Raw genomic sequence first — 57,039 nt, forward strand, 5'->3', positions numbered from 1 at the left:
AGAATGGAATCAAGGAAGCGTAAAACAGAAGTCAGTCTGTACTGCGGTATAGGCTGATTTTTGTGTTTTTCAGCCTTTACAAAAGGTTTACAGGTTAGCAAAACAAACTGCAATATATCTTACAGTAGATACTGTATAATAGAAAATGTGAGAAAGAGGTGTAAAGATGATGCAACGAAAAATGCAGATATGTTTCATGGCAGAACACAATCAGCAAATGCAAAAGATTGTGCAGAAAGCGTGGGACAACCGCTTTTCATTGAGGGAATACTTTCTGCAAGCACACATAGACACGCTGGCTGATAAGGTGCTGAAAAAGGGTGGATATAGCGGTGAAATATACTGGCTAACTGCCGATGAAATCAACGCTCTTATCTTGCTGTTGATGAAAGAACTGGAATCCAAAACTGATAAGGAGCTTATATGACTATTCCGGAAATTGTGGAGAAGTACACTATCAGAGCAAACCCGAACAAAAACCTTTGCGTAAGGAGAGAAATCCTGAAACACGAAGATGACAAGGCATACATCAAAGAACATAGAGATGAAATCATTGCCTACATTGAAGAACAGAAGGCAATCGAAGAACAAAAGCATCTGGAGCGTCTTAAAAAAATGAATGCAATCGAAGGATTGCAGGAGCTGGAAGATGCCTCGATTGCATGGAAGGAATACTATATTGCTTACCGCCGTTTCATCGAAGATGATGCAGAGGGAAAAGCACCGAAGAAGCCGGAAGCAAGTCTGGAAGAACTGGTGCGGAAGTACCCAAGAGCAAATGCTTACATGAAAGCTGAGAGCTACGCTTATTCTTCCAGCAATAATGCGAGAGCTGCTGCCGGAAAGAAGGCGTTGGAGCGAATCCTGAACGGAGAAGACTACAAACAAGCTATCGCTGACATGAAGAAGGAATGGCGTGATTACTGCGAAGAACACGTCTTCGACAACTAATTTGTCCTTGATACAGAGGTGTAACACGATGAGCGAACATAAGAATTTTCCACCTTCGGCGTACATTTCATTTTCAGAACTCAAAGACGGAGAGATGTTTACATTCAGATATGGTGATAGAGAGCATCGTTTCACAGACCATATTTATATGTGCGTGGACGAAAACTATGTTGGTGAAAGAATTGTGATTGACTTAACTGTCTTTGATTCTTTTTACATTGGCAATTCCGAATCAATAGATGTGCGGAGAGTTAAATATAAAATTGTTGCCAAAGATGATGAAAAAGAAATAGTTGAAGAATAGTATGGTGCAATGTCTAAGGGAAATAGCAAAGAAACTGCGAGGTGAAATAATGAGTGAAAATAAATTAAAACCTTGTCCGTTCTGTGGTAGCACAAAACTAAAGATTGAAAGTAAGCGTACTTTTAATTACGGTAAAAAACATTGTTCTGTTACAGTAAGATGTATGAAATGTCATGCGAGAAGTCCAGTTGTTGGAATCAATTTGGACAATAATCAGTACAACGAGCGTGAACTTTGTGAATTACAAGTAACAGAGGCTTGGAACACGAGGGTGCTATAAAATACAAGTAAAAGAACTTATTGAACAGTTACAGAGATTTGATAAAGATACCGAAGTACGAATCATTGACATAGTATGTCGTCCACTGGTGCGACTTAAAAGAAAAACCAGCCCACAATGTTTATTCGTTGACCAAAAGGAGTAACTATGAGAGAAATTTTGTTCAAAGCAAAGCAAACAAACAATGCACAGTGGGTAGAAGGGTATTTCTTCAAAGACGGTGAGAGCAACTGTTATATCCAGCAAGGTGATACAGGCTTGTATTACCTCGTCAATCCGGTGACGGTATGCGAATTTACCGGATTTTATGACACAAGCGTCAGGAGAATCTTTGAAAGCGATATTCTTCGTGTGTGGCACTCGGAAAAGCCAGAAGATTTCACCGACTTCCTTGTGTATTTCTGCGAGCCTACTGGAAGTCGGGTTGCTGTCAGCTTAAATTCAAAGCTGGAAGTGTACGACTTGTTTAAGCTGACACTGGCAGTTCGTTATGAGGTTGTTGACAACGCATATGATAATATGGAAAAAATCTCTGAGGTGATGCTCAATGCTTGAAGCAGCCTGCAAAGGCATAAATTTTGATGATGAGCCTTGTGAATATGACGATTGGTTGTTCTGCCGGAATCCAGAGTGCATCTCTCCGGTGATGACAGAAACTACAATTGGAAGTTGTCCAAAAGGCTGCCCCATAGTGGACAGTTGGAATAATCTGACGATAAGTTATCACGAAGCAAAACAAGCAGAAAGAAGAGGTACAGTATGATTTGTAGAGTAACAAGCAAGGTAAAGCTGGAGAGTGGCAAGTGGTATCAGAGAAAATCTCTGAACGGCAAGGGCATTGAGTGCGAACTGCTGCTTTATCTGGACTGTGAGGGCATCAGTACAGGATTTTACCGGAAAGACGGCAATGACCTGAAACTGGTCATGGCATTTGAGAATGCCAGCGATGATTCCTGCTCTTATCAGAAGAATCAGGAACAGTCTGCTCCAGCTCAGAACCCGAAGGACGATTTCATCTATAAGCTGATGCGTCAATGCACAGAAACTATCAGTTACAATAACTGGAACGCTCTGGTAAGTCAGCTATGCTTCGAGGCATACAATAGAATGGTGAGCATTTATAAACACGCCACAAAGAATATTGATGACAGAGAGTTTTATTTGAAATGGTGTGAACCATTCAGAGGACATGACGGAAATAAAATTTCTTGGGCAAAAAAGATTCTGGGAGATACAGAAGCTTCTTGCGATTTGTTTGAACTGTCCAGAACGCTTTACAAAATGAGCCGTGAAAAAGGTTTTGCAGATACTCCGGCTTCACTGCTGCGAGAGTTGTTCTTGCAGTTCACTTGTACATATTGCCAATACGGATTTGAAAGGCGTTGTACCAAACGGAAAACCAAGTAAATTTCGATATTTACAAAAGGTTTACGATTCAGACAGACAAAGCACAATATATCTTACAGCAGATATGATAAAATAGTATATGTAAGGTAAAGGCAATAAGAAACCAAAGGAGCTGACCTGTCATGAGAGAGATTTTATTTAAGGCAAAGCGAGAAAGCAACAGAAAATGGGTAGAAGGCTACTATTACAAGGAGAACTTTTTAACCGGAAAGTCTGTACAGCACTTCATTCGTGGCAAGGACGACACCGATTATGTGGTTTGCGGAGAAACCGTGAGCCAGTATACCGGATTTCAAGACCGGAGCGACAATCCAATCTTTGAGAACGACATTCTTTCTGTGGCAACAACTTCTGATAACGGAGTGGAAAAGCGAGAATACATTGTGTATTTCGGTAAATCCGGACAGTGGTATACTGTCAGCAACGATGCAGACAGAGATAATGTTCTGCTGAGTACACTGCTTCACAAGCGAGCAATTTTCCTTAAAGTAACAGGCAACACGTTTGATGAAGCGGAAAAAATGGCTCATGAATGGCTCATGAATTTTTCGGACAAGCATAAGCTGCATTCCGCAAAATAAAACGTGGCATTTCCTGCGGACGAGCGAATAATCAACGGCAAAATGATAACTTACAAGGGGTTTTTGCTGTTCGCAAAGAGTTATCATATTGTTCAATTGATTTGCTATATATCTTATATCATGAAAATTCCAAAGGACGTTACATTGTCTGACTGCTCCAATCATTCGCAAATCCTACAAGCACACAAATAAGAGGTTAAGCATGAAAAAGAAATCATCAAACTGGTTTGAAGGAAAGTATGTTGCCATGAAGGGCGGCGGTTATCTGGATATTACAGAAGCCATGCACGACAGCTGTGACGGCAAGTTTTGCTTTCAGGTAACAGCAGAAATTTTCCGGAATTGTTCCAGAAATGAAGACGGCACGATTTATCTGATAGACGATGCAGATGACAAAACCGTCAAGAAAATCGCATCTGCTCGAAGCAGTCTGAATCCGAAGAAAGTTCGGGCAGAATTGCATCGGCTGAAAAGCGAAGGCATTTTCATGTTTGAACCGTACAGCCCGAAATCGTATTGGAAATATGGCATATATCGCCTTGTAAAATCGTTTCCTTGGAGAGAAACACTTTCTTTTGAGGAACAGATTCAGGAAGGCATGATTTTCGACAGCGTGGCGATTCAGTACATTTTCTTTATCAATGTACAGTTGATAAACGGAGAACTCATTCCGTTCCCTATCAGCAAGTTAGGGAAATATACGGACACGCTCTCACGAAAGGAAGAGGCTGAAAAGCTGGCAAGAGAGGCTGTGCAGGAAGTGAAGAACGTCCTGCTGCCGAGGCTGGAAAAAGGCATAGAAATTCAATCAATCTATTTGGAAAGGAAGTGTGGAGTATGATTGACATGGTTTGGCTTATGAAGGCAATCGAAGCTGTAAAAGCTGGCGAAGCTGAATGCTTGGAGAAGGACGGCGTAATTGTCTACAAACCAAAGGCAGATGTGAATGTTCGCATTGACATCAAAAACAAGCAGTAAAAAAGTCAGCATATTTACTGACAAATCAGCTGAGGTAAAACGCTGGAAATGATGCACCATTCTCCAGCTTTTATAAAAAACAAATCAGATAGATATTTGAAAGGACAAGGAAGCATGAAGAAATTAAAACGAACGGCAGCAGGTTTACTGTTGGCTGGTGTCATGTGTGTACAGGCACTGCCGATGACTGCGTGGGCGGTAGACCTTCCTGCAAGTGATGTTGTTGTAACAGACAGCGACACTATTGTATCTGATACAGCACCTGTGCTTGTAGAAGCCACTACAAATGTTCCTGTAGAGGTACAGTGTGATACCAGTCAGACAGATTACTTTACGTTTGAAGATAATGGTGACGGTAATTATACTGTGACTGGCACTACAGAAGCATTCCGTGAACTGGAAAACGTCAGTCTGACGCTGGCAGAAGATGTGAAATTTATTGGCGAAGCCGCATTTGCAAACTGCACCAATTTGAAGTCTGTAGACTTTGAAAATGAAGAAATGGTACTCTACAAGGACGCATTTCATGGCTGTTCTCGCTTGAAAGCAGTGGCTTTTGAGAAAATCGTAGATATGTTAGACTACGCATTTATGGGCTGTGAAAAGCTGACGACTGTAAATCTGACAAATACGAAACTGGGGCGTGTTGGCAACGAAGCGTTCAGTGGCTGTTCTTCTCTGGAAGAAGTCACAATCAGTATTACTGATAAAAACTGTGAAGCAGCACAGCTTAACGGCATAGGTCAGCATATTTTTGGTGAGAGCAAAGCTTTTGGAACGGCGTTCACTTTGACCTTCCAGCTCAATATGGATAAGAGCAACATGATGACAATTTCTAGCGGATTTTATGACAGCAACAGAATCCGTGAAGTACGCTTTGAAGGTGACGGAGAAGTTGGCATCGGAAACATGGCGTTTCGGAACAACACTATGCTGAGAAATTTTGATTTCTCTCATGTCGTTGTTGTTGCTGATGATGCGTTTGAAGGCTGTACACAGCTGTCAGAGATTCAGTTGAAGAACAAAAATCTGCGGTACATTGGCGATGCTGCTTTTCTTGGTTGTACAAGTGCAAACGATATTCAAATTGCCCTGAACGATAAGCTGGAAATAGGAGAATATGCGTTTGGGCGAAGACAAAAAAGTGAAGGAAACGTCAAGCCGTATTCGATGACAATTTACACCAACAATAAGGACGCTTATGTTCTCCCTGACAACTTTGAACGTGAAGATAGATTGCTGAACACTTTTGAAGTAGTCGGAAATGGTGAGCTGTATTATAGTGACGGAAACTTCTCTTATTGTGAAAACCTGACGAAGGTCAATGTTGGCAACGCTCTTGGCTTCGGCAGAGAAGCTTTCGTGAATTGCTATAAATTGAAAAGCTTGGACTTAACTTCTGCACACCTTTTTGACAACGAAGCTTTCAAGAATTGTGCCGAACTGGAATCCTTGAAGCTGGGTGTATATGACGATAGCCAATGGTATGAAGGTGCTTTTGATGATATTATGACAGCAACTTCTGATGAAGATGGAAATAAAATTTCTTCAACATTGGAGCTGTACATGAACAACACAGAGCGACCGTTCGAGCTTGGGAAAAAGGGCGTAAACTGTTCTGCAAATATAGAATTTACAAGTATGTACAATCTCACAACTGTAAAGACCTATGGAGACGGAGAACTCAGATTGAACGGCGGTCAGTTTTCCAGCTGCCGACAGCTGGAATCTTTTGATTTTTCTAATGTTACATTCATTGGAAAATACGCATTTGTGAATACCGGATTGCGAGAAGCTAAGATTACCAGAACAGATATTATGATTGAGAACAAAGCATTTGGTAGTTGCGATAACCTGACACTGTATGGTTATACAGGTTCTACTGTAGAAGCATATGCTACTGCGAACAACATTCCGTTCGTTGCTCTGGACGGTGGCACAACGACCACCAGCACCACAGGACAGGGTTCTTCCACAACCACCACTACAGTGACCACACAGGGTAGCAGTGGTACAATTCTGCTGGGCGATATTACACTGGACGGCAGAGTGGACATCTCCGATGCTGTTCTGCTGAACAAGGCAACCGCAGGTTCTGTTATGCTGAACGAGCAGGCAAAGGACAATGCAGAGTGCTATGCGGACGGTAACATTGATGCCAATGATTCCACTGCTCTGTTGCAGTTCTTGGTTCACACAATTGCTTCTCTTCCGGTAAGAGAATAATTGCCTGCATATCTATTTCAAAACAGTCAGTCTGTGCTTCGGCATGGGCTGATTTTTGTTTGCAGTGAATTGTGCAATGTATATAAAATGTCATCTGTTTCATAACGGATATTTTACAGAGTAAAACGAACAAAACACTTGACATTTGTACACTACTGTGCTATAATAGATATTGTAAGAAACACGAACAATCGTAAATCTATGCAGAATCCTGCAAAGTTTCCACAAGAGGTGTATGGACAAGTGAATAATGTAATGCTACCAGAAGAGATTTATCTTATTTCTGGAGAGGACAACAGAGGACAGACAGTTCGATTCGGTTTCTGCTACTCCAAAGAAGAAGCGAGAGAAGCAATCGTAAGATATGCAAAGAAGGGCTTTTTCTGGTGCAAGTACGAAGTTATAAACGTGTTAGGAGATGAAACAAATGACTGTGAATGAGTTGATTCAACAGTTGCAGGAGATTCCGGACGGCTTGAAAAATTGCGAGGTTGTAATGCGACAATACAATGGTTGTTGTAAGTATGCTGTTAGCGTTGACAACGCTTATGTGGAAGTGTCTGGTACAGATAACGTGTTATACGAAGACATTGCTTTTGAAGAAGCAGAAAAAATGGACGGATATAAATGTATTGTTTTGTCGTAGGAGATGAGAACTATGGGAAAAATTTGTGTGGGTTTGTATGGTGGTAAATCAATATTCAAAGGGAAAGAAGTTCCGTTACAAGGCGACACAATTTACTGTGAGTGTCCGGACAAATGTTCTCTTTACAAAGAAGGAAAGTGCCTGTGTGTGAGAAGACTGGGCATTAAATGCCCTAACGGAACAGTGACAACGGAAAAAGGCTACACTAGCCGAGCAAAGAAGTATGGAGCGTTCCGCCAGAAATACATAAGCGATGAAACATATGCTAGGTTAAAAAGCCCTTTATATAACCGATTTGCAGTTGTTGGAGATAATTATTGGTTTAGCACTGGCTGCGTAAGAGCAAGAAAAGCAAAAGAAGATGATTCTCCCAGAGAAGTGGTGTCCGGATATGTGTTATGGAGTAACATCGTGACATCGGAATTTTGTATTCCAATTGTCGATATGAATATACAGCTGCTAAACGCCATTCTTTCATATTCACCACGAAATATATTTGGAGAAAGCTTAGAAAAATATTATCTTGAATATGTGGCTGATATTTTGAAGGAAATGCAGGAAATTGCACCGGAGTTGTATCAAGAGCTAACAGAGAAATATCCGGAGTACAAAAGCGAGAAGTATATTCCGAACTACGTTGGCAGATACGCCTATACCCGAACACTGCGTGACGGCTGTACAATTCATGATGGTCGTGGAAATGTCGGCGTTCTGAAAGACGGAAAGATTTACTGTGATAACTTCAAAGGCATTGTGCCGTTTGGCGGTGAATCAGCTTCTGTTGTGATAGAACTGGGAGAAACCAGCACCATCGAAATAACCGACAATTCGCAGGTGTGCAAAGGAACAATTTTCAAGTAAGGAGAATGCGGTATGACAATGCAGGAAGCACATGAAAGAATCGAACAGGCAAACAATGAGATTGCCAAGTTGCAAGAAGAAATAAAGCGTTTGCAGGAGATTGAAGATGAACCGGATATTCAACGTGTTGGTGCTGGAGAGCCGTTCTGGTATATCCAGCTTGGAGACTATGGTGTAAATGTCATTCAATGCAATGAGCCGACAGGAAGAAGTTGCTATGACATCACAGAAACAATCGGGACAAGACTGTTCCGGAACAGCAACTATTTCTTGTCCAAAGAAAGAGCAGAACAGGTTGCAGAAAAAATAGACGCTGTGCTAAAGGTAGAAAGAATGCACGATGCTTTTTGTCCGGAACTTGTCGATGGCACAGAAGAAAACGCATACTATGTAGGGCTTAGCCTAAAATACCATGAGTTTGTATATGTGCCATATATGCCCCAAGAAACATCTGATGTGCTTATCGTTGCAAAGTTTGGTTCAAGCGAAGTCGCAACAAAGGTCTGCCAGATTCTTGATAGCAAAAAAGACAATGAGAAAAAGAGGTGATAATATGACCTCAACAAAATATGAGCCGCCATGTAAAGCTGGCGACACGGTTTATGTCATCATCAAAGACAAGAATGCCAGAGAAGTATATCCGTGCAAAGTTGTCAAAGTACGGATTGCAAACAAGCCGGATTACAGCGTTTTATATTTGGTTCACAGCGATATGTTTGATTTCTCTCTCGTTGTGCCATTCTCCGATATTGGAACGACTGTGTTTTTCTCGGAAGCAGAAGCATTGACGGCAAGAAGAAAATGGCTTGAAAGGAAGTGATAAACGTAACATGATTTTTCTATAAGCGAAAGTTCTCCTTTGATAGACGGAACGTGAGGGTAGCTGCCTCGAAGTGGTTCAAGTCCACATCGTTCCAATCAAATGAACGGCTGAAACAAGCCGAAATATCTTTTTTGCAAAGGAGATTTTTCCAATGAGAACAAATCACAACAAATTGAAGACCTGCGTAGCGGTGCTGACTGCCGTTACTTGTATGGCAACCTCGCTTGCTGGAATGACAGCAAGTGCAGTGAACTATACAACCACAGGTACGGACAAGTCAATGGCGGCAGAAGCCACGCTTTCCAAGGGTGTGTATGTAGTCAAGGACACGGACATGAACATTGTCCTGCCGTACATGGCATTTGAAAACAGCCTGACAAAGTATTCTTACGAGGACACCAATGTCAAGGACAACAAGTTCAGCATCGGTTTTTCTATTATTGCCACAGAGAACTTCTCAAAGTACACAGCAAAGGTCACAAACCGTGTTATCTGCGACACCATTCTGGGTGAGATGTACGAGGCAGGCTACACTACTGTGTTTGCTGAGGTTCATGGTGGCTCTAAGATTGGCGGTATGCTGATTCCGATTCGCATTGCTAAGAGTGGCAGCAGTTACACTCCGATTGCAGACCTGTTCACAAATGCCGTTCCGCTGGATTTGTCTATGGTAACAAGCAAGACCAAGACCAATGAGTTTTATCGTGTGTTCGATGAAGACGGCAATTCTTTGACAGGCTACTTTACCAGCAATGCAGACTGCATGATGACAATGTACAACGGACAGCCAGTCACTTATGTGCCGAACGATACCGGACTGCTGATGGCTGTTGATGACATTCGTGATGCAAGTGGTGCAAATGGTGCGTATATGGAGATTTATCGTCTGAACAACGCTGGGGACAGCATCTCCAGCATTGGCAAAAAGAATTTTTCTGTTGCATATGCAGCACCGAAGTTTGAAGGGTTGTACTTTAAGAACGCAGACACTGGAAATATTGACTATACCGTCAAGGGCGGCTATGCGTTTGCAATCAATCTGAACGATGAGACCGATTACACCATGTATTACAAGTTCAAGCCGGAAATCGTGGCTGCATATAAGGGCGGTGCTCCAGTAGGGGCTGAGTTCAATGCTGGCTACGCAAACGACAGTCTGGAAAGCAGTGGCTTCTACATTGCAGGATTCACTTCTAATGGACAGCCGTATGGCTACACCATGATGCCGAACACAGAGTACGACAGAGACTATATCGGAAAGTTCATCAAGAGCTATGGCTATTCCAAGTATTACACTGAATTGGGACTGACTTCTCCGGTAACAGATGACCAGACTGAGTACGATACGATTTTCGACACAAATGACATCAGCGGCATTACAAATGCAGAAACCGGAAAGGTTGATTCTGAAAAGGATTTCAGCCTGATTACTGACCAGCTGAAAAACAAAGATTCTGCGAACAGCTTCGACCAGTCTACAGAGCAGGACGGCGTGTACAGCACTGGCTTGCAGGAACTGTATGCTGCAAAGGGCGATTACAAGTTCACAGTGAACAGTTCTTTCGATAAGGACGGCAATTTGCTGGTCGATTCCGATTCCAAGTATGGAGCAGAAGATGTGCAGAAGATGTTTGACGATGCAGGCAGCGATTACTTCGCCATGTTCCTGAATGGAAAGCTGGCATTTGCGACACACGATTCTGACTACAAGCTGACAGCTCCGGAAGGGACACAGGATATTCGGGAAGTTTCCACTGCATATCTGAATGGCAACGGCTCTTACAATATCCAGTCCGAGGAACTGCGTGACTGCAAGGAAGATGCTCCGGCAGTAAAGGTCTCCACCGATGCAGACAATTCCAAGAAGCTGTTCCTGCCTGACTGCACCTATGAGCTGACGAATGGCACAGACCTTGTGCGGATTCGCCTGAATACGTTCAAAGGAATGTACCCTTCTTATGTGGAAGATAACAACGCAACAGACGGCAAAATTTACATCTACGACAGCAAGTACAGCTCTCCGGCAGAAGCTTATGCAGCTGGTGCAGCCTGCTATGCTGTTAAGGAAGGCAAGTATGATGTTCTGCTGCCTACTGGCAACTACAGACTGACTTTCCTTGCAGAGGAAGACGACAGTTACGGTAATGTTGTGGAACACCCTATAAATGTCGGTGAAATCACGGACGGCTACAGAGATGTTGATATGAACGACCTGAAAAAGGGTACTGTAACAGATATTGTTCTGGACGTGACCGCAGAAAACAGCACAATCGACCTGACATACGGAGAAAAGATGAATCCTATCAACATTGCTGGGTATGTGAAGAACTCCGGCAAGGTCGGCGGTGTGAAGTCTGTTGCTCTGGCTGAGGGCAGTGAAGCTGTTAAGGGCATCGAACTGGACGACACAAAGCTGAACGGTACTCCGATGGAATCCGGAGAAAAGAAGGTAACTTACACCGTAACCGCAGAAAACGGCACTACAGCTGACCTGCTCCTGACATTCCGAATCGCAAAGGGAACTGTCAAGAATGTGGAAGTCAGCGTTCCGGACAAGGATTACGAAGCTGGAGATGACCTGCCAGACCCGATTCTGGGTAAGGACACACCGAGTGGTTCTGTTTCGTGGGTAGTCGATGAGGTAAAGAAGCTGACCGAAGGCGACAACACTCTGACATGGGAATATACTCCCGATGATGAAAACTACGACAAGGTGACTGGCACACTGGTAATCAACGCTTCTGTGAAGCAGACAACTACCACTGCTGTGACAACCACCACAGACGGCTCAGAATCCTCTGTAAGCGGTTCTGAAACAGAGACAACTGTTTCTACGACCGATGTCACTTCGTCCACTGTGGACAGCAACAGCACCTCTACAGGAGCAGGCACAGACCAGACTTCTGAAAACGGCAGTGCAACTACCACCGCAAGCGAAAGCGTGACTACTGTAAGTGACACTACTGACGGAACAGGCTCTGGTACAACCACCACAGCAACAGGCACTGGTGTTCCGAAGGAAACGCTGTATGGCGATTTGAACTTGGACGGCAAGGTAGACCTTGCAGATGCAGTTATGCTCAACAAGACCGTAATTGGCACTGTCACTTTGAAGGGACAGGCAGCAATCAATGCCTCGCAGGAAACGCTTGCAAGCAAAAGCGACAGCGAAGTGAGTTCAGATGCTGAGGTCGAGGAAAACTCACCAGCTGACGAAACCATCTATCCAGTTGTACCTACGGTTGATGTCAACACAGATGCAGACATGAGCAGTGTGACTATCAATGGAGTAACTATCAATTTGAATGAAGCTCCCAGTCTGGAAAAGGTGTTAAGCGATACAGGGCTGTCTTGTGACAGCTTTGGTGCAACATCGGTTGAGAGTGGTTTTTCCTTTCACAGTGCGATGTACAGTTTGAACCAACAGGGTTCAGATGACTGCACAGAAGTATCTCTGGAAGTGGAAAATTATGATGGAAAAATCGTAGACAGTGACCGCTTGAAAACGGAAGATTTCGGCATCTACAAGCTGAAAGGTGTCCATGCAAGTCAGTTCTTTACAAGAAGTGACTTCAACGTCTATTTCTGCGGAGTTATCACAACTGGAACAGAAAAGAGTGCTGTAGAATCTCAGCTTGGTGCTGGGACAGAATTGGACGACATGATTGCGTACAATAACGGCACAAATACGTTGTTAATTGAATATGATACTGCTCCGGAAGGAAGCGAAGAACCTGTCGCAGACGACATTTACCTACTGAGAAACGAGGACTGATTATCGTGATTGGAAAAATGCTCAATGAGCAGGAAGCTGCAAATATCAAAGACTATGTGGTGTTTGACCTTGAAACAACTGGCTTATCTCCAGATTATAATGAAATCATCAACATTGGCGGTCTGCTGGTGCAGAACGGCGTGGTAACGCAGGAATTTAACACGCTTGTAAAGCCGAGAAAAGCAATTCCGCAGGAAATCATTCAGTTGACAGGCATCACGAATGAAGCAGTGCAGAACGCACCTTCTATCAATGTTGCTTTGAAAAGCTTTCTGGAAGCAATCGGAGATGACACAGTGGTGCTTGGACACAATCTGGGGTTCGATTGCAGATTTGTTTCTGCAAAGAAGAAGCAAGTCTATCGCTCTTCGAGGGCAGAATTTACAAATCCTTATATCGACACGCTACCACTTGCAAAGAGCTTGTTCCGGCTGAAAAGTTATAAACTTACAGCTTTATCGGAACACTTCGGCATCACGCATAATGATGCACATACGGCGTTGGCAGACTGCTATGCAGCATATGAATTATTTTGCATTATTCAGAATGAACTGAGCCTGAGAAAAAGCCTGCTGGCATGATGACAAAGTAACTCTTGTTGCAGGAAATCCTGCCTTGTGGACGAACAAGAGAATGCTTGCCATAAATCATATATCTATTCGCAATTGAGGAAGTCCTCACACCAGAAAGGACAGTGTGATGTAAGAAAGAACACTGCACGAATGAATGCCGTAGGCGAAGTGAGATGTATTTCCCACTTCGTCTATTGTAATATAAAGTAAAGGAGAATCAAGCAATGAAGAAACGAGCAAAATGGAAAACGGTTGCATCTATGGTTTGTGCTGCCTGCCTGTGTGCTTCTATGACAGGGTGCGGTGACACTACCGGAGATAAAGCCAAAGAAGCAGAAAATCAGAACAAATTGGAAATTGTGGCAGAGCAGGGCGACTATGATACCAGCTCCACAAGTACAACAGAGGCATCGACAACCAGTGGCACAGCAACGACCTCTTCTACCAGAAAGACAACTACCAAAACAGGCACAGGGAAAGGTATTAAGAGTGATGGAACAAACGTAACCGCTGTTCACAGCCGTTCCACACGTTCTGCAACAGGTTCGGCTGGCAGCAGTTCCGGCGGTTCATCTAACAGCAATGTGCCGTATGTGGCAATTCCGGTTTCTGACAACAAGCCGAAATCGAATGCAGAGAATGTGACTTATACAAACAGTGACAATGGTGGAAATAACTATTCGCCAGCTCAGACACAGCCTGCAAGCAATAATCAGCCTGTAGACAACGCACCTGCTCAGACAACAAAGGCTACGCAGAAGACCACGAAGGCTACCACAAAGACCACTACAAAAGCAACAACGAAAAAGCCTTCGCAGACAGCGAAGAAACCGACTACCACTACTACAAAGAAGCCGACCACGGCTGCAACGACAGAACAGCCGAGTACAACAGAAGCTCCTGTAAAGACTACAGAGCAGACTACAACAACGGTGTCTGGAAATACTTCAACATCTACCACAGAAAGCACTGCACCGACCACGGAAACTACTACAACTACAGAAACTGTGCTTGTGCCTGATGTGCCGAAGAATGTTTCCGAGAATGTTGACTTGTCAAAGGCAGTTATCAACGGTGTGGAGATTCATCTGAATGATGATATTTCTCTGGCTGACTTTGTAAAGACAATGAAACTGAACGTGGCTCTGGGCGGTTCTGTATGTGATTACAGTTTCTTATACTTCAACGGTAATATGTATGAAGATGAAAGCGAAGCAGAAGACAAGACGCTCATTTCCATTGAAGTAGTCGATAAGGACGGTAAGCTGATTCCTGCCAATGACCAGAGGAAAGCTGATGCAGACAAGTATCTTGTCAAAGGATTCAAAACGAGTGACTTCTTTACAAAAGAAGATGACTATGTTGTGGAGTTCTGCGAAGGCATTCATGTTGGTATGAGCAAGGAAGAAATCATTGCACTGCTTGGTGACGGAAAAGAAATTGAGGATATTGGAAACAACTTCACTGCATACAGCAATGGCACAAATACGCTTGTCATTCGCTATGCAAAAAATGATACAGGCTATGCTGCTGACGACATCATGCTCCTGAAAAATTGAAAATAGCATATTCTTCAACATTGAAGTCACTTTCGCAAGAGAGTGGCTTCTTTGTATGCTTGCACAAATGTGTTTGAAAAACATAACGGATAATTCACAGAGTAAACAACGGTTATTGCTTGACATTTGTACACTATTGTGCTATAATAATTCATGTAGGATAGCTCAAAAAAGAGCTGAATTATGCAATGTAATAATATACAAATCAGTGGTATCAATGCCGCCGACACCTGAGAAAGGACTTGCTTTATGAAAAACGAGAACGGAAACTATATGTTGTACTGTGGCGACAAGAGTTATGAGGTCACACCAGAAGTTCAGGAAACCTTGAAAGGAGCAATGTACTGGGAACACTGCTTGAAGTTGGACAATATCGAGCTGAAAAACGCAGAACTGGCAGTAAGAGCAATTGAGGACGGAACAAACACAAGCGGATTTACCCGATATACCAAAGAAGATGTAAATGAGTTGAGAAACGCAGTAAAGCAAGACGATTTGTCTATTAAAGATATGATGAATGAAATGGAGAAGCAGGGCGTTCCAAACTGGGCAGGCAATGCAGCACTGGAGTTTGGGAGAAAGAACGACTTGCGAGTTGTATACTTTTCGGATTTCTTTGAAAAATCGCCGTATGCTGATGCCACAAAGTTCAATGCGTATGAAGAATACAAGAAGGAATGGATTGCAGACCATATAGATGACGTGACCATGACTGCTACAGAAGCAACTTATGAGAACTGTGAAGAGGCAAAAGAAATGACCTTCGACCAGTATGTACAGGAATACGGATTCGAGGACGGCTCTGTATACGCAAGCTACAGCGAGTTTCTTCATAACGAATATGAAGAAGCTCAGAAGACCAGCGAGGATATGGAACATGATTAAGCGAATCCTTTCTATTGATTTTGATTATTTCCTGCAAGCGACCAAAGAAGCACTAAAAAGCTTTCCTGACGGCATTGACCGTTCCACAGAACTTTCTACCTTGATATGGGCTTCACACTATCTTGATGGAAAGCAAGGCACTCTGACACGCTCTGTTGGAGTGCTTTCTGATGAGCTGGACTGCATCAAACGAATCCTGCAAAAACAATCTTCGGATTGTCCTGTGATGATTGCTCAAAGTCATGTTCATGCGTATGATTTTGTGCATGATATAGTTTCGGAAGACGATGAGCTGCGACTTGTCAATGTGGATATGCACCACGACATTGTAAATGATAATGAAAAACTTGACTGTGGCAACTGGATTTCCCATCTTCTGAAAGAATATGATATGGGGCTTACTTGGGTTGCAAATCCGGTGTCACTGGAGATGTTCGGCTTAGACAAAGACAGAAAAGAAAACAGGGCATTTCGTGGCATCGTTCAGAAAAATCTCTCAAAGATAGAAGAAAAGAGCTATGCGTTTGACGGTGTATTCCTGTGCCGTTCTGACATCTGGACACCGCCACATCTTGATAGCGTTTTTCATTCCCTGTGTGATACCATTGCAGACCATTTCAATAGCGTTGTCATGGAACAGGACATACGAAAATGCAGGGATTATGAAAGCGTTATCGGAAAGCTTCAACCAGCATACAGCAAGTATCAATCAGAAATGGAGTAAAGCAATGAATAAAAAGAAGAAGACCAGTTATCCGTTGACAATTTTGTTGAGTACGCTCAGTACCGCCGCCCCGATTGTGGCAGTTGTCTGGTTTTTATATCAGATGATTCGCTTGAAGAACACTGCAATCATTCCGCTTGGCGGTACGTTTCAGGTAGATGATATACAAGTTCCGCTGATTTCCTGCATTGTATTTTTCATCACTTTGGTTCAGTGGGGTGTATTCAAAAAGCCTTTGGCGAAAATGTACCAGAAAGCAATTCAGGACAATGAATACGATGAGTTCGGCAACAGTAAGAAAAGCAATTATGCAACACTTACTCGGAAAGAACGTGAACAGATGGATAAGGAAAAACTACAGCAAATGGAAATGCTGTTCCCTACCAGTGTCATGAATAAGATTGTCAAAGAAGGAAGCAGAAATCCGGAAAAAGATTTGCAGGATATGATTGGACTACCTCTGGTGAAGCAGAAAGTCACTGAAATGGCTGCGAGAATGCAGTTTGAACGTGAAGCAATGACCAAAGAGAAAAAGGAAAAGAAGCAGACCAGAAGTGAGTATGGCATGAACGGCAGACATTTTGTGTTCTATGGTTCTGCTGGTACTGGTAAAACCACGGTTGCCAGAATTATAACCGGATTCCTCTATAAGTACGGTTACATAAAAGAAAATAAATGTGTCGAAATTGATGGCAACTTCTTGAAAGCCGGAGAAATGAGTGACACAAAGACAAAGCTGCTGATTCAGAAAGCCTATGGCGGTGTCCTCTTCATTGACGAGGCGTATGCTATTATGGACGGTACAGCGGAATATGGCAAAGCAGTCATTGCAACGCTCATTAAGGAAATGGAAGATAATCGTGACAAGTTCACTGTCATTCTGGCTGGTTACAAAAACGACATCAAACGGTTGCTGGACACCAACGAAGGCTTTAAGAGCCGTATCAAAGAATATCTGGAGTTCCCAGACTACAGCACAACAGAGATGAAAGACATCTTTCAGGCTATGGCTCACGGAAAAGGCTATATCGTATCGCAGGAAGCTCTTGACAACTTTGAGGTGCGATGTGACAGAGAACGAAGACTTTCTTCATTCGGCAACGGTCGAACTGCCAGAAACATTCTGGACGAATGCCTTGACCGTCACGCTCTGAACTATGGACAAAACCTGCTCTCCAGAAAAATCACTGTCAACGGAGAGGAACAAATCATCACAGACAAGGCACAAAACAAATTTGTCCTGTGCGGTTGTGATGTCAGCACCAGTCCTAATAAGAATGTTCTGTAAAGGAGATTCCAATGAAAGAATGTATTATCTGCAAGCAGGACGCTGGAATGTTTGCAAAGAAAGCATATAACGGCTGCGTTTGCAAAGCCTGCCGTCAGTATCTTCCAATGCACATTGACTTAAAGTCCTGTGATGCAGATTATCTGATTCGCCTTGTGGAGCAAGCAAAAGAGAAAGCGAAAATATTCAGCAATACATCTTCTTATGGAACGATGTATCTGGACAGCGTTCACAGTATGTTTTGCTTTAGCAAAAACGAAAAAAATGGCGAACCGACAGACCTTGGAGATATTTTCAGCATCGCAGAGCTGAAAGAAACAGGCATCTACTGTGCGGATATTCGCAACATCGGTACGAATACCAATAAGGTTGTCTGCAATGTTAAAGTGAAGGTTGTGACAGATAATGTTGCAACGGAATATATTGCAGCTGAGAACGAGCCTTGTGAGTTCACAAAAAAGGATAAAATGCTGGACGTGACTGAACCCAAACGCCTGACGATGTTTCGCAGCTTATTCTACCAGATGATAGATGATACCAGATTTCAGATTTTGAAGAAACTGCAAGACATTCAAAAGCTAAAGGAAATGGAAGCAGAATCTGTGAAAAAGAAGACTGCATCAAAGCAGGACATGGAATGGGCAAGAGGCGTTTTATTCTTGGAAAACACGGAATGCTCTCCAGAAGAAATCAAAAAACAGCAAAAGAAACTGATGCGAATGTTTCACCCAGATATTCACCCTGAGCTTGGAGATGATTATGCAAAGAAAATCAATAACGCAGCAGAAATTTTGCTGAGAGAGAAGTAATATAATTGCCTGTTCTGTAACGGAGCAGGCTTTTGTATACTTGCACAAAAACAGTGACAAATATCACATGGATTTTTATATGCAGAATTATCTAAGCGACTTGACATTTGTACACTACTGTGCTATAATTATAAGTACAAAGAAACAAATCGCAAGGCTATATAAAGGAGCGATAATTATGAAATATGCAATTTATTCGGACGGTTCTTATAAAGATGGTGTCTGGGGTTCTGGTGCAGTTATTCTGCAAGAAACTCCCTTTGGATTTAATCCGGTTCAGGAGCTTTCTTTTTACGGCGAAGATACAGATGGAATCCGCAATATTGCCGGAGAAATCTATGGGGTGTTGGAAGCTCTGCGTCTGCTGTTTAAGATGAATCAGAAGCTTCATGACGTGGAATCTGTTACAGTGTACCACGATTACGAAGGGTTGCAGAAATGGGCTGACAGCGAATGGAAAGCAAAGAAACCTGCAACACAGGACTATCAGCAAAGAATTGCAATGGCAAGACAGTATTTCCCGATTGGGTTTGTCAAGGTGAAAGCACATTCTGATAATGTGCTGAACGAGGCAGCAGATGCACTGGCAAAGCAAGGCATGGAAGCCGGACTGAAAGCAAAGGGAAATGCACCGACCGAACAGCCAGCTATGCGTGATGATGCTCCTGTGATGTTTTCTCTCAACATCAAAATGACAAAAGCTGATTTTGACTACTACGGTGGTGCAGAGGGGCTTGCACAGATGATTCGTGCGAACGTACCTGTTCTGGAAGCAGAACCTGTTGTATAAAGAGGGGAATGAAAACATTTTATGTTACATCATGTTATATTTCCTTGTCACAACAAGTTTGTAGAAAAATACATGGTATTGCTTCATGGGTTTGGTGGGAATCACAGGGTATGGAAAAAGCAAATCCCTGTGTTGCAAGAAAAATACAATGTTCTTGCGATAAATCTTCCGAGCCACTTTGATGGGAATATCAAACTGACAGAATTGTCCAGCCCATCTTTATCAACAATATCCAAAGAAATAATTTGCGTATTAGATAAATACAGAATCAAAAGTGCTTCGTTTATGGGCGTTTCACTTGGGACAGTATTTATCAAGTACATGGAAATGTATTTTCCTCAGTATGTGAAAAATGCAGTGCTTGTTGGTGCAATTGGTAATGTTGGAAATTTCTTGAAGAGAACAGTCGATGTTTTTTCGATAATCGGGAATAAGCTGCCGTTCACGCTTGTGTATAGAGTGTTTAGCAAGGTGTTGATGCCTATGCGATGCAGTAAGAAAAGCCGGAAGCTTTTTTGTGAATGTGCAAAAGCACTCAACAAATATGAGTTCAAAGCGTATATGAATGTTTTTAAGGAACATTTCTCGCTGGTGTCGAAATTTTCAAGTCAACGTCATCAGGAAAACCAATATATTCTTGGTGAATGGGACAAATGCTTCCTGAAAGGAGCTGTGCATGAAGCAAGAGCAACGTGTGCAAAAATCGTAATTCTAAAGCATAGCGGTCATGTTTGCAACATTGACAGTGCTGACGAATTTAATCGAATCATTATGGAGTGATACAACATGATAGCAGGTGCTGCAATCTATCTTACAGGTATTTACACCGAGGACACCCACAAAATGCACTTCGTAGGATTGCTAGTGTCTGGACAGGGTACACCAAAAGCAATTCACAAAATAATTTCCGGAAACGAAACGGAATGCAGAGTGAACGCAATGGGAATCCTGCTCAATTTTGTAAAAGACCGCACACTGCCAATTTTTGTGTACACAGACTTCAATGACATTGTTCGTTGGGGGAATGGAACACAAAAGGCTATTTCCAAACGAGCAAAAGATTTTTTAACATACTTAAAAAAACGCCGGAACGAGCAGGAAATTTCGTTTCAACTTCAAATACCTGATGCAATGAAGCAAATCATGATGACGATTTTGCAAGGACAAACGGAAGAACAGGTCACGCTCCGGAATCCGTTCAAGAAGAAAACAGTTGAAATGGAAACCACAGAAGTGAAAAAGCCTGCTCCAGAGTTTTGTGTTATTGTGAATAATGCAAATGGAGATTCTATCTGCAATCTGAATCAGAACGACTTCTGCGGTGTTTTGAAAGATGCAGTGTTCCTTGCAAACTGGTATGAATCAGAATCCGGAAATAAAAACAGTATGTTTTACCGATGTGTTGTAGAACGAAAAGGAATGCTGGACACTGTAAACAAATACATGAAAGGAATCAAATGATATGGTGAATACAATGGCTATTACAAGGGAAACTTATGAAAAATCGCATGACTTCTTTGCTTGCTTTCGGTTGGTGTATGATGTAAATAAGCAGTTTGGCATCAAAGAGAGCCGAGAGAAATTTATGAGTAGAGTTTTGGAAATCTGGAATAATCCAGAAGCATATCAGGAAGCAGAAGCGTTTCTGGAAAAATAGCGAACATTCAGTCGTGTATATGGTCGCTTGCTTTTATGTACACGATTGGCTATAATTACTTAACATAACAATAAGCTATCATAGCAGAAAGATGGGTAAAACGAATGGCAGTAGGAAACAGAATGGAAAGGGCTTATGCTCTTTTTGGAGAAAATATCCGCTACTTGGAAGGAGCAAAGACAAAACGTATGCACGTCTATGTTGATGCTGTTTCCAATGAAAAAATTCGCACATCATGTGAAAAATACGGCATTACAATCAGCGAATATGTGCTGTATACGGCACTTTCGTTTGACCTGAACAACGTGTCCGGCTTACTGAATGATGCCTTGAACAAAACCAATGCACTGGCAAAGTGCCGAGGCGTAGACGTAAGCAATATCAAAGGCAAAGGAGAAAAAACAATGAGTAAAGCAAGCTACTCAGAACCAGAAATAGAAAAAGCAGGAAGCACTCAGCTGAATATCAGAATTACGCCAGAGGCATTTGAAGAAATCAAGAAGAGAGCAGCAGCTCTTTCGATGCGTGTCAGTGATTATATCGTATTCACAACCACACATTTTGACATTATGGATATTGCGAATAAGGTTGATGAAATCAATCAAAAACTGGATAAAATCGCAGAAGCTGAGAAATCCTTGTAACTTAAAGGAGTGTTATTTTTGAACAGCAAAGCAAAAATTCTGATTAAGAATACTGCAATTTACGGTGCAATCATCGGCGTGTCAGCATTCTTATTCTTTGGCGTGTTGAAAATTGCAACCGTCAGTGGCAATTCGATGAACGATACTTATTTTGATGGTGAGAAACTGCTGTGTTTACGCCATGCAGAGCCGGAGAAAGGCGATGTCATTATTACAGACTGTGATGCCGGAATCGTATTGATTAAACGTGTGATTGCCACAGAAGGCGATACCGTGGATATTGATTTTGATTCTGGAGCAGTAAAAGTGAACGGTGAAACGCTTGTAGAGCCTTACATCAAAGAAATGACGCATCTTGATGAGGGTGCTTTTGAATATCCGATAACTGTTCCAGACAACTGCTATTTTGTTATGGGCGATAATCGCAATTACAGTTCGGACAGTCGAGATAAAGCAGTTGGATATATTAAGAAAGACCAGATTCAAGCGAAAGTCATTTGTGAGATTCCGTTTTTTTGAAACAGAAAGGATAACGTATGAGAAAGATTTTATATCACGGAAGTGATGTTATCTTAAAGAAACCACTGTACGGAGTTGGAAAAGAGGATAACGACTACGGAAGCGGATTTTACACAACAGAGGATATTGAAAAAGCAAGAGAATGGGCTTGGGTAAACGGCTCTGATAAATCTGCGGTGTGTAATCAATATTCGATAGACCTTGATGGACTGAACGTCCTGAATCTTGATGAACACGGAACACTCGCATGGATTGCAGAGGTAACGAATCATCGAGGTGCATCAGACGAATTTACACAGGCAGTTGCAGACAAACTTGTGGAAATGTATAAGATTGACACTTCAAAAGCCGATGTAATAATTGGGTATCGTGCAGACGACAGCTACATGAATGTAGTGAAGTCTTTTTTGCGAAATCAGTTGTCTGTTGACGAAGTTGATAGAATGTTCCGTAATGGCAATCTTGGGCAACAGGTGTTTATAAAAAGTGAAAAAGCATTTGACCGGATTTGTTTTGAAGACTATGAAAATGTCTCAATGAACAAAGATTCTCATTATGGTGAAGCTGACGCAAAGGCGAGAAGAGAAGTCGGAAAATTCTTGCACAACAGAGAGTACGCCATTCAGATTGATGGGTTCAAACCAGCTGGTTTGACTGTGAAAGATGTAATCAGCACTCAATATGAATACAACAAGGAATATGGGTGCTATTTGCAGGAAGAACGTGCTAACGAAAGGAATGAGTTTGAAATTGATGACAGATAATAAAGCGTATGATTCCTCGTATCTGGAAGATGTTGAAGACGTTCACACACTGCTATTTTTGAAGCTTAATGAAATCGAACAGTACAGTTTGTGTTCGATGATTGATGAGTATATGCAACATTCAGAAATACGAAAGAAAATGGATAAAGGCAATTGGAGTGCGTTAAACAAGGGCTATAAACAATTGCTGCACTCTATTGACTTTACAAGATGCAAGCCGAAGGCTGATAATACAGAATATGACAATATCCTGCTGGAGTGGGTTGCACACGTTTATGTTATGTTGCAATGGAAGTATAATATTCCTTCTAAAACCATAAGCCAAAAAGTTCCGGCAGAGCTGATGATGAAGTTATATAATCCGTTGCATGAAACATCTTATCCAAACGCTTGTGAAAAAATATATAAGAAATACTTGCAGCGGAAATGAGGTGAATCCTTATGGAACAAGCAATTAAACAGTTTCGTGGAGATTTTTTCTTTTTGAGCAATTTCTACGAATGTCCGGTAACATATAAGCAACTGACTTACACCAACAACGAAGCAGCTTTTCAGGCACAAAAATGCACGAGCGATGCTGAAAAAATTCAGTTTACAAAACTGAATCCTTCCGAAGCAAAGAAGCTTGGCAGGCGAGTAAATTTGCGGAAGGATTGGGAAGCTGTCAAAGTCAGAATCATGGAAGAAATCGTCAGAGCAAAGTTCACGCAGAACACAGAACTTGCAGACAAATTGCTTGCCACAGGTGATGCGTATTTGGAAGAAGGCAACACATGGGGCGATAGGATTTGGGGAACAGTGAACGGTTCTGGGGCGAATCGACTGGGCTTCATTTTGATGCAGATACGAGCAGAAATCAAAAGTGGCGAATGAAAGGCAGAGATAGTATGAAATACTTATACAAAATCACAGTTGTGATTGATGATGATAAGGTACTACGGTTTCAACAGCATGACCTAAACGCAATATACAAAACTGTAAGAGATGCTTTCAAAGATTGCAACTTCAAGGAAGTATCAGATACAGACAAAGAGCTTGTTTTTGTCATTGAAGAAGGAAAAGATTCTTTCAGTGAGGTCGGCATTGTTGCAAATTCCCTGTATGATAGCTGGCTTGCCAAGTACCTGAAAAAAATGGAATGGTATGATGCAAGCGATAACAGTACAGAAGATATTCTCAAAGAAATCAAAGATTTCGATACCCAATATGGTAAATAATCATGGTAGGTAAAATGAGAAAGGCTATTAACTTCGACCTCGATACAAAAAAGCTGAAAGAAGTTTATTGCACCACAAACAATCCGTTGGAATATTTGAAAGCTTACAAAGAAATAAAAACTTTCATGAAAGAAAACGGATTTTCACACAGGCAATTGTCTGGTTATTCTTCTGATAAGCCAATGAGTAAAACGCAGGTAGAACGCTTTGTTGAAAAGTTGACAGACGAATTTCCGTGGTTTGCTCAATGTGTAAGCAGATTTGATGTCACAAATATTGGGAAACAATATGATATGATGAAGAAAATTCAGGGTAGTGAGCCAGTCAAGCAGAAAATAAAAGCTGGAGAAAAAAACGCTCCACGAAAAAAAGCTCCCTTCCAAAGTTGGCGTGTGAAAAATGAAGAAAAGCTATTTGAACATTTTCATTCAGATGACAAACTAATGTCATCTGGAATGCGTAATTTGTCAAGAGAGCCATTGACAAATGAAGAAATTGATTTTGTAAAATCAGAAATAAGAAGAATTGGAGCTGATGAATCTGTATTCATCTTTAATGATGAAGCACATATGGATAGAAGCACCTGTTACAATTGTGTTCAGGATAAAATATATGTGACAAGAAATATTTTCCCAGATAATGACCACGGTTCAACACACCCAAGAGATGTAATGAGTGTAGCTGCTGTTCTTGCTCATGAATATTATGGTCATCGAGTGTTTAGAAATGAATATTTAGCAGATTTGGGAAAGGAAGATGCAGACAGAACTACGCCCCAGTGGGCAGATGAGTGCAGGGCAAGTATTACCGCAGCAAAAAACGCTCCAAACCTTTCCCAACAAGAACGTGCAGACCTTATCAATGATGCAAAAGAGAGAGCAAGAGAAAGCGGAAATATTTTGGAAACAGATAAAGAAACAGATAGTTTTATGAAAGGAGTTCTTTATGGATACTCAGATGAAGAAACAGAATTTAACAGAACCCATTATGCTTGCAAATCAAGCTGTAGCGGAGATGAAGAAAAACGGATATGTAACGACAACGTGTCCGAAGTGCAATATGACCCCGAAAGTGATTTTGGAAGATAACAGAACCGTTGTAAAATGTAAATGTGGTTATATTATTGATTCTGAGATTTATCTTTAATACAACACTTGTAAGAAAGATGAAAAAGAAAGTCGTCATTTTGTGCAAAAGGTAGAATGTACACTACTGTGCTTGACTTGTGTTCGCAAAAGTGGTATAATACAAACATGGAAGTATACAAGTTAATCACCTCTTGTGTGCTATTCATCGTTATATTTGTAAGAAGTAGAACCGTTGTCTCGCTGGCAGCGGTTTTATTTTTTGCAGTCACATAAGCCTTCGGAACTGTTCGTTTCGGGGGATTTTTTCTGTTATAAAGACTTATGTAAATTACTTCTTGACAGTGCTTCGGGAAATTGATATATTGTAAATGAAAATAACGGATATAATACAGAGTAAATAGAAAGGAGACTTGCTATGGCAATTCAAATTCCGCTATGGGAAAAAACAAATCTGACACTGGAAGAGGCGAGTGCATATTGCGGTATCGGCATCAACAAACTGAGGGAAATGTCAAATGATGATAACTGCTCTTTTGTACTTTGGAACGGAAGCAAACGTCTGATAAAGCGAAAGAAACTGGACGAATACCTTGCGAAAGCGTATTCGATTTAACAAAGAGTTGCATAGACATATGGAGCAAAATATGGTATGATTTACTTGTTATCAGAGAACAGAGACATCTCGGATAACAGCTCATATTTTGTTCTCTCATTGTCAATAAGGAGAAAGAAAAAATGGCAGTAGAGAGAAGAAAAGACAGCAAAAGACGTGTTCTCAAAGAAGGAGAATACGAGCGTCCAAACGGCACATATGAATTTCGCTGGCGTGATAAAACAGGCAGGCGAAGAACAGTGTATGGAAAGACGCTTGAAGATTTGCGAGAGAAAGAAACCGATGTTCTGAGGGATATGCTGGACGGCATAAATCCGGATAGCAAGAATATGACTATCAACGATTTATATTGCAGATGGAAACAGGTGAAGCGTGGATTGAAAGTCAACACCTTCACGAACTATTGCTATATGTACGAACAGTTTGTTGAACCAGACTTCGGAAACACAAAAATTGACGACCTGCGAAAGTCAGATGTCAGAGCTTTTTACAACTACCTTGCAGAAACAAGAGGCTTGAAAGTCAGTACGGTGGACAGTGTACACACAGTCCTGCATCAGGTTCTGGAACTTGGTGTAGAAGACGAATACATGAGGTTCAATCCGTCAGACGGAGCATTGAAAGAATTGAAAAAAGCAAGGGAACGTGATATTATGAAAAGAAGAGCTTTAACCGTGAAAGAGCAGGAAGTTTTTGAAAATTATCTGGCACTTACTCCAGAGTATCAGCATTGGCAGCCGATTTTTATGGTAATGCTTTACACCGGAATGCGTGTCGGAGAAGTAACAGGTTTACGCTGGTGCGACCTCGACATGGAGAACGAAGCAATCAGCGTCAATCACACGCTGGTGTACTTCGACAGAAGACGTGCCGGAGAAGAAACCTGTGGTTTCGCAGTAAACCTTCCGAAAACAAAGGCAGGGGAAAGAACCATTCCGATGTTGCCGATTGTCAAGGAAATGTTCCGAATGGAACGACAGTATCAAAAAGAAAATAATTTGGTATGCAAGTCAAAGATTGACGGCTATACAGATTTTATTTTTATCAATCGTTTTGGGAATGTTCAGCATCAGGGAACACTCAACAAAGCACTGAAAAGAATTATCCGAGATTGCAACTTCAAACAGCTTGACAAGATGGGGCTTACGCTTCCACCATTCAGCTGTCACTATCTCAGACATACGTTCACAACACGAATGTGCGAAGCTGGTGTCAACATCAAAGCGATGCAGGAAATCTTGGGTCACGCAGATGCAGAGACAACCATGAACATCTATGCAGACGCAACCAAAGAACTGAAACAAATGGAAATGAAATCACTCGGCGAATACTTCGATGGACTGAAAGAAAAACAGTCCGGAGAACGTAAGTATGTTTGCAATCCATTAGGTGCAAGAAAACGATAGCCGACAATGCGAGACTTAACAATCGTTTAACAACAGCTTACCAAAAGTTAAGCACAGTTAAGTAGAGATATGTGATTTCCCCATAATGCGAAATTTTGCTCAAACTTGTGAAAATACAGGCTTGTAGGGATATGAAGACATTTGAAAAAGATTCATTTTATATGTTTTATTATTCCCGACTATGAAGAGTGAGGGTGGTTCAGATTCTGATTCAGTATCTGAGACAGCCGGTGACAACAACGGATTCTTCACACCAAACGAGAAGATCGATTTCTCCAAGGTAGATATAGAGCCACTTTTTACTGATGAGGTTGATTTCGAGACATTTTCAAGATCAGACTTCAGAGCGGTAAAGGTTAAGGAATGTTCAGCAGTGCCAAAGAGCAAGAAGCTCCTTCAGTTCACACTGGATGACGGCACAGGCACAGACAGAACCATCCTCTCAGGAATCCATGCATTCTATGAGCCAGAGGAGTTAGTCGGCAAGACACTTATTGCAATAACAAACCTTCCACCTAGAAAGATGATGGGAATCGATTCATGCGGTATGCTTCTTTCAGCTATCCATGAGGAAGAGGGCGAGGAGAAGCTTCACCTTCTGATGGTTGATAACCATATTCCTGCAGGTGCGAAGCTGTACTAAAATAGGATATATCTAGTATATATGAAAAGGGACCCCAGATTAGAAGTACACACTTCAGATTTGGGGTTCTCTTTTTGTGTGAGAGACGGATCAAAATCCATGATCGCAGGCATGAACAAGTCCGGTAAGTATGGCGCTGAGCTCAAGTTTTCTGTTAAGTCCATGGACGTAATGAAGGTCATGGTGAAGAGTGATTCCAAGAGCTCCAACGATGCACTCAAGGGCACAATGGCGCAGATAAAAGGTGAGGACTACACCGATCTGCAGGCGGATGCCTCGGATGTCAAAGAGACAAATACGATCATGCTGGACGAGTATATGAAGAGTGAGAACCAGAGCGTGTCCTTCAAGCGATTAGTGGAGGCGAACACTATACCGTTCCTTGTGGCATTGAAAATACTTTTTGCGCTAATAATTGCAGTGATCGTCATATTTGCAAGGCAGCGCGCGAAGATCGCCAAGGTCGATGCACTCACAGGACTTTATAACAGATATGGCATAAGAGACTATATGAAACGGCTGTATGAGAAGAGTAATCAAATATCAAATGTAATTGATATTCTGCGAACTGGAGGGTATAATATGCGGTATCTTTGGGTTAGATGCTTGCGGTATGTTGATGCAAGCATGTGTGTATTAAAAGCAAAATGACAGGGGTGAAGGGTAGATGAGAAGATTAAAGTATGTTTTACAGAGTGCGATCGCCTGCTTTGTCGTGGCCGGGGCCTTGCTGGTGCTGTTCTGGGGAGCAGGAATATACAATATATATCATGAGTCACATGGAAATATATCGGATCTGTCAGAGCTGTGGTCGTATATTTCGGAACAGGGATTGATGTTTCTGATCGGATTGCTGGCTTTTGTGTCGTTCCTGGTATCCGGATTTCAGGCGAAGAAGGCCAGCGAGGCGGATAGAGCAGCTAACGGTGGGAACGAGTATGATGGTGTAGGACATGGTGATGCTGATTATTCTGGCACGATAAATGCTGGTGGCGGATATACATATGATTCAACGGACACATCTATAAAGTTAGATGAAGGTTCAGGTATGGAAAATGATAGGAATGTATATGGAAAAAAAGGTATGCCATATGCGGACATCTATGGGATGACTGGAGATGCACAATTAACCAATACATATTCATTGCAGTCAGGTGCCAGAAAGATAAGCTTTGACCTGCCTCAGAGGTATAGACTGATAGATGGCGATGACAGTGATCCGGCATTTGCGGGGTTTAATGAGGAGCTTAAGCCGGAACTTGTCTATTGTTCACTTCAGGAGGCTATCGATGATGAGACGGCTGAGGATTACGTGCTGGATGAGCTGGTGGAGGATGAAGCCTGCCCGGAGGAACTGCGGACAAGGGCATATCTGAAACATGAAGTGATAGAGGGAAGACTTTATTACTATTATATATTCAAGTATAAGAAGTCCAGAAAGCAGAGACAGAAGTTTGCGGCGGCATGTGACATAGGCGGCGGGCTGTTCTATACGATAGAGACAGAGTGGATATGGCGCAAGGAGGAATTGACGCTGGAAGCACTCATAGACTTTTTGAAGATACGGGTAGAGTGATTTATGACATCTACAGAACATGAGGTGATAATATGTGGACAATAAAGAGAATAGATGAGGCCGACTTCGGCTGTGAGGAGAGGCTTCCGGGGGAGCCGCTTATGGTGCTGGTAAGTCTGGAGTGTGACGATGGAAGGATGCTTCAGCTTGAGGTGGCTGACAACTGGCTGACCATGCAGGAGCTTGACGAGGGCGATGAGTGGCCGGATGATCCGGACGAACCGGATGAAGAAGATGCGAAAAGCGCAAAGCAGGTGCAGTGGATGGAGAGTTATCTGGATGCTCTGGAGGAGCTGGAATAAGAGTGAAAATAATAAGAATATCGACAAAACCGCCATATCATAAGCGATATTGGCGGTTTTTGTGCGTCTGGAATTACTTTTTGCCATATACTTTAGGATAATATGTTGTTATAACGAAAAGAATGGTTGTGTAAATTTTGTCGATGTTTGGTTTGCAGGCAACTGCGTGTGGGAGAGAATTAATGTTTGGATTGTTTGAAATGAAATATATGAATATATGCCTTGTGGCAGGAGTTATACTGGAACTTATAGCTCTTGTCGCAATACTTAATCTTTATATTAATATAAGGAGAAGGGAAAGAAGGTAGAAGAATAGAGAAGATGGAGCAGGACTTTATGATCGTGCGGTATGTGCCGGAACGGATGAGGCGCATATGCTGGTGCGGCGGGAGGACATAAGTGCGGTAAGCCAGCTTATGGATCAGAAGGTATACAGACAGTTGAGAAAGAAATATGAGGGCTGGGACAGACAGGAGAATCTGGAGTTTGATGCACGTGTTGCAGGCAGAGACGGCAGATGGCTCCGCATAATAGTAGTCCCAGATGGCACGGACGGCTGTGATCTCTTTATATTCAGAGATATAACGGAGGACAGAGGCAGGCTTGAAAGTCCATATTCTTTATGATGGAATTATATGGATGCAAGGCCGGGCAGAGCTCAGAACCCTGTATATATTTGCCGATAAGCTATACAATGCGAGAAAATCTGTGGGATTTGTCAAGAGACTAAGGATCAGGTATGGCGTGTAAGCCGTGCCGGGAAAACAAATATTTATACATTTGTCAGCGACAGATATGTCCGTGGATGGACATGTCTGCCGCTGTTTTTTGTTTTGCTTAAAGATATCTTAAAGATTCGCCTCATTGAACCTTAAAGGGATGGCGGCTATAATCAGCAGGTGTAGTGAGAAGCTGCAGTGCGGATTACGCTGATGGATTGAGGAAGTGTAACCATATTGTAATAACTCTTACATATAATTAAGTCTGTTGAATGTATATTAAGTTGAACTGGCAGAAAGGCTTGGCATATAATATATTCGATTTTGGAAGAAAGAAAAAGGTGGTTAAACGAGGTGGTAAATATTGAAAAATATATTGGAATTTATAGAGAATTCGGCTTTAAAATATCCAGATAAGCTGGCAGTTGCGGATGAGGAAGGCGGACTCACATATGGTCAGATGGAGAAGCTTTCCAGACAGATCGGCGCATGGATATATGAGAAGACAGATGGCGTGAGGAATAAGCCTGTTGCCGTGTTGCTGGACAAAAAGCCTGGGAGTGTGGCTGCCTATATGGGAGTTGTCTACAGTGGCAATTTCTATGTGGTACTGGATGCGGAGATGCCGGCGTCCAGAGCCGAGTCGATACTCGGAACGCTGAATCCGGTTGCAGTCGTGACTGACATCGGGCATATGGAGAAGGCACTGGAGCTTTCCAGAAATGGCGTGGATGAAGATGGATGCCAGGGACAGGAAGGCGAGAACAAAGAGGTATTCAGGATATTAAATCTTGACGAGCTGGACACAAGTGCAGATCAGTCGGTGTTGGATGCGGTCAGAAGCAGGGCGATAGACACGGATCCCGTGTATGCGCTTTTCACATCGGGCTCGACCGGAGTTCCAAAGGGCGCTGTGGTATCACACAGGAATGTAATATCCTACACCTACTGGTACACGGAGGCATTTGGTATAGACGAGAGTACGATATTCGGAAGCCAGACACCGTTCTACTTCAGCATGTCGGTGTCAGATCTCTACAGCACTCTTAAAAATGGTGCCACGCTGTACATCATACCGAAGGCGTATTTCACCTTCCCTATGAAGCTGATGGAGTTCATGAATACATACAGGATCAACACGATATACTGGGTGCCATCGGCACTGCAGATCGTTGCAAATTACAAGCTGTTCCAGTACGCCCAGCTTCCCGAGCTGAAGAAGGTGCTGTTTGCCGGAGAGGTGATGCCGACAAAGCCGCTGAATTACTGGATACAGAATCTTCCGGATGCCATGTATGCAAATCTGTTCGGCCCAACAGAGACGACCGACATATGTACGTATTACGTGGTGGACAGAGTATTTGCCGATGACGAGCCGCTGCCGATGGGACATGCGTGCAACAACTGTGATGTGTTTGTTCTTGATGAGAACGGCAGGGAGGTGTCACCGGAGATCAATCCTGAGACGGGCTTCAGCCGTGAGGGTGAGCTCTATGCCAGAGGTTCATTTGTGGCGCTGGGCTACTTCGGAAATGCGGAGAAGACGCGGGAGGCATTTGTCCAGAATCCGATCAATCCGAACTATCCAGAGCTGGTATACAAGACCGGTGATCTGGTGAAGTACAACAGATACGGCGAGCTGGTCTATGTGTGCCGTAAGGATTACCAGATCAAGCACATGGGTTACCGCATAGAGCTCGGCGAGATCGAGGCGGCAGCGGGAGCCATAGACGGTATCAGAAGCTATGCCTGTATATATGATGATGCGGCTGACAAGATCGTGTTCATCTACGAGGGCAGGAAGAAGGACGAGACGGAGCTGCTTAAGGCGTTTCAGGAGAGGGTTCCACACTACATGGAGCCGAACTGTTTTGTCAGGGTGACAAGCATGCCCCACAATGCAAATGGCAAGATAGACAGGAAGAGGCTGAAGGCGGAATACGCGCAGCATGTGTGACAATTTTATTGATAAGGAGATAAGAGATTATGGAAGAATTATTAAAGATTTTGAATGAGGTAAAACCTGGAGTTGATTATGAGAACGAGACAGATCTTATAGGACATGGCGTGCTGGATTCCATCACGATGGTTACGCTGGTGCTTCAGCTCAGCGATGAGTTTGACGTAGACATTTCTCCTGTTGATATCACACCGGAAAACTTCAAGACAGTCCAGACCATATACGATATGATCCAGAGACTTGAAGACGAGTAAGAGCAGATATAGATATTGGAAGATGGCGGGGACTGACTGCCGTCAAAAAATACTGGAGGAGTGAGAAATATGTCATATACGTCGATATCGTATCTGGTATTTATATTGCTCGGAGCGTTTATAGTGTACAATATAGTGCCGCTGAAGCACAGATGGAAGGTGCTGCTGGCATTCAGCTATCTGTTTTATTTTATCAATTCAGGCAGATATATCATATTTATCCTGTTCGGGTCGCTGACCATATATGTGGGCGGCCTGCTGATAAACAAGATAGATGATGGCTGCAGCATGGCAAGGAAAGCTCTGCCAAAGGAAAACAAAAAAGAGTACAAGGCACTTATCGGATGGCAGAAAAAGTGCGTGTGCGTATGCGTGGTGCTTGTGAATGTAGGAATCCTGGTATTCCTGAAATATTCGGTATTCCTTGGACAGGTATTTACAGATGTGCTTGGACTCATACACATAAATGTAGAGAATCCGATGTATCAGAGGATGATGCCGCTTGGAATCTCGTTCTACACACTGTCTGCGGTGAGTTACATAGTGGACGTGTACAGAGGCAAATACAGGGCATCGGACAAGTTTGGCAAGGTTGCACTTTTCCTTGCATTTTTCCCGCACATTGTTGAGGGACCTATAGCCAGGTTCGATCTTGTTGGAGAGCAGATGTATGAGGGGCATAGGTTCAGTTATGAGAACATGACCATGGGACTCCAGCTTATACTGTGGGGCTTCTTCAAGAAGATAGTTATTGCAGATCGCGCAAATATGTATGTGAACCAGATATTTGACAATTACGCAAGCTACACAGGACTTCCGGTAGTAGTGGGAATGCTGCTCTACACATTACAGCTCTATGCGGAATTCTCAGGCTGTATGGATATAGTAAGGGGAAGTGCCCAGATGTTCGGAATAGGACTCTCAGAGAACTTCAATCAGCCGTTTATGTCAAAGACGGTCAGTGAGTTCTGGAGAAGGTGGCATATGACTCTCGGTGCATGGTTCAAGGACTATGTGTTCTATTCAGTTTCACTGTCCAAGCCATTTGTGAAGCTGAGTAAGAAGACCAGGGAACATATGAATACTTTCTTCGCGACATTTGTTCCTATGTCTATAGCGATGTTCATAGTGTGGTTTGGAACGGGTATTTGGCACGGCGCAAGCTGGAAGTACGTTATGTATGGTCTTTATTACTGGGCGATCATGATCATCGGACTGCTTACTGAGCCATTTTTCAAAAAGCTGTACGAGAAAATGCATGTGGACCGCCAGGGAAAGATATACAGGCTGCTTCAGGTTGTCAGAACCTTCATTTTTGTGAATGTGGGAATGCTCATGTTCAGGGCTGATGATCTGACAACATTTGGACACATGTTTGTGTCCATGTTCAGGGGATTTACATTTGCGGATCTGACAAATGGAACTTTGCTTGGAATGAAGCTTGACATGGCAGATTTTGTAGTGCTGACAGTGGGCGCGCTCATTCTGTTCCTGGTTGGACTTTACAAGGAGAAGGGACATCAGATAAGAGCAGAGCTTGCCACGAAGAATATAGTCCTCAGATGGGCAGTTTACTATGTGCTGCTGTTTGGAGTGATCATACTCGGAGCATATGGCAAGGGCTATGAGGTGGCTGGATTTATATATGCACAGTTTTAGAGGTGATTTATCTATGAAGAAAAGTGGACGTAATATAATAAAATCCATAGCATTTGCCCTGGTGGCCGTGATGATCATGGGAGTGCTGGGAGTTGCGTTTACTCCGAAGCGGAGCGATCCGGGAAGCGGAATAACCAACTCGAATGCAAGGGGCTTCTATGGAGAACCGAAGAATTCGATAGATGTACTGGTGCTTGGAGACAGCAATGCCTACAGTGCATGTTCTCCGATGTATATTTGGAACAAATACGGAATACCTACATATGTGGCTGCTGAGGGATTTCAGAATGTGACGGGTGCATCCAATCTTCTGGATGAAGTGCTCACATGTCAAAAGCCCAAGCTGGTGGTGTTCGATGTGAATATGCTCTGGACAGGCAAGACGACATTGAAAAAGGTTGAGAACAACCTGAAGAATCTGGCATATAAGTATCTGCCTCTTGCACAGTACCACAATAGGTGGAAGAGCATGAGTGTTTCGGACATGTTCGGTGCCAGGGACTACACATACAGATCAGCCTCAAGAGGACAGTATCTCAGCATGGAGGTCAAGCCGTTTTCAGGCCAGAGCAAGATGGTGGAAACCAAGGCTGTTGAGGACATACCGGAGGTATCAAAGATACTGCTCGATAAGCTTATAGACAAGTGTGAGAAGAATGGAATCAAGATCATGTTCATGGAGACTCCGACGGCGAAGTCATGGAATTATGCAAGACACAATGCCATGGTTAAGTATGCTAAGGCCAAGAATATTGATTTTGTCGATATGAATACGCTCAAGGGTGATTATGCAATCGACTGGAGCACTGATACGAGGGATGGCGGAAGACATCTCAACTGCAAGGGCGCAGAGAAGGTAAGCGCCTATCTTGGAAAATATATTTCAGAGAATTATTCTTTTAAGGATAAGAGACATTCAGAAAAGTATGCGGACTGGAATAATGACTATCTGGACTATGTGAAGTATATGTCCGGAGAGACTGTGTCGCTGGAGGCGCAGCAATCCGAGGAAACGGTATCCAACAACTAGATATAAAACACATAAGTGGACGGAGGATTGAATCCCCCGTCCACTTTATTTTTTATTTTACTGTAACTTTGCATCTGGCAGATATATTACCGGAAGTATATGTCTTTTTCTCAGTGCTGTTTGAAGGTGAGAAAGTTTATTTCTGCACGGCAAGGGACAAGGATTTTTACGCGCAGCTCATGCGTGATGGAAATGTTGCGGTGACGGGCATGAACAGAGAATATCAGATGATAAGGCTGAGAGGAAAGGCGCGCAGGCTGGATGATCAGAAGCTGTGGATCGACAGGATATTTGCGGAGAATCCATCTATGAACAGTGTGTACCCGGATGACAGCAGATATGTGCTTGAGCCGTTCTATTGATACAGGATGAATACCTGACACAGGTAAATGATGAGAAAGGCATAGTAAACGCTGCAAACAGCGGTATGACCGGATGTTATGTGCCATGCCACAATTGTATCGATAACTGTATCCACGCTGTCCTGTCTGCGGAGACTCGATGGACATGAACCTCCGCAAGGACGGTTATTTTGTTCAGGACAGTGCCTGGTATGAGGCAGAGCGACGCTTCGGTGATTTTGTCTCCAGATCCCTGGACAGGAAGCTTGTGCTCCTTGAGCTGGGGGTTGGATTTAACACGCCAACCATAATCCGATTTCCTTTTGAGAAGCTGACACGAGAACACGATAACATAACCCTTGTCAGGTTAAATCTCGATCAGGCTGTGATTTCAGAAAGTCTTGGGAACAGAGCTATAGGGATAAATGCGGATATGGCGGAGAGTATAAGTGATATACTCAACGTTTCAGTATCGCATCCATATCCTGCTCAGGAGCAGTGATCGGGTTTAGCTTATAATTTTCCACCAGATATTTCACCACGGTCTCGGACATGAATGCCGGAAGTGTCGGGCCGATATACATGTTGCGCACACCCAGTGACAGCAGGGTGAGAAGTATGCAGACAGCCTTCTGCTCATACCATGACAGGACAAGGGTGAGTGGGAGATCGTTTATGCTGCAATTAAATGCATCAGCCAGAGCCAGGGCGACTTTGATTGCGCTGTAGGAGTCATTGCACTGTCCCATGTCAAGTATTCTTGGTATACCATCGATGTCACCGAGATCGAGATCATTGAAACGATACTTGCCGCAGGCGAGGGTGAGGACAAGGGTGTCCATCGGAGTCTGCTTTACGAATTCGGTGTAATAGTTGCGTCCCGGATGTGCGCCGTCGCAGCCGCCAACGAGGAAAATGTGTTTGATATGACCAGCCTTGATTGCATCTATGATCTTGCCAGCCTGTGACAGAACAGCGCTGTGTCCAAATCCGGTCGTCAGCATGTGACCGCCGTTTATGCCGCTCATGCTCCTGTCGTGTTCATAGCCGCCAAGCTTCTGTGCGTGCTTGATCAGAGGGGTAAAATCTTTCTTCCCTGCTCTTGTACCTGAGATGTGAACCATGCCGTCATAACCCACGACTGATGTGGTGTATATCCTGTCCTTGTAGCTCGGCCTTGGCGGCATGAGACAGTTGGTAGTAAAGAGCACTGGTGCGGGAATATTCTCAAATTCCGTCTGCTGGCTCTGCCAGGCAGTTCCGAAGTTGCCCGCCAGATTATGGTATTTGTTAAGCTCCGGATAGCCGTGCGCAGGCAGCATCTCGCAGTGGGTATATACATTTACTCCTGTCTTTTCAGTCTGCTCAAGGAGCTGTGACAGGTCGTTCAGGTCGTGACCGGAGACCACGATAAATGGCCCTTTTTTGATGTCAACATTTACTCTCGTAGGCATAGGATTGCCAAATGATTCAGTGTTGGCTTTGTCCAGCAGCTCCATGCATTTGAAATTGACCTGGCCAAATTCCATGATGAGTTCTATCCATTCGGTGACGCTGTGCTCCCTGTTAACCTCGCATAGTCCCTTGTAGAACCACTTCAGAACCTCATTATCTGTGTAGCCGAGATTCATGGCGTGATGGGCGTATGCTGCCATACCCTTGAGTCCAAACAGCAGGGTGGAACGCAAGGACACTATATCCGTGTCACCATCCCATAGGTCGATCACCTGTATCTTTTCAGCCTCAGATCTGCTGATCTTGTTCTGCTCGTTTTTAACCCTTCCCATAAATTCTTTTATTGCATTGTCGTCAAAGTTTACATTTGTCAGGGTTGTGAAAAGACCGTCTATGATAAGTCTGTCGGCGACCGCGCTGTGTTTATTCTCATTTTTTGAGAGTTCTGCAAGTTTTATAAGCTCACACACAAGCTCGTCCTGTAGATTAGATGTGGATGGCTGCTTGCCGCACACTCCAGTATTGATACATGCGGATCCCCCCGCTGTCTGCTGACACTGAAAACAAAACATATTTGACATGTACTGTATACCTCCTGAAATTATGAATCTATCTGAAAAACTGGTGACTGCCTGGCAGTCTGTGGATTTTCTTCTAAATAGAGTATGGACAGTGAACAGGAGTTTTATACTCAAATTTGCTAAAGTTTATCTGTGAAATATAAAAAAGAATACAAAAAAATCGGTGCGACGGGATTCGAACCCACGACCTCTTCGTCCCGAACGAAGCGCTCTACCAAGCTGAGCCACGCACCGATAGTGTTTATCAACACTGCCATAATAGTATAAGAAGATTCTGAAAAAAATGCAAGGAGTTTTCTAAATAATTTGGCATTAAATTCACCAAGAGATTTTCATGGCAATTTATCTTCAGGGTATACGAGGATTACACTCATTACTTCTCGCTAAATGCAGCGTGGGGACGCAAAGTTGTGCAGAAACTTACCAGGATGTTATCATCGATGGTGGAAGCCATGATAGCACCGAGCAGGAAGATAGAGGATGTGCTTGAAAAGTATAATGTGTTATGCCCTGTTGAGGTGATTCCATCTGGGATCGACACGGATAAATTCTCCACAGCGATATTTGCAGACAGAGTTGAGAAGCTTTATATGAATGTGTGCGAGCTGCAAGCACTGGTGCTGAGAGCATGCTAGAAATTTAATTTGTATGAATTCTCTAGTGGCTGTTGGGATAACCAGGTAAAAGATACAAAATTATCTCCAAATAGATGAAAAATCTCTAAAAAAGAAAAAATTTTAAAAAATTATCCGTAGGACACAGAATAATGTGTTTTATGGATAATTTTTTATCTTTTAAGTGAAAACATTGTATATGAGATAAAATGTAGGTAATAAGCAAAGATGGCGAGATGACCGGATGCATGAGTTACTATCTAGATGACAAAAAACTAAAAAAATATGCTTTATTTAAAAATACAGTTGACAACACCATGATACTAGTGTACTATTTAGCTAGTACAGCGATACAGAAGAGCTAGACAACATACAAGGAGGAGGTGTGTGATGGAATTTAAGACGAATATCCCCATATATCTTCAGGTCATAGAGGATATAAAGCAGAAGATCATAGCGGGCACACTGCCTTTGGGATCTAAGCTTCCGTCATCAAGAGAACTTGCCATAGAATACCAGATAAATCCGAATACTGCAGCGAGGATTTACAGCGAGATGGAGTCTATGGGGTTGTCCTATACCAGACGTGGAATAGGAACATTTGTGACGGAGGATGACAGGGTCATAGACGACCTGAAAAAGGAGAGGATAGAAGAAATTATACAGAGCTTTGACGAACAGCTCACTGGTATGGGATTTTCACAGAATGAGATCCTAGAGTTGCTAAAAGAACACTTTGGGAAGTAAATAAAAAGGAAAAAAGGAAAGAAACAAGAAGGAATAAAAAAGAAGGGAAATGATACAATGTTAAAATGCGAACATCTTGTTAAGAAGTATATCACGACCACAGCCATATCTGACCTGTCACTGGAGATTGAGCCGGGACACATATATGCGCTGCTCGGTCCGAATGGAAGTGGAAAGTCAACACTTATGAAGATCATAGCCGGTCTGGTCAAGCCGGATTCAGGAACTATCACAATAGATGGAGTGCCTATGACATACAGATCCAAGAAAGACATAGCTTATATGCCAACGGAGGCATTCTTCTTCGGATATATGAACTGTAAAGACATAGGAAAGTATTACAAAGATTTCTTTGATGACTTTGACTATGACAAATACAAGGGACTGCTTGCTGAGATGGAGCTGAATCCCGATCAGAAGGCGAAGAGCATGTCTTCAGGAATGCTTGCAAAGCTCAAGATAGCGGTTACTCTGTCCAGAGACAGCAGGATCGTTATGCTTGATGAGCCACTGAACGGAATAGACATCATAGCGAGGGAGAAGATCATCAGCACGATTGTACGGAATATATCGGATGACACAGCCGTGCTCATGTCAAGCCACCTTGTGGATGAGCTTGAGAGGATCGTGGATCACGCATTCTTTATCAAGAATGGCACCTGTGTGCTTCAGGGAGATGCAGAGGAACTGCGAGTGAGCAGGGGCAAGTCGATAGTTGATATGTATAAGGAAATATATGCATAGGAGGAACCGCTATGAACGAAGTTCATAATAGGAATCGGTTCCGACGACCTGCCCCGCTCGTGTGAGCGAGAGGGGCGATACATATTGGATAGTTAAATTTGTTGATGAAGGAGAGATAGATATTATGTTAAAGATGATGAAATATGAATACAGACGTGGAATATTTCCACTTCTGGTGGTTATAACGGCTCTTGCGGCAGCAGAATTGCTGTTCGTGATTGGAATATTTGCAGAAAAAGATCTGCTAACTGGACTTGGTATCACCTTCCTTGTGCTGGGAGGCTGGGCTTCGTTTATGTTCGTCTTGATATATGGTGTGATAATATACAGTCAGGATCTGAAGAACAAGACTGGGTATATGGTGTTTATGACGCCAATTTCAAATTACAAGATTATCGGTGCAAAGCTGCTTTCAATCCTGCTCACCGGTGCGACACTTGTGGCCTTTCTTGGACTGCTTATAGTTGTTGATTATAACCTGCTCAAGTCACATAACGGCGGTGTAGCTAGCGTTGAGCTTGTGCTGGATGATATTCTGGGAACAAGAGGATTGTCAATAGGAAGTGTCATTGCAAATGTTGCAGGGTTCATAGTAGTAGCACTTATTCAATTCTATACAATGATCACCATAGCGTACCTCGCAGTGTCACTGTCTTCCACAGTGCTCCAGAATAAGAAGATAAAGGGCGTTGTCAGCTTTATACTTTTTGTGGCTCTTTATGTGCTGGTGAGCTACATAGCATACAAGCTTCCGCACCTTGGGAAGAACGTGCAGGTGGAGACTATGCTTGACGCGATGTATAAGAACATACCGCAGCTTATTCTCTATGTTGTATGCATGATCGGCAGTTATATAGGAAGTGCGACACTGCTGTCTAAGAAGATCAGTTTATAATGTAATGAGAGGAATGCATTAAGATGGCAGTAGATATGAGGAATGGTGATATGATGAAATGGTTTAGATACCTGGTTACAGGAGTCTGCACAGGAGTCATAGTAGTGCTCCTTGTACCTGTGGCTGTGTGTGGGATCTGTGCATATGGTGTGTGGCGGCTGCTCAATATGGTAACAGGCGGAAATAAAGAGCCACGCAGGACGATGATAAAGCAGAATTTATAATTGCATATTTTTAATCAACAAGATAACCCGGAGTGAGAAAATGTCTCACTCCGGGTTATTGACGTTCGGGGAGGAATCATGTAGTATTTTCACTAGAGTTAGACAAGCCTAACCGAACCTATTTGTCACAAGGAGGTTTTGTATGAGTGAAAATACATGGGAGATCATGAAGGGCATGGAGCTCGGTGACGTGGAACTTCAGATGGCACTTCAATGTGCACCGGTGATAACGGGTGTCAAGGTGTCAAATCTGCTGAACATAGAACTCAGCGGATATCGTCAGATGGTGGAGATACTGAAGGACAGTGATATATGTATGTACACACTGGGAGCAACCTGTGGCAGGGTAAATGTATTTATCTACAATGCGGCAAAGCTCAGGGCATTTGTCAAGAGGGATGGTGTGCAAAGACTTATGTCTGAGCTGGGATATGAGGACATGGAGCTTTCTGAGATTCTCGCTGAGTTCCGCGGAAAATATCAGCAGTACTTAAAGAGCAGAGGAAGATTCACCTCGAAGCAACCGGCACAGGAAGATATGGCTTGTGGCGATGGAGCTTCTGGCATGGAGTGGTTCCCACACGAGATGGGCTTGTTGCTGGGATACCCGCCAGAGGATGTGGAGGGTTTTATTCGGCAAAGTGGCAGAAATGCACTTTGTTCCGGCTACTGGAAGGTGTATGAGGATGCTGAATCAAAGCGGAGAACATTTCATATATTTGAATGTGCGGAAGAGAGACTTATTCAATTTCTTTCAAATGGACTGCATATGAGAGATATCATGGGGATGTACACGGCGAGCAGAAACGCGGCGTAGAAGTATATGGAAAGATGTAGATAAACACAGTTTACAAGGATGTATAGGGTAAATCTCTATAACATATAATTTCATAAGGAGGATTATTATGAGCAAAATTAATATCGTATTCTGGACACAGGGCGGAAATACACAGATGATGGCGGAGGCTATCGCAGACGGCGTGAGAGATGCCGGAAAGGAAGCGGAGGTAGTATTTGTAAGCAGCATCACACCGGATGCACTCAAGGATGAACCAGTATTTGCACTTGGATGCCCGGCTATGGGAGCTGAGGTGCTTGAGGAGGCTGAGATGGAGCCATTTGTTGCTGAGGTTGAGGGATTTGCTTCAGGCAAGAAGATCGCACTCTTCGGTTCATACGGCTGGGGAGATGGCGAGTGGATGCGCGACTGGGAGGCGAGAATGCAGTCAGCAGGCGCAGAACTCGTAGGCGGAGCCGGACTTATGTGCCATGAGACACCTGACGCAGAAGGCCTTGAGGAGTGTAAGGAGCTTGGACGCCAGCTGGCAAATGCCTGATTGACGGACGGCACGGACGATAAAAAATAACCATATATATGCAGTCACGTTCGGCTTCCATTGATTCGACCAGTTACATATGCATGCGGCTACGCAAACGATAAGGGCGTTGTTTGCTTCGCCTTAGCAGGTAACTGATCGAACCAATGGAGCCTTCACTACCGACTGCCATATATATGGTTCTTTTTTGTGTTGAAATTGTTCTTAGTGTCCTGCATACTGGGCCTTGTGGCTGCCGTGGCGCTTAATGTGTGCTGTTATGTATGGAGCTATTGTAACATGTTTGTCCATGACATTTCCAACTATGGCGATTCCCTTGCCCATGGTGAATGCAGCAAGAACTGTTCCGATTCCCAGGCCGTAGATATGACCGAGGATAAAACCTGTCATGGCAGCTGTCGTTGCAAGGCAGATTACATCAAACGAAATCTTAACCTTGGAATATTTTGCCGATATAATCTCAGACAGCTCTCTTGGGAAAAGGTCTGTCGGGATGATCGGAAGTCCACATCTGTTGGACAGTGCGATTCCGATACATATCAAAATGTAACTTATCACAAAGTAAAGGATTCTCCATGGGAGGGCAGTTGGCAAAGCCCCGATCCATATCTCATGGATATCCAGCATCTTGCCAAATACGAAACCAACTATAAAACTGCACAGATATTGGGGAACGAATTTCTTTCTCATGATCATGAGGGTGAGAATAAGTACGCCCTGAAATATGTATGTCCAGGTTCCGAGAGTCAGTCTTGGAAGAACCAGCGAGAATGCGTATGGCACGCTGGATATTGCCGATATTCCTGCTGCAGAATAGAGCATGAGAACCACTCCGAAACTGTTGATGGTGACTGCTGTTATCAGGGCGATCTCGCCCCACATGTTATGCAGATGTGCATTTCCTGATTGAGTATTCATTTTCTGCTTTTCCTCATTTCTTTCATATACAATGCGTTTTATAACATATACTTTGATTTCCCCAGTATCAGGGGAGCTTTAATTGTCTAAGACTTCATATATATATCCCTGCGGTTTTTGATTGTAGCACCGACAACACCACATAACAAATAAATAGTTTTTATGGTTTGATAGATTTTGTCTATAAAAAATATTCGGATTGTATTAAAATATGAATAGGATCATGTATAAATAATGAAAAGGGGGAGTTATAAGTGAACCTGTCATATATTAGATATTTTGTTGAACTGGCCCATGTTCAGCATTACACAAATGCAGCCAGAAATCTGAATATAACGCAGCCAAGCCTCAGTCACGCAATATCCCAGCTTGAGGAAGAACTTGGGGTAATGCTTTTTGAAAAGAATGGGCGCAATACGGAGCTCACTGCATTTGGCAGAGAATTCCTTGCATGTGCAGAGCGTTCGCTTGGCACTCTTGATGCGGGGGTAGAGTCCATACAAAAGGAGGCTGCCGGGGATGGCGTGATACGGCTTGGTCTCATAAGACCTCTTGGAATGGAATTTGTACCGCGTCTGGCAGCGGAGTATTTGAAGAAAGCTGAAAACAGAAATGTGTCGTTTACATTTCATACAGGGACCACAGGGCAATTGCTTGATGATCTTGCGGCTAGAAAATATGACATGGTTTTCTGTTCGAGACCGCCTGAGACGATGGGATTTTCCGCCATTCCAGTTGGCAGACAGGATCTTGTTATCATAGCACCGTCGGGACACCCTTTGGCAGATAGGGATTCGGTGACACTCGAGGATACACTGGGGTATAAACATGTATATTTTTCGAAGGAATCTGGAATGAGAAGTCTTGTGGATGAGATGTTTGAAGGGCTTGGCAAAGCTCCTGAGATAGCATGCGAAACGGAGGAGGATGAGGTCATAGCCGGACTTGTGGCAGCAGGGTTTGGAATAGCGGTAGTCCCTTACATGGATATGCTCAAAAGGCTTGATGTGAAGGTTCTTAGTATAAAACATCAGCCGGTTGACAGGCTTTACTATGTTGTTCATGACAGCCGGACATATATGTCTCCTGCGGCGACAAAATTCCATAAATATGTGTTATCTAGTAATTGACAAATTAAGGTATGATATATAGAATGATTCTCATATGAACTTATAAAATTGAGAAAATGTTGCACAAATCAAATTGTACAATTACTACAATAAATCGCCAGGAAGTTTAAGGGGGCGCATAGTTAGTGGATAGGACTGCTGTATTTAATATAGCATTTGAAATGTGGGGAATATTAATCTGTCTGTTTGCATTTGTGGTTATATTCCTTCAGAAGAATAATAATAGAGATAAAAAGAATGTGAGTCTATGTATGGAGGCTGCATGTATCATCCTGCTGGCTGCAGATATGTTGTCATGGTATTATCAGGGAAAAACAGGACAGACAGCCTATTACATGCTGAAGATAAGCAATTTTGCCGTGTTCTTTATCAACTATTTATATATGACTCTGTTTACGTTTTATCTTCTTGTCATTCTCAACAGAGGAGAGACGAAGATGCCAGCGAAAGCAAGGGGCGTGGTAGTTCTGAGTGCTGCTGGGATAGTCCTGCTCATTATATCCCAGTTCAGTGACAAGCTGTTCTATTATATAGATGATAACAACTTCTATAACAGGAGCAGCGGTTATCTGTTGTCGCAGCTTATTGCAGCAGCAGGACTTGTTCTAAGTTTTTCGATACTTTTGCAGTATAAAAAAAGACTGGAAAAAAGAGTTTTCTGGTCAAGTGTTTTGTATTTTATCCTGCCATGTATATCCACGGTTGTTGTCATATTCTATTATGGGATTTCATTCCAGACAATATCTGTGGTTGCTTCTACACAGATCATGTTTGCAGTTGATATGGTCGAGATGGACAGATCACTTGCGAGATCCAGACAGGAGGTTGAGCGTACAAAGTACGAGGCTGAGCATGATCTTCTGACCGGCATGTACAACAAGACAGCCGGAATGCAGAGGATAAGAGAGTATATAGATAACATGACTGACGAAGATAGTGCTTCTCTTGTATTTGTGGATATAGATGATTTCAAGAGTGTAAATGATACATATGGTCACGCAGTTGGTGATTACTGGATTGAGAAGGTGGCAAAGTTTCTCCGGAGTGACTGTTATGAAGAGGACGTTGCCTGCAGGTATGGTGGAGACGAGTATGTTGTGCTTCACAAGGGCTTATCGGATATATCTGTTCTGGAGTCAAAGGTGATAAGGTTTGCCAGAAAACTTCAGCGCAAGACAATGGAGAGAGGGCAGAATGTCCATTGCAGTGCTGGTATATGTCAGATCAATGGTTCAGGATTCAGCACAGAAGAGTGTATGAATGTCGCGGACACTGCGCTGTATGAAGCAAAAAAGAAGGGCAAGAATGTCAGCGTGATCCACAGCATCAACAGGGATGGTACGGACAGAGTGACCGTACTTGACAAGATAGAGTCTGATATAAAAAAGGCTCAATCCAGGGTAGAGGCAAGGATCGCATATATGTATACTGATATTATATATGTTAATTATGAGAACGATAAATACCGTGTTATAAAAGGCGATTCTGAGCTGAACAATGCTGTATCTTGTGCGAATAACTACGATGAAGTAATTGGATTGATAAGTAACCGGTTTGACTCGGATCGGTCAAGAAAAATAGTCAGAGATTTTCTCAGCCGTGAGCGCATGGAGAGTTACACAGGCGGCAATACGGAATATCAGACAGAAAATTTCCTCAGAGGGGTTTTGTCAGTCAGCTGTGCAAACAACCATGGGGGTGCAAGCCTTATACATGCTATCCCAGTGGAAGAGGATGGTGACAGAGGCTACTTTGTGGTCGTACAGGATCTTGACATATATGCTGGTTGAAGTATAAAATCATACATAATAATTTTAACGAAAACAAGTTGGTGGATTTTTCCGGATCAGGTCATCTTTTCGCCCCACAACCGCAAGGTTGTGGGGCTTTATTTATGCCATCCGGGGATGGAGGTTTTATGAACGAGAATTTTATGAAAGAAAAGCCGGTGTTCCCACTTTTGATGTCCATGGCACTGCCTATGGTTATATCGATGATGGTGAATGCTTTGTACAATATAGTTGACAGTTTCTTTGTGGCGAAGATAAGTGAGGATGCGATGACAGCACTTTCGTATGTATTTCCGCTGCAGAATTTTGTAAATGCTGTGGCGATCGGATTTGGTGTTGGGATAAACGCGGTGATAGCCATATATCTTGGAGCCAAGGATAATGAGCGGGCAGATCGGGCAGCTAGTTGGGGGATGTTTCTTGCTGTTATACAGGGAATAGTGATGACAGTCGTGTGTATTGCCATCATTCCATCGTTTCTCAGAGCCTTCAAGGCAAGTGGAGACGTCCTTGACCTTGGCTGTCGTTATGCAGACATAGTATTTGGATTTTCTATAATTATTTCGGTTGATCTTGCATTTGAGAAGGTGTTTCAGTCGGTTGGACGCATGATAGTTACAATGGTTGGACTGATGGGCGGCTGTATTGTGAATATAGTGCTTGATCCGCTGCTGATATTTGGTGTGGGACCATTTCCTGAAATGGGTATAGAAGGCGCTGCACTGGCAACTGGCCTGGGACAGGTGTTTACACTGATCATTTATTTTATTGTGTACTTTGGAAGACCGATAAATGTGAAGTTCGGCATAAAGCATTTGCATGGGGGCGGTCTGATGGTGAAGAAGCTTTATGCTATAGGTATACCTGCCATACTCAATATGGCACTGCCGTCTCTGCTCACAAGCGCACTCAACGCCATACTCAGCATGTATTCGGCAACTTATGTCATGATCCTGGGAGTGTACTACAAACTTCAGACATTCCTGTATATGCCGGCAAATGGAATCATTCAGGGAATGCGTCCTATCATAGGATATAACTATGGTGCCGGAGAGCATGCAAGAGTGAAGAAGATATTCAACATAACGCTTGCATTAAATGTTGGAATCATGCTGGCTGGAACAGTTGTGTGCCTGCTCATCCCGGAAAGGCTTATAGGTATGTTTACAGAGAATGTGTCTACAATAAATGCAGGTGGAACAGCACTGCGCATCATATGCGCCGGATTTGTAGTGTCGGCTGTGTCGGTAACTGCATCGGGGGCACTTGAGGGATTGGGAAAGGGAACTCCGTCCCTGCTCATATCCCTGCTCAGATATGTGGTTGTCATAATCCCCGCTGCATGGACACTTTCAAGGCTTTGTGGTTTCGGACCTGCTGGTGTGTGGAATGCGTTCTGGGTAGCAGAGCTTATAACGGCGGTGTGTGCGGCGTTTATATATAGAGGGGCTGTGAGATGAGAATTTATACCTTTGAATGAGATGGCGGCATTGCCCAATAATATGCAGTATGTTAGAATGATCGTGGTTATCCTATAGAAATAGTAGGATAATTATGGCTGTTTTGTCTGCGTGGCAATAAGCCCCAAGTTTGTGCTGTGCTGATTTAGAGCTATTGTAATAAGTGAATTTGGAGACCGTCGCGCTAGCTTGAGAGAAAGGAAAAATCGTGGGAAATATATTCAGAAAAGCATTCATCAAATCAATCCCGATCATGTGCAGCTATTTGTTCGTCAGCATGGCATACGGAATTATGATGGAGAATGCCGGATTCAAATGGTATTACTCACTGCTGGTCAGTTTGACGGTGTACACAGGAGCGTACCAGTTTGTGCTTGTGACACTGCTTTCAAGCGGAGCATCCATATTCACCATGGCGCTCACTGCATTTCTGATGAACAGCAGGCAGAGCTTCTATGCGCTGACATTTGTGGATGAGTTCAACCGCATGGGAAAGCGGAAATTATATATGATACATACAATGACGGATGAGACTTATGCTGTGAACTGCACTCTGCCAGACACCGGTAAGGAGAAACAGAGCATCATGTTCTGGGTGGCTTTTTTGTCGAGGTGTTACTGGATGGTCGGTGCGGTTGCCGGGGGAATCCTGTGGCAGATCATTCCGTTTGATATGACGGGGATTGATTTCTGTATGACGGCGCTGTTTGTCATCATATTTATCAATCAGTGGGAGAAGGCGGAGAGCCATATCCCGGCGATTGCAGGACTTGTGATAGCGTCGGTGTGTCTGCTGGTTGTTGGACCTCAGTATTTCCTTCTGCCGTCACTCATCATAGCGTCAGCAGTGCTTGTGGTGTGGAATACGAGGAGAAAGTAGGAAAATGCTATGAATACAAGATACATATTAATAGGAATTGCGGTGTCGGCAGTTGTGACATTTGCACTGAGGGCACTTCCATTCGTCATATTTGGTGGAAAAAGGCAGATGCCGGAGATGCTGGTGAAACTCGGTAAGGTGCTTCCGGCGACCATAATGGCGGTACTCATAGTGTACTGTCTGAAGGGGACGGTGGCGGCTCCGGTGGCAACTGGAATACCAAGTCTCGTTGGCGTTCTGGTGACAGGCGGAACATACAAATGGAGGCACAATACGCTTCTGAGTATCCTGCTGGGGACTGTGAGTTATATGGTGATGCTGCGTCTGGTATGAGAAAAAGATGAGTGGAAAAATTCCATTCCTCTGAACCACTGTTTTTAGCAGTAATCTCTGCAATCGGATTGCGGATAATTTGTACGCAGAATCCCACTATTGAATGAACGTGCATAATTTGTTAGAATAGCTGTGTGTTTATCGACTTAAGCACATATTGTAATATGAAGATATCATCGCGGCAGATTTTGTCTGGGCAGGTGATATTGGGAGATATTATTAGAAAGGATCTGAATAAGTAATGGATAGATCAGATAAACAGAGAATTGAGGGGATCGTGCAGAGGATACTGGATGATTTCGGCGATGACAGAGCCATCAACAAGACGGATCTGTGCAACGAGCCGGATAAGACAGCCATTATCGATGTGATCGACAAACTCATGAAGATTCTGTATCCGGGTTATTACAGCGACAAGCTGTATAAGATATACAGCTTGAAGAATAACATGTCTGTTATCATAGAGGATGTAATATTCCATCTGAAGAAACAGATCATGATAGTTCTCAGGTATTGCAAAAAGTTTCCTGAGCTCACAGATGCTGAGCTTGAGGATAAGGCGATGGATATAACATATGAATTCATGGATAAGATACCTCAGATAAGAGACTATCTTGAGACTGATATCCAGGCGGCATTTGACGGAGATCCTGCTGCGGGCAGCAAGGATGAGGTCATACTTTCATACCCTGGACTGTATGCCATATCTGTATACCGTATGGCACATGAGCTTTGTCTGCTGGATGTGCCGATGATACCAAGGATCATGACTGAGCACGCCCACAGCGTGACCGGAATAGATATTCATCCGGGCGCCACCATAGGAAAGTATTTCTTTATTGACCATGGTACGGGAATCGTTATCGGCGAGACGACTATTATCGGCGAGCATGTGAAGATATATCAGGGCGTGACACTTGGAGGACTCTCTACACAGGGTGGCCAGAAGCTCAAGGGGGCCAAGAGGCATCCAACCATCGGTGACAATGTAACCATCTATTCAGGCGCGTCCATCCTTGGAGGCGAGACTATCATCGAGGACAACGTTGTTGTGGGTGGTAATACATTTATCACCAACTCAGTAGAGAAGGATACAAGGGTTACTGCCAAGAAGCAGGAGCTTCAGTATAAAAATAATTAGAGGACATACAAATGAGTGACATACGAAAGATAGCGGTTCTGACCAGCGGAGGAGATGCTCCGGGCATGAATTCAGCTGTTAGGGCTGTGGTTGTATCGGCCATCAACAGTGGAATAGAGATAGTCGGAGTGATGCGTGGTTACGAGGGACTTATCGACTGGGAGACACAGCCGCTCGGCCTGGCGGACGTCAGGAACATAAACAATCAGGGTGGAACGATACTTTTCACCAGCAGAAGCGAGAGATTCCTTCAGAAAGAATACCGCGAGCAGGCGGCAAAGAATCTGAGAGATCACGATATAGATGCGCTTGTTGCCATCGGTGGGGATGGAACACTCCGTGGAGCCATAGCATTTCAGAATGAGGGTATCAATACCATCTGCATCCCTGGAACAATAGACAGAGATGTTGCATGTTCTGAGTATACCCTGGGATTTGACACAGCGGCGAATACAGCCATGGAGGCCATTGACAGGATAAGAGATTCATCGGTTTCCCACGGACGATGCAGCGTCGTGGAGGTCATGGGACGAAAGAGAGGCTATATAGCGCTCTGGGCAGGCATGGCGACATCAGCTGATGCCATCATAATTCCTGAAAAATGGGATGGTGACTATGACAGTATCATAGATACGATAAAGGCAAAGCATGCTGACGGAAGGAACAGCTATCTGGTGGTTGTGGCCGAGGGTGTTACAGATGCTCCAGAGCTTGCACAGATGATTCTTGATAAGACTGGTATAGAGTCGAGGGTATCGGTGCTTGGCTATATACAGAGAGGCGGACAGCCAACGGCAAAGGACAGGATGTATGGCTCACTCATGGGTGCGTATGCCGTTGATGTACTCAAGAAGAACAAGGCAAATCGTATGATAGCTATCAAGAACGATATACTTATAGACTATGATATAAAAGAGGCAATTGATATACAGAACAATCAGATCGATTCCTTCCAGTATGAGCTGAGTAAGCTGCTGGCCGAGTAATCGGTGAGGCTGGCAGTGGGTAAAAAATAAGCTGACTGATTATAAAGAGATATATAAATGACAGGTATAAAAGATACAATATAAAGGAGAAGGTTATGAAACAGGTAATATTAACAGGCGACCGTCCTACGGGCCGTCTTCATGTGGGACATTATGTAGGATCACTTAAGAGAAGAGTCGATCTTCAGAATTCAGGAAAGTATGATGAGATTTACATCATGGTGGCTGATGCGCAGGCGCTTACAGACAACGCAGAGCATCCTGAGAAGGTCAGACAGAATATTATGCAGGTTGCTTTGGATTATCTTGCCTGTGGCATAGATCCAGGGAAGTCTACTATATTCATCCAGTCAATGGTACCAGAGCTCACAGAGCTCACATTCTACTATATGAACCTTGTAACAGTGGCAAGAGTCCAGAGAAATCCTACCGTTAAGGCAGAGATCAAGATGAGAAACTTCGAGGCAAGTATCCCTGTTGGATTCTTCTGTTATCCTATCAGCCAGGCTGCAGATATCACAGCATTCAAGGCCACAGAGGTTCCTGTTGGAGAGGATCAGATGCCTATGATCGAGCAGTGTAAGGAGATCGTTCACAAGTTCAATTCGGTATACGGTGAGACACTTGTTGATCCAAAGATCGTTCTTCCTGACAATGAGGCATGTCTCAGACTTCCAGGTACAGATGGTAAGGCCAAGATGAGTAAGTCACTTGGAAACTGTATCTACCTGTCAGAGGAGCCTGCAGATATCAAGAAGAAGGTTATGTCCATGTACACAGATCCAAATCACATCCGTGTTGAGGATCCGGGACAGGTTGAGGGCAACTCTGTATTTACTTATCTTGACGCATTCAGCAAGCCAGAGTATTTCGAGGAGTTCCTTCCAGACTACAGTGGTATGGATGAACTCAAGGAGCACTACAGCAGAGGTGGTCTCGGCGATGTAAAGGTCAAGAAGTTCCTGAACAATGTTCTTCAGGCTGAGCTTGCACCTATCAGAGAGCGTCGTCAGATGTGGGAGAAGAGACCACAGGATGTATATGACATCTTAAAGAGTGGCAGCGAGGTTGCCAGAGCAAAGGCAGCAGAGACGCTTGCAGATGTGCGCCGTGCGATGAAGATAGATTACTTCGAGAACGACAATCTGTTCAAGTAAGAAATAATATAACTTTTAGCTGAATTATATATGAAAAGAGGATAAAATTCTCGTCAAATGTCCTGAAAAGTGATATTTGGGACAAAGCAAGGGAATTTTATCCTTTTTTTCATGCAAATAATCATTTTAGAGATATTTTTGTGCTACAACCTCACCACAACGGCTTCATACGGATACTACCTGAGGCGTTAATTATATAAACAATCCGGATTTCTCCTTGCTGTGCTCAAGCTTGTCAAGAAGCTTTGCACAAGGCTTGGCGAGCAGCAGTCCGATGACCGCTGAGATCGCAACATATATCAGCAGGGTGGCAAGACATTTGCCGTAGGTGTGCTGATACATTCCGGCGACACATTCCCTGAGGGCGTTCATACAGTATGAGAACGGCATGAATTTGTACAGGTACTGGTACACTGATGGGAGCACTTCCACAGGGAAGGTTCCACCTGCTCCCGCAACCTGAATGACCATGATGATCACGGCGATGGCCTCACCGATATTGCCAAATGCCACGGTGAGAGAGTAGATAAGGAATGTAAATACAAAGCTCGTCATCATGGCGGCCAGAGTAAATGCTATCGGGTGCCTGCACTGTATTCCCACGTAGAACAGATCACCCATCACGGTTATGATGGTCTGAACCTGTCCGATGACGAAGAAGTTCAGATACCTTCCGAAGAACTTCTGGTAAGGCTTCACACCCTCAAGCTCTTCATTGTCCTTGACCTTAACGTGTATGAGTGCCACAAGTATGAGAGCACCGACCCACAGTGCCAGAACCGTGTAGAATGGTGCCATGGCTGATCCGTAGTTGGATATCTCGTATACAGCAACTGTGTTCATCTGTACCGGTGATGAGATGAAATTCACTATCACCTGTGGATTATCCTTTATGGCATTTATGAAATCCTGATAGCTGCTGTTAGACGTGATCGTCTGTATGTCGGTTTTGATCTTGTCTATGCTGTCCTTGAGATCCTTCAGACATTTGATCGTTCCTGCTATGTCTGAGGTTCCATCCTTCAGAATGTTCTGATACTCGGTCAGGGATTTGCTGATGTCGTTGAAGTTTCCCGGAACATTTGCCAGTACATTCTGCGCCTGAGTTAGCGATGACTGGATATTCTCTAACGAAGATTTCAGCTCAGGTGAAAGCTCGTTATTTATGAGATCCTTCACCGAAGCAATGTCATTTGTACACTTCTTTATGTCGGACGATACCGCTTTTTTCAGTGATGCAAATTCTTCGTCCGACAGGCTTGTGTCGGATACAAGCTTTGCTAAGTCTTCGTTCAGATTTTCAAACTGAAGTTTGGCATCTGATACTATAGGTGACTGGGCTTCGATCAATCGGTTTATGGTGTCCAGAACATTAGTGCCTAGAGAACCGTTGAGGTCAGTTTCGATTGACACTGATCCGATATCGTGGGTCCTTGAGAGGCTGTCCACGGTTTTATCAAGCTCTGTGAGCCTGTCAGAGATCATGTCGAGACCTGTGTTCAGCAGTGATATCGAGGTGTCTGCAACGTCGCTGCTTATGCCTGCGCTGTCACTCAGATTTCCAAGACTGCTTGAGCCACTCTGTGCCATGCTGTCTATGCTTGGAAACAGAAGTTGAGTGGTATCGATGGCATCTGATGCAGACTCTGTGAGCAGTGAGAATGTATTCAGCATATAGACGTAATTGTCAAGCGTGGATGAGATCTGTACCAGCTTGCTCTCAAGACCGGCAACGAGGTCTGAACCGTCTATGTTATTTCCAGAAATGAAATCTCCGGCATTTGCAAATACCTCGGTCAGCGTGCTTATGATCTTGGTGTTTATCTCGTTCTGGACGGTCGTCTTGACCTTGCCGGTTATCTTGGTGGCAATGGCGTTTTTCTTGCTGTTCTCGTAGTATTCGATATTTGGATTGACGATGTTGCCATTTAGTATACTGAGCATGTTCGCCGTGAAGTCCTTTGGTATGATTATTCCGGCATAACATTCCCCGCTGGCGATGAGTTCAAGTGCCTCATCTTTATTATCGGCAAATGTCCAGTCGATAGTGTTGTTGTTTTCAAGACTTTCGATCACCATGTCTCCGATGGTCAGATTTATTCCGCTCATCTCGATTCCCTCATCCTCAGAGTAGACGGAGATCTTCATGAGTGAGGTGGCGGACTCTCCATACGGATCCCAGTTTGACAGGATGTTGAACCACGCATACAGAGAAGGGATTATACACAGACCCATGACTATGGACAGTGCGACAACATTTGTGGTGATCCTGCGCAGATCAGATATGTATACACGCCAAATGTTTTTCATGATAATTCCTCCTTGTCAGCTTCTGTGTTTTCTGTGGCTTCATCCTGTTCATCCGTCCGGACCGAGTCGCCATGTTCATCTGTTTGAACTGTCTCGTTTTGCTCATCAGACTGCACAGACACACTCTGATCATTCTGCACAGCCTCAGCCATCTCAGCCACCTTGTCCTGCACGGCGGTGATCTGTGTCTGAATGTCTGTTTTTACATTTGTTATTATGTCGTCCAGCTTCTTCTTCGGTGCAGCGACTTTTGTATATATGCTGTTGATGTCGATGAGACCGTCAATATTATCTTCCGTATCCTGAAGCGAGTTAACCATCTCCTGTACCTTGTAATCCGAGTATTCCACATGTATCAGATACGCCGCGATTATGAACAGGCTGGCGATCCACAGAACAAGAAATATGATCTTGGAGCTGCCGGTCAGAAAGAGCAGGATAAGGAAGCATGCGGGAACAGTGAATATACACTTAATACCCGCCTTCAGCTTTTTTACATTTTCTGCATGGGCATTGTCTCTGAATGCAAGCACCTGGGACTTTATGTCAGATGACTCGGTGCTGGTTGTATTTGAATTTGTATCTTCGTTCATGGGTGTTCCTCCTTATTTGCATTACATCATATCCGTATCTTCCATACGTTTCTCGATGAAGTGCATGATATGGATAAATGGTTTTCTGATTATAAGTCCTATGACCAGTGCAACCACAATGAAAATTGACAATTCAAGCAGATATTTGAACAGGTCTGCGTGATACATTCCGCCAATACATTCACGCATTGCATTTATCGCATATGGGAATGGGAAGAATATGTACACCTGTCTGAAGAAGTTCGGAAGAGCCTCTATAGGGTAGGTTCCACCGCTCCCCGCTATCTGCAGCACCATGATCACAACAGCTAGGGCCTTGCCTATGTCGCCAAATGATATGGTGAGTGAATATATCAATATTGAAAATGTCAGCCCTGTGAGTGCCGCAGTTGCCCAGAATGCAAATGGGTGCAGACACTGTATCTTCAGCAGGAACAGATCTCCAAGCACTATGACCAGAACCTGAAGCTGAGACAACAGGAAGAAAATAAGGTATCTTCCAAAGAACAACTGGTGTGGTCTGGCATCCTTCAGATAGTCTGCATCCTTCACATGCACCTTCATGAGGGAGACGAGAATTGTCATTCCGACCCAGATGGCAAGCACTGAGTAAAATGGTGCCATGGACGAGCCGTAGTTGGCAATGCTGTAGTAGTAATGTTCCTCGACAGCAACAGGCTTTGACAGGAATGACGCCAGCGCCTCTGAGTCTCCGTTGAGGAAGGCGATGATCATGTCGGTCACCTCGCTGTCAGCGGCCTTGTTTATCTCGTCTGTGGCGGTCTGGATCTTGTCACGTATACCACTTATGAGATCGGAGAGGTCTGTGAGACTGGTGTTCATTGATGCAATAGTCACCTTATAATTGTCAAATACAGAGCTTGCACTGTTTATGGTAGAATTCAGGGTATTTAACAGATCCTGAGCGTTTTTCAGTGCATTTTTGATGTTCAGGATTATGTTGTCCATGTCAGGAATGACCTGACTGGTAAATGTATCGTCGATGTCTGAGACAGAGTCGATGATCTGGTCGAGCTTATCTGATACGGCATTTTCTGCATTTGTGATCGCAGATATATCCAGACTATCGATGGTGTCAGCGGTGAGAGAGGAAATCTTCTTAACCTCTGTTTTCAGCTTGTCAAGCTTGTTGAGTGCATCTGAAACCTCATTCGTGTTGCTTATGTCAAGAGATTTGATATATTCGTCGACTGCATCGATCTTCTGCTGAAGTTTGTCTGCATCTGCCTTGATATTCTCAAGATCGGCAGATATGTTCTCTGCATCATCCTTCATATGGATAAGCTTTGTAGAGCTTTTCAGATTCTGTATGTCCTGCGCGATGCTGTCAATCTGATCCTGAAGAGAATTCCTGACAGTGTAGTAGGTTGAGCCCACTGAGTCTATATCAGACATGCTTGAATCAATGGCGGAACCCGCATCGGACAGAAGCTTGCTGCTCTTGTCAGTTGCGTCCTTGAGCTTTGTGCTGGTCTTGAGTTTGTTATTTGCCTTGATTATGGAATCTATGGTTTTCTGATATCCGGCGAGATTGTCATCGACGGTTTTGAGTGCTGTGATGAAGTCCGTTCCCTTGAGATCCTTCGACAGATCCGTGTCGGAGTCGTCAATGGCAGTGATAAGCTTCTGTGATATCGCCTTGACGTAGGTCTCGTTGATACTTGTCTTGAGAGTAGAGACTGCGGTGTCGGTTATCTTAGGTGCCACGGCATTTTTCTTCTCATTTTCATAGTAGGTGAAGCTTGGATTTACGAAGTTGTCCGTCAGGGCATTGAACATGTTGTAGGAGAAATCCTCATCAATGACGACGGCGGCATAGTATTTGCCTGATTTCACACCGTCGATGGCGGACTTTTCAGAATCTGGGAATAC

At 43.4% G+C, this 57,039-nt stretch carries 68 protein-coding genes, 1 tRNA gene and 1 pseudogene (2 of these 70 cut by a window edge); 64 read left to right on the forward strand and 6 right to left on the reverse strand.

Annotated elements, in window-relative coordinates; all coding sequences use genetic code 11:
- The 49 genes and pseudogenes from DW025_RS01415 to DW025_RS01645 all read left to right on the forward strand — a co-directional run.
- Window positions 1–23: the 3' portion of a hypothetical protein gene (locus DW025_RS01415; RefSeq protein ID WP_119998377.1), read on the forward strand. Its footprint begins 448 nt before the window's first position; only the last 23 of its 471 coding nucleotides appear in the window; its start codon lies off the left edge, out of view; the stop codon is at window positions 21–23.
- 143 nt (window positions 24–166) lie between these two features.
- On the forward strand, window positions 167–427 hold the full coding sequence (locus DW025_RS01420) for a hypothetical protein (protein ID WP_119998379.1): 261 nt from the start codon (window positions 167–169) through the stop codon (window positions 425–427).
- Complete coding sequence (locus DW025_RS01425; protein WP_119998380.1) at window positions 424–951, forward strand: hypothetical protein; 528 nt, start codon at window positions 424–426, stop codon at window positions 949–951. Before DW025_RS01420 ends, DW025_RS01425 begins: the two co-directional genes overlap by 4 nt.
- 28 nt (window positions 952–979) lie before the next feature.
- Window positions 980–1,255, forward strand: a complete 276-nt coding sequence (locus DW025_RS01430; RefSeq protein WP_119998382.1) for a hypothetical protein — start codon at window positions 980–982, stop codon at window positions 1,253–1,255.
- A 49-nt stretch (window positions 1,256–1,304) separates the two neighbouring features.
- Window positions 1,305–1,535: a Lar family restriction alleviation protein gene (locus DW025_RS15530; RefSeq protein WP_165854724.1), complete on the forward strand. Its 231-nt coding sequence runs from the start codon at window positions 1,305–1,307 to the stop codon at window positions 1,533–1,535.
- 147 nt (window positions 1,536–1,682) lie between these two features.
- Window positions 1,683–2,090, forward strand: coding sequence for a YopX family protein (locus DW025_RS01440; protein ID WP_119998386.1), 408 nt, complete (start codon window positions 1,683–1,685; stop codon window positions 2,088–2,090).
- Entirely contained in the window at window positions 2,083–2,298 is a 216-nt protein-coding gene (locus DW025_RS01445; protein WP_119998388.1) for a hypothetical protein, read from the forward strand. Before DW025_RS01440 ends, DW025_RS01445 begins: the two co-directional genes overlap by 8 nt.
- Window positions 2,295–2,942 carry a hypothetical protein gene (locus DW025_RS01450; protein WP_119998390.1) on the forward strand — a complete coding sequence of 216 codons (648 nt, stop codon included), beginning with the start codon at window positions 2,295–2,297 and terminating at the stop codon, window positions 2,940–2,942. Before DW025_RS01445 ends, DW025_RS01450 begins: the two co-directional genes overlap by 4 nt.
- Before the next feature lie 122 nt (window positions 2,943–3,064).
- Window positions 3,065–3,523, forward strand: coding sequence for a YopX family protein (locus DW025_RS01455; protein ID WP_119998392.1), 459 nt, complete (start codon window positions 3,065–3,067; stop codon window positions 3,521–3,523).
- 202 nt (window positions 3,524–3,725) lie between these two features.
- Window positions 3,726–4,364: a hypothetical protein gene (locus DW025_RS01460; protein WP_119998394.1), complete on the forward strand. Its 639-nt coding sequence runs from the start codon at window positions 3,726–3,728 to the stop codon at window positions 4,362–4,364.
- On the forward strand, window positions 4,361–4,501 hold the full coding sequence (locus DW025_RS14735; protein ID WP_165854725.1) for a hypothetical protein: 141 nt from the start codon (window positions 4,361–4,363) through the stop codon (window positions 4,499–4,501). Before DW025_RS01460 ends, DW025_RS14735 begins: the two co-directional genes overlap by 4 nt.
- Before the next feature lie 114 nt (window positions 4,502–4,615).
- Complete coding sequence (locus tag DW025_RS01465; RefSeq protein ID WP_165854726.1) at window positions 4,616–6,727, forward strand: leucine-rich repeat protein; 2,112 nt, start codon at window positions 4,616–4,618, stop codon at window positions 6,725–6,727.
- Window positions 6,728–6,970: 243 nt separating this feature from the next.
- Window positions 6,971–7,168, forward strand: a complete 198-nt coding sequence (locus DW025_RS01470) for a hypothetical protein (protein WP_133302862.1) — start codon at window positions 6,971–6,973, stop codon at window positions 7,166–7,168.
- On the forward strand, window positions 7,155–7,373 hold the full coding sequence (locus DW025_RS01475) for a hypothetical protein (RefSeq protein WP_119998400.1): 219 nt from the start codon (window positions 7,155–7,157) through the stop codon (window positions 7,371–7,373). The genes DW025_RS01470 and DW025_RS01475 overlap by 14 nt, the downstream gene beginning before the upstream one ends.
- Before the next feature lie 12 nt (window positions 7,374–7,385).
- Complete coding sequence (locus tag DW025_RS01480) at window positions 7,386–8,234, forward strand: hypothetical protein (RefSeq protein WP_119998402.1); 849 nt, start codon at window positions 7,386–7,388, stop codon at window positions 8,232–8,234.
- Window positions 8,235–8,246: 12 nt separating this feature from the next.
- Window positions 8,247–8,783 (forward strand): hypothetical protein, encoded by a 537-nt coding sequence (locus DW025_RS01485; protein WP_119998404.1) that lies wholly within the window; start codon window positions 8,247–8,249, stop codon window positions 8,781–8,783.
- Between the two features lie 4 nt (window positions 8,784–8,787).
- On the forward strand, window positions 8,788–9,054 hold the full coding sequence (locus tag DW025_RS01490; RefSeq protein ID WP_119998406.1) for a hypothetical protein: 267 nt from the start codon (window positions 8,788–8,790) through the stop codon (window positions 9,052–9,054).
- 154 nt (window positions 9,055–9,208) lie between these two features.
- Entirely contained in the window at window positions 9,209–12,832 is a 3,624-nt protein-coding gene (locus DW025_RS01495) for a hypothetical protein (protein ID WP_119998408.1), read from the forward strand.
- A gap of 5 nt (window positions 12,833–12,837) precedes the next feature.
- Window positions 12,838–13,413, forward strand: coding sequence for a 3'-5' exonuclease (locus DW025_RS01500; RefSeq protein ID WP_119998410.1), 576 nt, complete (start codon window positions 12,838–12,840; stop codon window positions 13,411–13,413).
- A gap of 215 nt (window positions 13,414–13,628) precedes the next feature.
- Window positions 13,629–14,963 carry a hypothetical protein gene (locus tag DW025_RS01505; protein WP_119998412.1) on the forward strand — a complete coding sequence of 445 codons (1,335 nt, stop codon included), beginning with the start codon at window positions 13,629–13,631 and terminating at the stop codon, window positions 14,961–14,963.
- Window positions 14,964–15,212: 249 nt separating this feature from the next.
- Complete coding sequence (locus DW025_RS01510; protein ID WP_119998414.1) at window positions 15,213–15,848, forward strand: hypothetical protein; 636 nt, start codon at window positions 15,213–15,215, stop codon at window positions 15,846–15,848.
- Window positions 15,841–16,572 carry a hypothetical protein gene (locus tag DW025_RS14740; RefSeq protein ID WP_165854727.1) on the forward strand — a complete coding sequence of 244 codons (732 nt, stop codon included), beginning with the start codon at window positions 15,841–15,843 and terminating at the stop codon, window positions 16,570–16,572. The genes DW025_RS01510 and DW025_RS14740 overlap by 8 nt, the downstream gene beginning before the upstream one ends.
- A gap of 4 nt (window positions 16,573–16,576) precedes the next feature.
- Window positions 16,577–17,860 carry an AAA family ATPase gene (locus DW025_RS01515; protein ID WP_165854728.1) on the forward strand — a complete coding sequence of 428 codons (1,284 nt, stop codon included), beginning with the start codon at window positions 16,577–16,579 and terminating at the stop codon, window positions 17,858–17,860.
- A gap of 11 nt (window positions 17,861–17,871) precedes the next feature.
- On the forward strand, window positions 17,872–18,669 hold the full coding sequence (locus DW025_RS01520) for a J domain-containing protein (RefSeq protein WP_119998417.1): 798 nt from the start codon (window positions 17,872–17,874) through the stop codon (window positions 18,667–18,669).
- Window positions 18,670–18,847: 178 nt separating this feature from the next.
- Window positions 18,848–19,459, forward strand: a complete 612-nt coding sequence (locus tag DW025_RS01525) for an RNase H family protein (protein WP_165854729.1) — start codon at window positions 18,848–18,850, stop codon at window positions 19,457–19,459.
- Between the two features lie 21 nt (window positions 19,460–19,480).
- Window positions 19,481–20,239, forward strand: coding sequence for an alpha/beta fold hydrolase (locus DW025_RS01530; protein ID WP_119998421.1), 759 nt, complete (start codon window positions 19,481–19,483; stop codon window positions 20,237–20,239).
- 6 nt (window positions 20,240–20,245) lie between these two features.
- A complete protein-coding gene (locus DW025_RS01535) occupies window positions 20,246–20,920 on the forward strand; it encodes a hypothetical protein (RefSeq protein ID WP_119998423.1) in 675 nt (224 codons plus the stop codon).
- A gap of 1 nt (window position 20,921) precedes the next feature.
- Entirely contained in the window at window positions 20,922–21,116 is a 195-nt protein-coding gene (locus tag DW025_RS01540; protein WP_119998425.1) for a hypothetical protein, read from the forward strand.
- Window positions 21,117–21,220: 104 nt separating this feature from the next.
- On the forward strand, window positions 21,221–21,760 hold the full coding sequence (locus DW025_RS01545) for a hypothetical protein (protein ID WP_119998427.1): 540 nt from the start codon (window positions 21,221–21,223) through the stop codon (window positions 21,758–21,760).
- An 18-nt stretch (window positions 21,761–21,778) separates the two neighbouring features.
- Window positions 21,779–22,279 carry a signal peptidase I gene (gene lepB / locus DW025_RS01550; RefSeq protein WP_165854730.1) on the forward strand — a complete coding sequence of 167 codons (501 nt, stop codon included), beginning with the start codon at window positions 21,779–21,781 and terminating at the stop codon, window positions 22,277–22,279.
- Between the two features lie 17 nt (window positions 22,280–22,296).
- Window positions 22,297–23,043, forward strand: a complete 747-nt coding sequence (locus DW025_RS01555; RefSeq protein WP_119998431.1) for a DUF3990 domain-containing protein — start codon at window positions 22,297–22,299, stop codon at window positions 23,041–23,043.
- Entirely contained in the window at window positions 23,033–23,473 is a 441-nt protein-coding gene (locus tag DW025_RS01560; protein ID WP_119998433.1) for a hypothetical protein, read from the forward strand. The genes DW025_RS01555 and DW025_RS01560 overlap by 11 nt, the downstream gene beginning before the upstream one ends.
- 11 nt (window positions 23,474–23,484) lie before the next feature.
- On the forward strand, window positions 23,485–23,916 hold the full coding sequence (locus DW025_RS01565; RefSeq protein WP_119998435.1) for an NADAR family protein: 432 nt from the start codon (window positions 23,485–23,487) through the stop codon (window positions 23,914–23,916).
- Complete coding sequence (locus DW025_RS01570; RefSeq protein ID WP_243104858.1) at window positions 23,913–24,260, forward strand: hypothetical protein; 348 nt, start codon at window positions 23,913–23,915, stop codon at window positions 24,258–24,260. Before DW025_RS01565 ends, DW025_RS01570 begins: the two co-directional genes overlap by 4 nt.
- Before the next feature lie 14 nt (window positions 24,261–24,274).
- Complete coding sequence (gene vapD / locus DW025_RS01575; RefSeq protein ID WP_133302864.1) at window positions 24,275–25,348, forward strand: VapD family protein; 1,074 nt, start codon at window positions 24,275–24,277, stop codon at window positions 25,346–25,348.
- A 415-nt stretch (window positions 25,349–25,763) separates the two neighbouring features.
- Window positions 25,764–25,961: an excisionase gene (locus DW025_RS01580; RefSeq protein WP_119998439.1), complete on the forward strand. Its 198-nt coding sequence runs from the start codon at window positions 25,764–25,766 to the stop codon at window positions 25,959–25,961.
- A gap of 122 nt (window positions 25,962–26,083) precedes the next feature.
- A complete protein-coding gene (locus DW025_RS01585) occupies window positions 26,084–27,367 on the forward strand; it encodes a tyrosine-type recombinase/integrase (protein ID WP_119998441.1) in 1,284 nt (427 codons plus the stop codon).
- A gap of 250 nt (window positions 27,368–27,617) precedes the next feature.
- A pseudogene (locus tag DW025_RS01590) lies at window positions 27,618–28,010 on the forward strand (lysine--tRNA ligase); the annotation flags it as partial.
- Window positions 28,011–28,088: 78 nt separating this feature from the next.
- On the forward strand, window positions 28,089–28,661 hold the full coding sequence (locus tag DW025_RS01595) for a hypothetical protein (RefSeq protein ID WP_133302865.1): 573 nt from the start codon (window positions 28,089–28,091) through the stop codon (window positions 28,659–28,661).
- A 16-nt stretch (window positions 28,662–28,677) separates the two neighbouring features.
- Window positions 28,678–29,586, forward strand: coding sequence for a hypothetical protein (locus tag DW025_RS01600; protein WP_118758041.1), 909 nt, complete (start codon window positions 28,678–28,680; stop codon window positions 29,584–29,586).
- A 32-nt stretch (window positions 29,587–29,618) separates the two neighbouring features.
- A complete protein-coding gene (locus DW025_RS01605) occupies window positions 29,619–29,888 on the forward strand; it encodes a hypothetical protein (RefSeq protein WP_015533718.1) in 270 nt (89 codons plus the stop codon).
- Window positions 29,889–30,070: 182 nt separating this feature from the next.
- Window positions 30,071–30,196: a hypothetical protein gene (locus tag DW025_RS15260; protein WP_255415656.1), complete on the forward strand. Its 126-nt coding sequence runs from the start codon at window positions 30,071–30,073 to the stop codon at window positions 30,194–30,196.
- A 66-nt stretch (window positions 30,197–30,262) separates the two neighbouring features.
- Window positions 30,263–30,514: a hypothetical protein gene (locus tag DW025_RS01610; RefSeq protein WP_117874526.1), complete on the forward strand. Its 252-nt coding sequence runs from the start codon at window positions 30,263–30,265 to the stop codon at window positions 30,512–30,514.
- A 457-nt stretch (window positions 30,515–30,971) separates the two neighbouring features.
- On the forward strand, window positions 30,972–32,564 hold the full coding sequence (locus tag DW025_RS01615) for an amino acid adenylation domain-containing protein (RefSeq protein WP_119998445.1): 1,593 nt from the start codon (window positions 30,972–30,974) through the stop codon (window positions 32,562–32,564).
- A gap of 29 nt (window positions 32,565–32,593) precedes the next feature.
- Window positions 32,594–32,821, forward strand: a complete 228-nt coding sequence (locus tag DW025_RS01620) for an acyl carrier protein (protein ID WP_015533721.1) — start codon at window positions 32,594–32,596, stop codon at window positions 32,819–32,821.
- A 69-nt stretch (window positions 32,822–32,890) separates the two neighbouring features.
- Window positions 32,891–34,480 (forward strand): MBOAT family O-acyltransferase, encoded by a 1,590-nt coding sequence (locus DW025_RS01625; RefSeq protein ID WP_119998446.1) that lies wholly within the window; start codon window positions 32,891–32,893, stop codon window positions 34,478–34,480.
- 13 nt (window positions 34,481–34,493) lie between these two features.
- Entirely contained in the window at window positions 34,494–35,510 is a 1,017-nt protein-coding gene (locus DW025_RS01630; protein WP_118017205.1) for an SGNH/GDSL hydrolase family protein, read from the forward strand.
- A gap of 209 nt (window positions 35,511–35,719) precedes the next feature.
- Complete coding sequence (locus DW025_RS14745; protein ID WP_165854731.1) at window positions 35,720–35,872, forward strand: hypothetical protein; 153 nt, start codon at window positions 35,720–35,722, stop codon at window positions 35,870–35,872.
- Between the two features lie 145 nt (window positions 35,873–36,017).
- Window positions 36,018–36,353, forward strand: coding sequence for a hypothetical protein (locus tag DW025_RS01645; RefSeq protein ID WP_133302866.1), 336 nt, complete (start codon window positions 36,018–36,020; stop codon window positions 36,351–36,353).
- Here DW025_RS01645 and hcp read toward each other — a convergent pair.
- Window positions 36,310–37,878, reverse strand: a complete 1,569-nt coding sequence (gene hcp / locus DW025_RS01650; RefSeq protein WP_334295079.1) for a hydroxylamine reductase — start codon at window positions 37,876–37,878, stop codon at window positions 36,310–36,312. The two genes, DW025_RS01645 and hcp, sit on opposite strands and share 44 nt — an antisense overlap.
- A gap of 169 nt (window positions 37,879–38,047) precedes the next feature.
- A tRNA-Pro gene (locus DW025_RS01655) sits at window positions 38,048–38,121 on the reverse strand.
- Between the two features lie 110 nt (window positions 38,122–38,231).
- On the opposite strand from DW025_RS01655, the gene DW025_RS15035 reads away from it, so the two are divergent.
- The 7 genes from DW025_RS15035 to DW025_RS01690 all read left to right on the forward strand — a co-directional run bounded on the left by DW025_RS15035 (window position 38,232) and on the right by DW025_RS01690 (window position 42,448).
- On the forward strand, window positions 38,232–38,522 hold the full coding sequence (locus tag DW025_RS15035; RefSeq protein ID WP_279220448.1) for a glycosyltransferase: 291 nt from the start codon (window positions 38,232–38,234) through the stop codon (window positions 38,520–38,522).
- 369 nt (window positions 38,523–38,891) lie between these two features.
- The gene (locus DW025_RS01665; protein ID WP_022217295.1) at window positions 38,892–39,248 is read left to right on the forward strand and encodes a GntR family transcriptional regulator; all 357 of its coding nucleotides are present in this window, start codon (window positions 38,892–38,894) and stop codon (window positions 39,246–39,248) included.
- Between the two features lie 57 nt (window positions 39,249–39,305).
- The gene (locus tag DW025_RS01670; RefSeq protein ID WP_118017217.1) at window positions 39,306–39,992 is read left to right on the forward strand and encodes an ABC transporter ATP-binding protein; all 687 of its coding nucleotides are present in this window, start codon (window positions 39,306–39,308) and stop codon (window positions 39,990–39,992) included.
- Window positions 39,993–40,116: 124 nt separating this feature from the next.
- Window positions 40,117–40,887 (forward strand): ABC transporter permease, encoded by a 771-nt coding sequence (locus DW025_RS01675; RefSeq protein ID WP_118758053.1) that lies wholly within the window; start codon window positions 40,117–40,119, stop codon window positions 40,885–40,887.
- Window positions 40,888–40,910: 23 nt separating this feature from the next.
- The gene (locus tag DW025_RS01680; RefSeq protein ID WP_118758054.1) at window positions 40,911–41,111 is read left to right on the forward strand and encodes a hypothetical protein; all 201 of its coding nucleotides are present in this window, start codon (window positions 40,911–40,913) and stop codon (window positions 41,109–41,111) included.
- Window positions 41,112–41,253: 142 nt separating this feature from the next.
- On the forward strand, window positions 41,254–41,928 hold the full coding sequence (locus DW025_RS01685) for a DUF3793 family protein (protein WP_118758055.1): 675 nt from the start codon (window positions 41,254–41,256) through the stop codon (window positions 41,926–41,928).
- Window positions 41,929–42,016: 88 nt separating this feature from the next.
- Entirely contained in the window at window positions 42,017–42,448 is a 432-nt protein-coding gene (locus DW025_RS01690) for a flavodoxin (RefSeq protein WP_055146627.1), read from the forward strand.
- 204 nt (window positions 42,449–42,652) lie between these two features.
- On the opposite strand, the gene DW025_RS01695 is transcribed toward DW025_RS01690, so the two are convergent.
- Window positions 42,653–43,366 (reverse strand): DUF6198 family protein, encoded by a 714-nt coding sequence (locus tag DW025_RS01695; RefSeq protein WP_118758056.1) that lies wholly within the window; start codon window positions 43,364–43,366, stop codon window positions 42,653–42,655.
- Between the two features lie 254 nt (window positions 43,367–43,620).
- Between DW025_RS01695 and DW025_RS01700 the strand changes: the two genes are divergently transcribed.
- The 8 genes from DW025_RS01700 to trpS all read left to right on the forward strand — a co-directional run bounded on the left by DW025_RS01700 (window position 43,621) and on the right by trpS (window position 52,243).
- Window positions 43,621–44,496: a LysR family transcriptional regulator gene (locus DW025_RS01700; protein ID WP_118758057.1), complete on the forward strand. Its 876-nt coding sequence runs from the start codon at window positions 43,621–43,623 to the stop codon at window positions 44,494–44,496.
- 125 nt (window positions 44,497–44,621) lie between these two features.
- On the forward strand, window positions 44,622–46,286 hold the full coding sequence (locus DW025_RS01705) for a GGDEF domain-containing protein (RefSeq protein ID WP_055146619.1): 1,665 nt from the start codon (window positions 44,622–44,624) through the stop codon (window positions 46,284–46,286).
- Window positions 46,287–46,414: 128 nt separating this feature from the next.
- Window positions 46,415–47,746 (forward strand): MATE family efflux transporter, encoded by a 1,332-nt coding sequence (locus tag DW025_RS01710; protein ID WP_118758058.1) that lies wholly within the window; start codon window positions 46,415–46,417, stop codon window positions 47,744–47,746.
- Between the two features lie 208 nt (window positions 47,747–47,954).
- Window positions 47,955–48,626 (forward strand): AzlC family ABC transporter permease, encoded by a 672-nt coding sequence (locus DW025_RS01715; RefSeq protein WP_243104861.1) that lies wholly within the window; start codon window positions 47,955–47,957, stop codon window positions 48,624–48,626.
- A gap of 9 nt (window positions 48,627–48,635) precedes the next feature.
- Entirely contained in the window at window positions 48,636–48,959 is a 324-nt protein-coding gene (locus tag DW025_RS01720; protein WP_118758059.1) for a branched-chain amino acid transporter permease, read from the forward strand.
- A gap of 241 nt (window positions 48,960–49,200) precedes the next feature.
- A complete protein-coding gene (locus DW025_RS01725) occupies window positions 49,201–50,100 on the forward strand; it encodes a serine O-acetyltransferase (RefSeq protein ID WP_004849988.1) in 900 nt (299 codons plus the stop codon).
- An 11-nt stretch (window positions 50,101–50,111) separates the two neighbouring features.
- Entirely contained in the window at window positions 50,112–51,086 is a 975-nt protein-coding gene (locus DW025_RS01730) for an ATP-dependent 6-phosphofructokinase (protein ID WP_015533735.1), read from the forward strand.
- 95 nt (window positions 51,087–51,181) lie between these two features.
- A complete protein-coding gene (gene trpS / locus DW025_RS01735) occupies window positions 51,182–52,243 on the forward strand; it encodes a tryptophan--tRNA ligase (RefSeq protein ID WP_118758060.1) in 1,062 nt (353 codons plus the stop codon).
- A 192-nt stretch (window positions 52,244–52,435) separates the two neighbouring features.
- On the opposite strand, the gene DW025_RS01740 is transcribed toward trpS, so the two are convergent.
- The 3 genes in view from DW025_RS01740 to DW025_RS01750 are tightly spaced (at most 21 nt apart) and all read right to left on the reverse strand, a layout consistent with a single transcriptional unit that may run on beyond the window.
- Window positions 52,436–54,553 (reverse strand): YhgE/Pip domain-containing protein, encoded by a 2,118-nt coding sequence (locus DW025_RS01740; protein WP_119998454.1) that lies wholly within the window; start codon window positions 54,551–54,553, stop codon window positions 52,436–52,438.
- Window positions 54,550–55,146 (reverse strand): hypothetical protein, encoded by a 597-nt coding sequence (locus tag DW025_RS01745; RefSeq protein WP_119998456.1) that lies wholly within the window; start codon window positions 55,144–55,146, stop codon window positions 54,550–54,552. Before DW025_RS01745 ends, DW025_RS01740 begins: the two co-directional genes overlap by 4 nt.
- Window positions 55,147–55,167: 21 nt before the next feature.
- Window positions 55,168–57,039, reverse strand: the 3' portion of a protein-coding gene (locus DW025_RS01750; RefSeq protein WP_119998458.1) for a YhgE/Pip domain-containing protein. Its footprint extends 270 nt past the window's final position; only the last 1,872 of its 2,142 coding nucleotides appear in the window; the start codon falls outside the window, past its right edge; the stop codon is at window positions 55,168–55,170.

Source organism: Coprococcus sp. AF38-1, assembly GCF_003603945.1.
GTDB classification, from domain to species: domain Bacteria; phylum Bacillota; class Clostridia; order Lachnospirales; family Lachnospiraceae; genus Coprococcus; species Coprococcus aceti.

What these genes read in the sequence shown, in the direction of transcription:
- DW025_RS01420 (WP_119998379.1), top strand. Translation starts at nt 167, where the DNA reads ATGATGCAACGAAAAATGCAGATATGTTTCATGGCAGAACACAATCAG.
- DW025_RS01425 (WP_119998380.1), top strand. Translation starts at nt 424, where the DNA reads ATGACTATTCCGGAAATTGTGGAGAAGTACACTATCAGAGCAAACCCG.
- DW025_RS01430 (WP_119998382.1), top strand. Translation starts at nt 980, where the DNA reads ATGAGCGAACATAAGAATTTTCCACCTTCGGCGTACATTTCATTTTCA.
- DW025_RS15530 (WP_165854724.1), top strand. Translation starts at nt 1,305, where the DNA reads ATGAGTGAAAATAAATTAAAACCTTGTCCGTTCTGTGGTAGCACAAAA.
- DW025_RS01440 (WP_119998386.1), top strand. Translation starts at nt 1,683, where the DNA reads ATGAGAGAAATTTTGTTCAAAGCAAAGCAAACAAACAATGCACAGTGG.
- DW025_RS01445 (WP_119998388.1), top strand. Translation starts at nt 2,083, where the DNA reads ATGCTTGAAGCAGCCTGCAAAGGCATAAATTTTGATGATGAGCCTTGT.
- DW025_RS01450 (WP_119998390.1), top strand. Translation starts at nt 2,295, where the DNA reads ATGATTTGTAGAGTAACAAGCAAGGTAAAGCTGGAGAGTGGCAAGTGG.
- DW025_RS01455 (WP_119998392.1), top strand. Translation starts at nt 3,065, where the DNA reads ATGAGAGAGATTTTATTTAAGGCAAAGCGAGAAAGCAACAGAAAATGG.
- DW025_RS01460 (WP_119998394.1), top strand. Translation starts at nt 3,726, where the DNA reads ATGAAAAAGAAATCATCAAACTGGTTTGAAGGAAAGTATGTTGCCATG.
- DW025_RS14735 (WP_165854725.1), top strand. Translation starts at nt 4,361, where the DNA reads ATGATTGACATGGTTTGGCTTATGAAGGCAATCGAAGCTGTAAAAGCT.
- DW025_RS01465 (WP_165854726.1), top strand. Translation starts at nt 4,616, where the DNA reads ATGAAGAAATTAAAACGAACGGCAGCAGGTTTACTGTTGGCTGGTGTC.
- DW025_RS01475 (WP_119998400.1), top strand. Translation starts at nt 7,155, where the DNA reads ATGACTGTGAATGAGTTGATTCAACAGTTGCAGGAGATTCCGGACGGC.
- DW025_RS01480 (WP_119998402.1), top strand. Translation starts at nt 7,386, where the DNA reads ATGGGAAAAATTTGTGTGGGTTTGTATGGTGGTAAATCAATATTCAAA.
- DW025_RS01485 (WP_119998404.1), top strand. Translation starts at nt 8,247, where the DNA reads ATGACAATGCAGGAAGCACATGAAAGAATCGAACAGGCAAACAATGAG.
- DW025_RS01490 (WP_119998406.1), top strand. Translation starts at nt 8,788, where the DNA reads ATGACCTCAACAAAATATGAGCCGCCATGTAAAGCTGGCGACACGGTT.
- DW025_RS01495 (WP_119998408.1), top strand. Translation starts at nt 9,209, where the DNA reads ATGAGAACAAATCACAACAAATTGAAGACCTGCGTAGCGGTGCTGACT.
- DW025_RS01505 (WP_119998412.1), top strand. Translation starts at nt 13,629, where the DNA reads ATGAAGAAACGAGCAAAATGGAAAACGGTTGCATCTATGGTTTGTGCT.
- DW025_RS01510 (WP_119998414.1), top strand. Translation starts at nt 15,213, where the DNA reads ATGAAAAACGAGAACGGAAACTATATGTTGTACTGTGGCGACAAGAGT.
- DW025_RS14740 (WP_165854727.1), top strand. Translation starts at nt 15,841, where the DNA reads ATGATTAAGCGAATCCTTTCTATTGATTTTGATTATTTCCTGCAAGCG.
- DW025_RS01515 (WP_165854728.1), top strand. Translation starts at nt 16,577, where the DNA reads ATGAATAAAAAGAAGAAGACCAGTTATCCGTTGACAATTTTGTTGAGT.
- DW025_RS01520 (WP_119998417.1), top strand. Translation starts at nt 17,872, where the DNA reads ATGAAAGAATGTATTATCTGCAAGCAGGACGCTGGAATGTTTGCAAAG.
- DW025_RS01525 (WP_165854729.1), top strand. Translation starts at nt 18,848, where the DNA reads ATGAAATATGCAATTTATTCGGACGGTTCTTATAAAGATGGTGTCTGG.
- DW025_RS01530 (WP_119998421.1), top strand. Translation starts at nt 19,481, where the DNA reads ATGTTACATCATGTTATATTTCCTTGTCACAACAAGTTTGTAGAAAAA.
- DW025_RS01535 (WP_119998423.1), top strand. Translation starts at nt 20,246, where the DNA reads ATGATAGCAGGTGCTGCAATCTATCTTACAGGTATTTACACCGAGGAC.
- DW025_RS01540 (WP_119998425.1), top strand. Translation starts at nt 20,922, where the DNA reads ATGGTGAATACAATGGCTATTACAAGGGAAACTTATGAAAAATCGCAT.
- DW025_RS01545 (WP_119998427.1), top strand. Translation starts at nt 21,221, where the DNA reads ATGGCAGTAGGAAACAGAATGGAAAGGGCTTATGCTCTTTTTGGAGAA.
- DW025_RS01555 (WP_119998431.1), top strand. Translation starts at nt 22,297, where the DNA reads ATGAGAAAGATTTTATATCACGGAAGTGATGTTATCTTAAAGAAACCA.
- DW025_RS01560 (WP_119998433.1), top strand. Translation starts at nt 23,033, where the DNA reads ATGACAGATAATAAAGCGTATGATTCCTCGTATCTGGAAGATGTTGAA.
- DW025_RS01565 (WP_119998435.1), top strand. Translation starts at nt 23,485, where the DNA reads ATGGAACAAGCAATTAAACAGTTTCGTGGAGATTTTTTCTTTTTGAGC.
- DW025_RS01570 (WP_243104858.1), top strand. Translation starts at nt 23,913, where the DNA reads ATGAAAGGCAGAGATAGTATGAAATACTTATACAAAATCACAGTTGTG.
- vapD (WP_133302864.1), top strand. Translation starts at nt 24,275, where the DNA reads ATGAGAAAGGCTATTAACTTCGACCTCGATACAAAAAAGCTGAAAGAA.
- DW025_RS01580 (WP_119998439.1), top strand. Translation starts at nt 25,764, where the DNA reads ATGGCAATTCAAATTCCGCTATGGGAAAAAACAAATCTGACACTGGAA.
- DW025_RS01585 (WP_119998441.1), top strand. Translation starts at nt 26,084, where the DNA reads ATGGCAGTAGAGAGAAGAAAAGACAGCAAAAGACGTGTTCTCAAAGAA.
- DW025_RS01600 (WP_118758041.1), top strand. Translation starts at nt 28,678, where the DNA reads ATGAGAAGATTAAAGTATGTTTTACAGAGTGCGATCGCCTGCTTTGTC.
- DW025_RS01605 (WP_015533718.1), top strand. Translation starts at nt 29,619, where the DNA reads ATGTGGACAATAAAGAGAATAGATGAGGCCGACTTCGGCTGTGAGGAG.
- DW025_RS15260 (WP_255415656.1), top strand. Translation starts at nt 30,071, where the DNA reads ATGTTTGGATTGTTTGAAATGAAATATATGAATATATGCCTTGTGGCA.
- DW025_RS01610 (WP_117874526.1), top strand. Translation starts at nt 30,263, where the DNA reads ATGCTGGTGCGGCGGGAGGACATAAGTGCGGTAAGCCAGCTTATGGAT.
- DW025_RS01620 (WP_015533721.1), top strand. Translation starts at nt 32,594, where the DNA reads ATGGAAGAATTATTAAAGATTTTGAATGAGGTAAAACCTGGAGTTGAT.
- DW025_RS01625 (WP_119998446.1), top strand. Translation starts at nt 32,891, where the DNA reads ATGTCATATACGTCGATATCGTATCTGGTATTTATATTGCTCGGAGCG.
- DW025_RS01630 (WP_118017205.1), top strand. Translation starts at nt 34,494, where the DNA reads ATGAAGAAAAGTGGACGTAATATAATAAAATCCATAGCATTTGCCCTG.
- DW025_RS14745 (WP_165854731.1), top strand. Translation starts at nt 35,720, where the DNA reads ATGAACAGAGAATATCAGATGATAAGGCTGAGAGGAAAGGCGCGCAGG.
- DW025_RS01645 (WP_133302866.1), top strand. Translation starts at nt 36,018, where the DNA reads ATGAACCTCCGCAAGGACGGTTATTTTGTTCAGGACAGTGCCTGGTAT.
- hcp (WP_334295079.1), bottom strand. Translation starts at nt 37,878, where the DNA reads ATGTTTTGTTTTCAGTGTCAGCAGACAGCGGGGGGATCCGCATGTATC.
- DW025_RS01665 (WP_022217295.1), top strand. Translation starts at nt 38,892, where the DNA reads ATGGAATTTAAGACGAATATCCCCATATATCTTCAGGTCATAGAGGAT.
- DW025_RS01670 (WP_118017217.1), top strand. Translation starts at nt 39,306, where the DNA reads ATGTTAAAATGCGAACATCTTGTTAAGAAGTATATCACGACCACAGCC.
- DW025_RS01675 (WP_118758053.1), top strand. Translation starts at nt 40,117, where the DNA reads ATGTTAAAGATGATGAAATATGAATACAGACGTGGAATATTTCCACTT.
- DW025_RS01680 (WP_118758054.1), top strand. Translation starts at nt 40,911, where the DNA reads ATGGCAGTAGATATGAGGAATGGTGATATGATGAAATGGTTTAGATAC.
- DW025_RS01685 (WP_118758055.1), top strand. Translation starts at nt 41,254, where the DNA reads ATGAGTGAAAATACATGGGAGATCATGAAGGGCATGGAGCTCGGTGAC.
- DW025_RS01690 (WP_055146627.1), top strand. Translation starts at nt 42,017, where the DNA reads ATGAGCAAAATTAATATCGTATTCTGGACACAGGGCGGAAATACACAG.
- DW025_RS01695 (WP_118758056.1), bottom strand. Translation starts at nt 43,366, where the DNA reads ATGAATACTCAATCAGGAAATGCACATCTGCATAACATGTGGGGCGAG.
- DW025_RS01710 (WP_118758058.1), top strand. Translation starts at nt 46,415, where the DNA reads ATGAACGAGAATTTTATGAAAGAAAAGCCGGTGTTCCCACTTTTGATG.
- DW025_RS01720 (WP_118758059.1), top strand. Translation starts at nt 48,636, where the DNA reads ATGAATACAAGATACATATTAATAGGAATTGCGGTGTCGGCAGTTGTG.
- DW025_RS01725 (WP_004849988.1), top strand. Translation starts at nt 49,201, where the DNA reads ATGGATAGATCAGATAAACAGAGAATTGAGGGGATCGTGCAGAGGATA.
- DW025_RS01730 (WP_015533735.1), top strand. Translation starts at nt 50,112, where the DNA reads ATGAGTGACATACGAAAGATAGCGGTTCTGACCAGCGGAGGAGATGCT.
- trpS (WP_118758060.1), top strand. Translation starts at nt 51,182, where the DNA reads ATGAAACAGGTAATATTAACAGGCGACCGTCCTACGGGCCGTCTTCAT.
- DW025_RS01740 (WP_119998454.1), bottom strand. Translation starts at nt 54,553, where the DNA reads ATGAAAAACATTTGGCGTGTATACATATCTGATCTGCGCAGGATCACC.
- DW025_RS01745 (WP_119998456.1), bottom strand. Translation starts at nt 55,146, where the DNA reads ATGAACGAAGATACAAATTCAAATACAACCAGCACCGAGTCATCTGAC.